Origin of the sequence: Micromonospora sp. H33 (assembly GCF_052068455.1) — a bacterium.
GTDB lineage: Bacteria > Actinomycetota > Actinomycetes > Mycobacteriales > Micromonosporaceae > Micromonospora.
Genome location: NZ_JBQHDE010000010.1, coordinates 115343 through 169631, shown reverse-complemented (window position 1 = coordinate 169631; position 54289 = coordinate 115343). Strand labels below are relative to the sequence as shown.

At 73.0% G+C, this 54289-nt stretch carries 60 protein-coding genes, 1 pseudogene and 1 riboswitch (2 of these 62 cut by a window edge); of the genes and pseudogenes, 28 read left to right on the top strand and 33 right to left on the bottom strand.

Annotated elements, in window-relative coordinates:
- Positions 1–1170, bottom strand: the 5' portion of a protein-coding gene (lon, locus tag ACTMS0_RS21485) for an endopeptidase La (RefSeq protein ID WP_441157029.1). It extends 1170 nt beyond the left edge of the window; only the first 1170 of its 2340 coding nucleotides appear in the window; its start codon is at positions 1168–1170; its stop codon lies beyond the left edge, outside the window.
- 174 nt (positions 1171–1344) lie between these two features.
- On the opposite strand from lon, the gene ACTMS0_RS21480 reads away from it, so the two are divergent.
- The 3 genes from ACTMS0_RS21480 to ACTMS0_RS21470 all read left to right on the top strand — a co-directional run bounded on the left by ACTMS0_RS21480 (position 1345) and on the right by ACTMS0_RS21470 (position 3548).
- Positions 1345–1599: a LuxR C-terminal-related transcriptional regulator gene (locus tag ACTMS0_RS21480; RefSeq protein WP_441157028.1), complete on the top strand. Its 255-nt coding sequence runs from the start codon at positions 1345–1347 to the stop codon at positions 1597–1599.
- A gap of 150 nt (positions 1600–1749) precedes the next feature.
- On the top strand, positions 1750–2094 hold the full coding sequence (locus ACTMS0_RS21475; protein WP_441157027.1) for a histone-like nucleoid-structuring protein Lsr2: 345 nt from the start codon (positions 1750–1752) through the stop codon (positions 2092–2094).
- Positions 2095–2297: 203 nt separating this feature from the next.
- Positions 2298–3548 carry an MFS transporter gene (locus tag ACTMS0_RS21470; protein ID WP_441157026.1) on the top strand — a complete coding sequence of 417 codons (1251 nt, stop codon included), beginning with the start codon at positions 2298–2300 and terminating at the stop codon, positions 3546–3548.
- Between the two features lie 52 nt (positions 3549–3600).
- Here the strand turns inward: ACTMS0_RS21470 and ACTMS0_RS21465 are convergent, their stop codons facing one another.
- Positions 3601–4887 (bottom strand): hypothetical protein, encoded by a 1287-nt coding sequence (locus tag ACTMS0_RS21465; protein ID WP_441157025.1) that lies wholly within the window; start codon positions 4885–4887, stop codon positions 3601–3603.
- Between the two features lie 323 nt (positions 4888–5210).
- The gene (locus ACTMS0_RS21460; protein WP_441157024.1) at positions 5211–6149 is read right to left on the bottom strand and encodes a hypothetical protein; all 939 of its coding nucleotides are present in this window, start codon (positions 6147–6149) and stop codon (positions 5211–5213) included.
- A gap of 153 nt (positions 6150–6302) precedes the next feature.
- Between ACTMS0_RS21460 and ACTMS0_RS21455 the strand changes: the two genes are divergently transcribed.
- Positions 6303–7034 carry a helical backbone metal receptor gene (locus ACTMS0_RS21455; protein WP_441157023.1) on the top strand — a complete coding sequence of 244 codons (732 nt, stop codon included), beginning with the start codon at positions 6303–6305 and terminating at the stop codon, positions 7032–7034.
- Here ACTMS0_RS21455 and ACTMS0_RS21450 read toward each other — a convergent pair.
- Complete coding sequence (locus ACTMS0_RS21450; protein ID WP_441157022.1) at positions 7015–7989, bottom strand: TerC family protein; 975 nt, start codon at positions 7987–7989, stop codon at positions 7015–7017. The genes ACTMS0_RS21455 and ACTMS0_RS21450 overlap by 20 nt on opposite strands.
- 307 nt (positions 7990–8296) lie before the next feature.
- Here ACTMS0_RS21450 and ACTMS0_RS21445 point away from each other — a divergent pair, with 307 nt between their 5' ends.
- A complete protein-coding gene (locus ACTMS0_RS21445) occupies positions 8297–8674 on the top strand; it encodes an FKBP-type peptidyl-prolyl cis-trans isomerase (RefSeq protein ID WP_441157021.1) in 378 nt (125 codons plus the stop codon).
- Positions 8675–8717: 43 nt separating this feature from the next.
- On the opposite strand, the gene ACTMS0_RS21440 is transcribed toward ACTMS0_RS21445, so the two are convergent.
- Entirely contained in the window at positions 8718–9080 is a 363-nt protein-coding gene (locus ACTMS0_RS21440; RefSeq protein WP_441157020.1) for an STAS domain-containing protein, read from the bottom strand.
- A gap of 263 nt (positions 9081–9343) precedes the next feature.
- Between ACTMS0_RS21440 and ACTMS0_RS21435 the strand changes: the two genes are divergently transcribed.
- A complete protein-coding gene (locus tag ACTMS0_RS21435; RefSeq protein ID WP_441157019.1) occupies positions 9344–10363 on the top strand; it encodes an SMP-30/gluconolactonase/LRE family protein in 1020 nt (339 codons plus the stop codon).
- Between the two features lie 93 nt (positions 10364–10456).
- Here ACTMS0_RS21435 and ACTMS0_RS21430 read toward each other — a convergent pair whose 3' ends face one another.
- The 4 genes from ACTMS0_RS21430 to pdhA form a co-directional block, all read right to left on the bottom strand.
- Positions 10457–11713, bottom strand: a complete 1257-nt coding sequence (locus ACTMS0_RS21430; protein WP_441157018.1) for an Ig-like domain-containing protein — start codon at positions 11711–11713, stop codon at positions 10457–10459.
- Positions 11714–11987: 274 nt separating this feature from the next.
- Complete coding sequence (locus ACTMS0_RS21425) at positions 11988–13334, bottom strand: dihydrolipoamide acetyltransferase family protein (protein ID WP_441157017.1); 1347 nt, start codon at positions 13332–13334, stop codon at positions 11988–11990.
- The gene (locus ACTMS0_RS21420) at positions 13331–14347 is read right to left on the bottom strand and encodes an alpha-ketoacid dehydrogenase subunit beta (RefSeq protein WP_441157016.1); all 1017 of its coding nucleotides are present in this window, start codon (positions 14345–14347) and stop codon (positions 13331–13333) included. Before ACTMS0_RS21420 ends, ACTMS0_RS21425 begins: the two co-directional genes overlap by 4 nt.
- Positions 14347–15543 (bottom strand): pyruvate dehydrogenase (acetyl-transferring) E1 component subunit alpha, encoded by a 1197-nt coding sequence (pdhA, locus tag ACTMS0_RS21415; protein ID WP_441157058.1) that lies wholly within the window; start codon positions 15541–15543, stop codon positions 14347–14349. The genes ACTMS0_RS21420 and pdhA overlap by 1 nt, the downstream gene beginning before the upstream one ends.
- A gap of 72 nt (positions 15544–15615) precedes the next feature.
- On the opposite strand from pdhA, the gene ACTMS0_RS21410 reads away from it, so the two are divergent.
- Entirely contained in the window at positions 15616–16122 is a 507-nt protein-coding gene (locus ACTMS0_RS21410; RefSeq protein WP_441157015.1) for an Lrp/AsnC family transcriptional regulator, read from the top strand.
- 27 nt (positions 16123–16149) lie between these two features.
- Here ACTMS0_RS21410 and ACTMS0_RS21405 read toward each other — a convergent pair whose 3' ends face one another.
- The 4 genes from ACTMS0_RS21405 to ACTMS0_RS21390 all read right to left on the bottom strand — a co-directional run bounded on the left by ACTMS0_RS21405 (position 16150) and on the right by ACTMS0_RS21390 (position 18229).
- A complete protein-coding gene (locus ACTMS0_RS21405; RefSeq protein WP_441157061.1) occupies positions 16150–16509 on the bottom strand; it encodes a hypothetical protein in 360 nt (119 codons plus the stop codon).
- Positions 16506–16685 (bottom strand): hypothetical protein, encoded by a 180-nt coding sequence (locus ACTMS0_RS21400; RefSeq protein WP_441157014.1) that lies wholly within the window; start codon positions 16683–16685, stop codon positions 16506–16508. Before ACTMS0_RS21400 ends, ACTMS0_RS21405 begins: the two co-directional genes overlap by 4 nt.
- Positions 16682–16867, bottom strand: coding sequence for a hypothetical protein (locus tag ACTMS0_RS21395; RefSeq protein ID WP_441157013.1), 186 nt, complete (start codon positions 16865–16867; stop codon positions 16682–16684). Before ACTMS0_RS21395 ends, ACTMS0_RS21400 begins: the two co-directional genes overlap by 4 nt.
- A gap of 150 nt (positions 16868–17017) precedes the next feature.
- Positions 17018–18229, bottom strand: a complete 1212-nt coding sequence (locus ACTMS0_RS21390) for a helix-turn-helix domain-containing protein (protein ID WP_441157012.1) — start codon at positions 18227–18229, stop codon at positions 17018–17020.
- Between the two features lie 299 nt (positions 18230–18528).
- Here ACTMS0_RS21390 and ACTMS0_RS21385 point away from each other — a divergent pair, with 299 nt between their 5' ends.
- From ACTMS0_RS21385 to ACTMS0_RS21375, 3 genes are read left to right on the top strand one after another with little or no spacing between them, the layout of a single operon-like run.
- On the top strand, positions 18529–18987 hold the full coding sequence (locus ACTMS0_RS21385) for an SRPBCC domain-containing protein (RefSeq protein WP_441157011.1): 459 nt from the start codon (positions 18529–18531) through the stop codon (positions 18985–18987).
- Complete coding sequence (locus ACTMS0_RS21380; protein ID WP_441157010.1) at positions 18984–19334, top strand: ArsR/SmtB family transcription factor; 351 nt, start codon at positions 18984–18986, stop codon at positions 19332–19334. Before ACTMS0_RS21385 ends, ACTMS0_RS21380 begins: the two co-directional genes overlap by 4 nt.
- Before the next feature lies 1 nt (position 19335).
- Positions 19336–19779: an SRPBCC family protein gene (locus tag ACTMS0_RS21375; RefSeq protein ID WP_441157009.1), complete on the top strand. Its 444-nt coding sequence runs from the start codon at positions 19336–19338 to the stop codon at positions 19777–19779.
- Positions 19780–19812: 33 nt separating this feature from the next.
- Here the strand turns inward: ACTMS0_RS21375 and ACTMS0_RS21370 are convergent, their stop codons facing one another.
- Together ACTMS0_RS21370 and ACTMS0_RS21365 are read right to left on the bottom strand one after the other, a co-directional pair.
- Positions 19813–20787: a DNA polymerase domain-containing protein gene (locus ACTMS0_RS21370; RefSeq protein WP_441157008.1), complete on the bottom strand. Its 975-nt coding sequence runs from the start codon at positions 20785–20787 to the stop codon at positions 19813–19815.
- 93 nt (positions 20788–20880) lie between these two features.
- Positions 20881–21111: a hypothetical protein gene (locus tag ACTMS0_RS21365; RefSeq protein WP_441157057.1), complete on the bottom strand. Its 231-nt coding sequence runs from the start codon at positions 21109–21111 to the stop codon at positions 20881–20883.
- 131 nt (positions 21112–21242) lie between these two features.
- On the opposite strand from ACTMS0_RS21365, the gene ACTMS0_RS21360 reads away from it, so the two are divergent.
- The 4 genes from ACTMS0_RS21360 to ACTMS0_RS21345 all read left to right on the top strand — a co-directional run bounded on the left by ACTMS0_RS21360 (position 21243) and on the right by ACTMS0_RS21345 (position 25054).
- The gene (locus ACTMS0_RS21360; RefSeq protein WP_441157007.1) at positions 21243–21971 is read left to right on the top strand and encodes a histidine phosphatase family protein; all 729 of its coding nucleotides are present in this window, start codon (positions 21243–21245) and stop codon (positions 21969–21971) included.
- The gene (locus ACTMS0_RS21355; RefSeq protein ID WP_441157006.1) at positions 21955–22824 is read left to right on the top strand and encodes an NAD(P)H-hydrate dehydratase; all 870 of its coding nucleotides are present in this window, start codon (positions 21955–21957) and stop codon (positions 22822–22824) included. The genes ACTMS0_RS21360 and ACTMS0_RS21355 overlap by 17 nt, the downstream gene beginning before the upstream one ends.
- A gap of 145 nt (positions 22825–22969) precedes the next feature.
- The gene (locus ACTMS0_RS21350) at positions 22970–24439 is read left to right on the top strand and encodes a S8 family peptidase (RefSeq protein WP_441157005.1); all 1470 of its coding nucleotides are present in this window, start codon (positions 22970–22972) and stop codon (positions 24437–24439) included.
- A gap of 114 nt (positions 24440–24553) precedes the next feature.
- A complete protein-coding gene (locus tag ACTMS0_RS21345) occupies positions 24554–25054 on the top strand; it encodes a hemerythrin domain-containing protein (RefSeq protein WP_441157004.1) in 501 nt (166 codons plus the stop codon).
- Between the two features lie 49 nt (positions 25055–25103).
- Here ACTMS0_RS21345 and ACTMS0_RS21340 read toward each other — a convergent pair whose 3' ends face one another.
- Entirely contained in the window at positions 25104–25973 is an 870-nt protein-coding gene (locus ACTMS0_RS21340; RefSeq protein WP_441157003.1) for a metallophosphoesterase family protein, read from the bottom strand.
- A gap of 169 nt (positions 25974–26142) precedes the next feature.
- A riboswitch (ZMP/ZTP riboswitch) is annotated at positions 26143–26233 on the top strand.
- A gap of 18 nt (positions 26234–26251) precedes the next feature.
- Here ACTMS0_RS21340 and ACTMS0_RS21335 point away from each other — a divergent pair.
- Complete coding sequence (locus tag ACTMS0_RS21335; protein WP_441157002.1) at positions 26252–27688, top strand: glycine hydroxymethyltransferase; 1437 nt, start codon at positions 26252–26254, stop codon at positions 27686–27688.
- A gap of 134 nt (positions 27689–27822) precedes the next feature.
- Positions 27823–28551, top strand: a complete 729-nt coding sequence (locus tag ACTMS0_RS21330; protein WP_441157001.1) for a class I SAM-dependent methyltransferase — start codon at positions 27823–27825, stop codon at positions 28549–28551.
- Positions 28552–28609: 58 nt separating this feature from the next.
- On the opposite strand, the gene ACTMS0_RS21325 is transcribed toward ACTMS0_RS21330, so the two are convergent.
- Complete coding sequence (locus ACTMS0_RS21325; protein ID WP_441157000.1) at positions 28610–29332, bottom strand: MerR family transcriptional regulator; 723 nt, start codon at positions 29330–29332, stop codon at positions 28610–28612.
- A gap of 182 nt (positions 29333–29514) precedes the next feature.
- On the opposite strand from ACTMS0_RS21325, the gene ACTMS0_RS21320 reads away from it, so the two are divergent.
- Complete coding sequence (locus tag ACTMS0_RS21320; RefSeq protein ID WP_441156999.1) at positions 29515–31788, top strand: ATP-binding cassette domain-containing protein; 2274 nt, start codon at positions 29515–29517, stop codon at positions 31786–31788.
- Positions 31789–32097: 309 nt separating this feature from the next.
- Here the strand turns inward: ACTMS0_RS21320 and ACTMS0_RS21315 are convergent, their stop codons facing one another.
- The 3 genes and pseudogenes from ACTMS0_RS21315 to ACTMS0_RS21305 all read right to left on the bottom strand — a co-directional run bounded on the left by ACTMS0_RS21315 (position 32098) and on the right by ACTMS0_RS21305 (position 34083).
- Complete coding sequence (locus tag ACTMS0_RS21315; RefSeq protein ID WP_441157056.1) at positions 32098–32766, bottom strand: RNA-guided endonuclease TnpB family protein; 669 nt, start codon at positions 32764–32766, stop codon at positions 32098–32100.
- Positions 32767–33391: 625 nt separating this feature from the next.
- Positions 33392–33478 (bottom strand): annotated as a pseudogene (locus ACTMS0_RS21310) (helix-turn-helix domain-containing protein); the annotation flags it as partial.
- 29 nt (positions 33479–33507) lie between these two features.
- Positions 33508–34083, bottom strand: coding sequence for an IS607 family transposase (locus ACTMS0_RS21305; RefSeq protein ID WP_441156998.1), 576 nt, complete (start codon positions 34081–34083; stop codon positions 33508–33510).
- 154 nt (positions 34084–34237) lie between these two features.
- Here ACTMS0_RS21305 and ACTMS0_RS21300 point away from each other — a divergent pair, with 154 nt between their 5' ends.
- Positions 34238–34657 (top strand): protein-tyrosine phosphatase family protein, encoded by a 420-nt coding sequence (locus tag ACTMS0_RS21300; protein ID WP_441156997.1) that lies wholly within the window; start codon positions 34238–34240, stop codon positions 34655–34657.
- 172 nt (positions 34658–34829) lie between these two features.
- Positions 34830–35051 (top strand): transposase, encoded by a 222-nt coding sequence (locus ACTMS0_RS21295; protein WP_441156996.1) that lies wholly within the window; start codon positions 34830–34832, stop codon positions 35049–35051.
- Positions 35052–35058: 7 nt separating this feature from the next.
- Here the strand turns inward: ACTMS0_RS21295 and ACTMS0_RS21290 are convergent, their stop codons facing one another.
- Both ACTMS0_RS21290 and ACTMS0_RS21285 read right to left on the bottom strand, forming a co-directional pair.
- Complete coding sequence (locus tag ACTMS0_RS21290; protein ID WP_441156995.1) at positions 35059–36009, bottom strand: NADP-dependent oxidoreductase; 951 nt, start codon at positions 36007–36009, stop codon at positions 35059–35061.
- Positions 36010–36263: 254 nt separating this feature from the next.
- Entirely contained in the window at positions 36264–37064 is an 801-nt protein-coding gene (locus tag ACTMS0_RS21285; protein ID WP_441156994.1) for a DedA family protein, read from the bottom strand.
- A 101-nt stretch (positions 37065–37165) separates the two neighbouring features.
- On the opposite strand from ACTMS0_RS21285, the gene ACTMS0_RS21280 reads away from it, so the two are divergent.
- Both ACTMS0_RS21280 and ACTMS0_RS21275 read left to right on the top strand, forming a co-directional pair.
- Positions 37166–37858: a carbon-nitrogen hydrolase family protein gene (locus ACTMS0_RS21280; protein WP_441156993.1), complete on the top strand. Its 693-nt coding sequence runs from the start codon at positions 37166–37168 to the stop codon at positions 37856–37858.
- On the top strand, positions 37855–38550 hold the full coding sequence (locus ACTMS0_RS21275) for a phosphotransferase (protein WP_441156992.1): 696 nt from the start codon (positions 37855–37857) through the stop codon (positions 38548–38550). Before ACTMS0_RS21280 ends, ACTMS0_RS21275 begins: the two co-directional genes overlap by 4 nt.
- A 12-nt stretch (positions 38551–38562) precedes the next feature.
- Here ACTMS0_RS21275 and ACTMS0_RS21270 read toward each other — a convergent pair whose 3' ends face one another.
- From ACTMS0_RS21270 to ACTMS0_RS21250, 5 genes are all read right to left on the bottom strand, one after another.
- Positions 38563–40017, bottom strand: a complete 1455-nt coding sequence (locus tag ACTMS0_RS21270) for a protein kinase domain-containing protein (RefSeq protein ID WP_441156991.1) — start codon at positions 40015–40017, stop codon at positions 38563–38565.
- Between the two features lie 115 nt (positions 40018–40132).
- Entirely contained in the window at positions 40133–40336 is a 204-nt protein-coding gene (locus ACTMS0_RS21265) for a hypothetical protein (RefSeq protein ID WP_441156990.1), read from the bottom strand.
- 3 nt (positions 40337–40339) lie between these two features.
- Positions 40340–41389, bottom strand: a complete 1050-nt coding sequence (locus tag ACTMS0_RS21260) for a LacI family DNA-binding transcriptional regulator (protein WP_441156989.1) — start codon at positions 41387–41389, stop codon at positions 40340–40342.
- A 121-nt stretch (positions 41390–41510) separates the two neighbouring features.
- On the bottom strand, positions 41511–42398 hold the full coding sequence (locus ACTMS0_RS21255) for a helix-turn-helix domain-containing protein (RefSeq protein ID WP_441156988.1): 888 nt from the start codon (positions 42396–42398) through the stop codon (positions 41511–41513).
- 131 nt (positions 42399–42529) lie between these two features.
- Entirely contained in the window at positions 42530–42769 is a 240-nt protein-coding gene (locus ACTMS0_RS21250; protein WP_441156987.1) for a DUF397 domain-containing protein, read from the bottom strand.
- 254 nt (positions 42770–43023) lie between these two features.
- Between ACTMS0_RS21250 and ACTMS0_RS21245 the strand changes: the two genes are divergently transcribed.
- Positions 43024–43671 (top strand): GGDEF domain-containing protein, encoded by a 648-nt coding sequence (locus ACTMS0_RS21245; protein WP_441156986.1) that lies wholly within the window; start codon positions 43024–43026, stop codon positions 43669–43671.
- 77 nt (positions 43672–43748) lie between these two features.
- Here ACTMS0_RS21245 and ACTMS0_RS21240 read toward each other — a convergent pair whose 3' ends face one another.
- On the bottom strand, positions 43749–44231 hold the full coding sequence (locus ACTMS0_RS21240; RefSeq protein ID WP_441156985.1) for a type II toxin-antitoxin system PemK/MazF family toxin: 483 nt from the start codon (positions 44229–44231) through the stop codon (positions 43749–43751).
- A 150-nt stretch (positions 44232–44381) separates the two neighbouring features.
- Here ACTMS0_RS21240 and ACTMS0_RS21235 point away from each other — a divergent pair, with 150 nt between their 5' ends.
- A complete protein-coding gene (locus ACTMS0_RS21235) occupies positions 44382–44897 on the top strand; it encodes an NUDIX hydrolase (protein ID WP_441156984.1) in 516 nt (171 codons plus the stop codon).
- Positions 44898–44929: 32 nt separating this feature from the next.
- Entirely contained in the window at positions 44930–46171 is a 1242-nt protein-coding gene (locus ACTMS0_RS21230) for a hypothetical protein (protein ID WP_441156983.1), read from the top strand.
- Between the two features lie 15 nt (positions 46172–46186).
- Here ACTMS0_RS21230 and ACTMS0_RS21225 read toward each other — a convergent pair whose 3' ends face one another.
- From ACTMS0_RS21225 to ACTMS0_RS21210, 4 genes are all read right to left on the bottom strand, one after another.
- On the bottom strand, positions 46187–46594 hold the full coding sequence (locus tag ACTMS0_RS21225) for a DUF2267 domain-containing protein (RefSeq protein ID WP_441156982.1): 408 nt from the start codon (positions 46592–46594) through the stop codon (positions 46187–46189).
- Positions 46595–46642: 48 nt separating this feature from the next.
- Positions 46643–47998, bottom strand: a complete 1356-nt coding sequence (locus ACTMS0_RS21220) for an MGH1-like glycoside hydrolase domain-containing protein (RefSeq protein WP_441156981.1) — start codon at positions 47996–47998, stop codon at positions 46643–46645.
- 68 nt (positions 47999–48066) lie between these two features.
- Complete coding sequence (locus tag ACTMS0_RS21215; protein WP_441156980.1) at positions 48067–48885, bottom strand: sugar phosphate isomerase/epimerase family protein; 819 nt, start codon at positions 48883–48885, stop codon at positions 48067–48069.
- 2 nt (positions 48886–48887) lie between these two features.
- Positions 48888–49925: a zinc-binding dehydrogenase gene (locus tag ACTMS0_RS21210; protein ID WP_441156979.1), complete on the bottom strand. Its 1038-nt coding sequence runs from the start codon at positions 49923–49925 to the stop codon at positions 48888–48890.
- Positions 49926–50041: 116 nt separating this feature from the next.
- Here ACTMS0_RS21210 and ACTMS0_RS21205 point away from each other — a divergent pair, with 116 nt between their 5' ends.
- From ACTMS0_RS21205 to ACTMS0_RS21190, 4 genes are all read left to right on the top strand, one after another.
- Positions 50042–51436, top strand: a complete 1395-nt coding sequence (locus ACTMS0_RS21205) for an ABC transporter substrate-binding protein (protein ID WP_441156978.1) — start codon at positions 50042–50044, stop codon at positions 51434–51436.
- Positions 51433–52395, top strand: a complete 963-nt coding sequence (locus ACTMS0_RS21200; RefSeq protein WP_441156977.1) for a carbohydrate ABC transporter permease — start codon at positions 51433–51435, stop codon at positions 52393–52395. The genes ACTMS0_RS21205 and ACTMS0_RS21200 overlap by 4 nt, the downstream gene beginning before the upstream one ends.
- A complete protein-coding gene (locus ACTMS0_RS21195) occupies positions 52395–53261 on the top strand; it encodes a carbohydrate ABC transporter permease (RefSeq protein WP_441156976.1) in 867 nt (288 codons plus the stop codon). The genes ACTMS0_RS21200 and ACTMS0_RS21195 overlap by 1 nt, the downstream gene beginning before the upstream one ends.
- A gap of 224 nt (positions 53262–53485) precedes the next feature.
- Positions 53486–54091 carry a class I SAM-dependent methyltransferase gene (locus tag ACTMS0_RS21190; RefSeq protein ID WP_441156975.1) on the top strand — a complete coding sequence of 202 codons (606 nt, stop codon included), beginning with the start codon at positions 53486–53488 and terminating at the stop codon, positions 54089–54091.
- A 91-nt stretch (positions 54092–54182) separates the two neighbouring features.
- On the opposite strand, the gene eccB is transcribed toward ACTMS0_RS21190, so the two are convergent.
- Positions 54183–54289 carry the end of a type VII secretion protein EccB gene (gene eccB, locus ACTMS0_RS21185; RefSeq protein WP_441156974.1) on the bottom strand. 1282 nt of this gene lie beyond the right edge of the window, so only the last 107 of its 1389 coding nucleotides appear in the window; its start codon lies beyond the right edge, outside the window; it ends in the stop codon at positions 54183–54185.

The following is a 54289-nucleotide window of genomic DNA, read 5'->3' as shown; positions in this document are numbered from 1 at the left end:
GCCGACGTAGGTGCGCCGGTGGCCGCGGATCTCCGCCTCGTCGCGTACACCGCCGAGGGAGACCCGGACGAAGTTCCGGCCGAGCGCCCGGGCGACGGACTCGCCGAGGCTGGTCTTGCCGACGCCGGGCGGGCCGGCGAGGGCGAGCACCGCGCCGGAGCCGCGGCCGCCGACCACGCCGAGGTTGCGCTCCGCGCGTCGGTTGCGCACCGCGAGGTACTCCAGGATGCGGTCCTTCACGTCGGCCAGACCGGCGTGGTCGGCGTCGAGCACCGCGCGGGCCGCCGCCAGGTCGGTGTTGTCCTCGGTACGGGTGTTCCACGGCATCTCGAGGACGGTGTCGAGCCAGGTGCGGATCCAGCCGGCCTCCGGGGAGGCGTCGCTGGCGCGTTCCAGCTTGCCGACCTCCCGGAGCGCCGCCTCGCGGACCTTCTCCGGCAGGTCGGCGGCCTCGACGCGCGCCCGGTAGTCGGCGGAGCCGTCCGGTTCGTCCTCGCCGAGTTCCTTGCGGATCGCGGCGAGCTGCTGGCGGAGGAGGAACTCGCGCTGGGACTTCTCCAGCCCTTCGCGCACGTCGGTGCTGATCTGCTCGGCGACCTCCTGCTCGGCGAGGTGGTCCTTCACCCAGCCGACGAGCAGCTCCAGCCGGGCGGTGACGTCCGGCGCGGCGAGCAGTTCGGTCTTCTGGGCGAGGCTGAGCCAGGAGACGTAGCCGGCCGAGTCGGCCAGCTCGGACAGGTCGGTCATGCGCTCGATCGCGTCGATGACCTGCCAGGCGCCGCGTTGCTGGAGCACCGAGGTCATCAGGGCCCGGTACTCGCGGGCGAGTTCCCGGGCGCGGCCGGCGGGAGCGGGCTCGGTCAGGTCGGCCGCCTCGACCCAGAGTGCGGCACCGGGCCCGGGGACGCCGGAGCCGATGCGGGCGCGGGCGAGGCCACGGACGACGGCGGCCGGTTCACCGCTGGGCAGCCGGCCGACCTTCTCGATGGTGGCGACGACGCCGACGGGGCCGTACTCGCCGTCGATGCGGGGCACCGCGAGCAGCCTGCGGTCGCCGGTGGCGCGGGCCGCGTCGACGGCGGCCTGGGTGGTCGGGTCGAGAGTCACCGGGATGACCATGCCGGGCAGCAGTACGGCGTCGGTCAGGGGAAGGACCGGGAGAGTTGCCATCGAATACCTGCTATCGCATTGAGTTGAGCGTGTTCAACTCAAGTAACAAACCGTTCCCCTTGTTCCGGTGTGTGACCCAGACCACGTCGAGCCGCGATGGACCGGCGAGTCGCCAGCAGCTCCCGCAGGGGCCCGCTCCCGCCGCCGACCGCCACGGCGAGCGGGATCGCCAGCGTGGTCAGCACCAGGGCGGCGACCGTCGGGCCGGGCAGTCCCGCCAGCAGGGCGACGACGGCGAGGGCCGCGGACGAGCGGAACCTGCTGCGTGCGATCGCCGCCGGAGACAGCACCCTCGAGATCGCCGACCGGCTGCACGTCTCCGGGCGCACCGTCAAGCGGATGACCGCCGCCCTGCTGCGCAAATTGCGCGTCTCCAGCCGGGCCGAGGCCGCCGCTCTGGCGGGCCACGCCGGCCTGCTCGCGCAGTGACCGAGCGGCACTTTTCGACCGGCCGCACGTCGATTTCGGCGAGGGATTACCCGACCCGCCGAAATGAGGAGGACGCGTTTTCTTGCGGATATGCGACGGGATGCGTCAAACTTTGACCACACCCCGCCCCCACACAGGGAGTAATCGGCGATGGCCAGAAAAGTAATCACGGTTCTGACCGACGATCTCGACGGCGGAAAGGCCGATCGGACCGTCGAGTTCAGCTTGGACGGCGTGGCGTACACGATCGACGTGTCCGACGAGAACGCGGGCGTCCTGCGCAAGGCGCTGGACCCGTACATCAGCGCCGGTCGGCGGATCGGCCGCGGCGGCGTCGACACGTCGCGGGCGCCCCGACGGGGAGCCGGAACCGGCGCCGGAATGGACCGCGAGCAGAACCGCGCGATCCGGGAATGGGCCGCCAAGAACGGCTACAAGATTTCCGAGCGGGGCCGGATCCCGGTCGAGGTCGTCGAGGCCTACAAGAACCGCTGAGCCAAGAGCGGGCCTGCCCGCGCGGGGTCGTGCCGGATAACGGCGCGGCCCCGCCGGCATTTGCGGCTCGCACCATTCCCTCCGGCCGGGATCGTGACCAGCACCACCCGCGCCGGCGGGTGATCCCGTCCTGTCGTACCTCTGGGTTGTAATGAGCGCCAGGCTGTGCAGCCATTACGGGGACGACCGGACGGGGGCGGCGGATGAGGCACTGGTGGACGCAGACGGCGGGCGGGCTTCCCCGGACCTTCTGGCACCTCTGGACGGCCACGCTGATCAACCGGCTGGGCAGCTTCGTCGCCATCTACCTCGGCGTCTACCTCGTCTCGGTCCGGGACTTCAGCCCCGCGTACGCGGGCATGGTGATCGGGCTGCACGGCGCCGGCAGCGCCGCCGGGGGCGTGGTGGGTGGACTCGTGGCGGACCGGTGGGGGCGCCGGCCCGCGATGCTGGGCGGTAACGTCTCGGCCGCGGCCACCGCGCTGTCGCTGGGCCTGGCCGGGCATCCCGTCGCCATCGCCGCCCTGACCCTGCTGCTCGGGATGTGTCTCGGTGTCGCCCGGCCCGCCTTCACCGCCACGATCATCGACGTGGTCGGTGAGCGGGACCGGCTGCGGGCGCTCACGCTGAACTACTGGGCCATCAACATCGGCTTTTCGGTCGCCGCGACGGTCGCCGGGCTGCTGGTCCGCGTGGACCCACTGCTGCTGTTCGTGATCAATGCCACCGTGCTGCTGGGCACCGCCGCGCTGATCGGTCTCCGGGTTCCCGAGTCCCGGCCCGTCCTGGCGGCCACCGGCCCGGTCGCCCCAGCCGGGACCGGCGGCCTGGGCACGGTCCTGCGGGACCGGGTCTTCCTGACGTTCACCGCGCTGACCGGCCTGGCCTGGCTCTGCATCGAGGCGAGCGTGATGCTGCCGGTCTCGTTGCAGGCCGACGGGCTGCCGGCCGCGGCGTACGGGCCGATCATCGCGGTCAACGGCCTCATGATCGTGCTCGGGCAGCTCTTCGTGCCGCGGCTGGTCGGCCGCTTCGACCGGTCGCGCACCGTCGCGGTCGCCGTCCTGGTGATCGGTGCCGGCTTCGCGCTCACCGCGCTGGCCGACAGCGTCTGGTTCTACGCGGTCACGGTGCTGGTCTGGACCCTCGGCGAGATGGCCATGACCCCGGCGAACTCGGCGCTGACCGCCGACCTCTCACCGACCGCGCAGCGTGGGCGCTACCAGGGCGTCTACTCCCTCGGGCACGCGTTCGCCACGTTCGCCGGGCCGACACTGGGCGGCCTGGTCGCCCACCGGTTCTCCGTCGACGCCCTCTGGTTGGGCCTGTTCGGGCTGGCACTCGCGGTGGCCGCCGCCAACCTGCTCGCGGCGCGGCCCCGCACGCGGCGGATCGCCGCGCTCCGGGCCGCCGCGGCGCCGACGGCCACTTCGCCGGTGACGCTCCCGGCCTGAGCACGACGCGGGGCCGCCCGGTACGCCCGGACGGCCCCGTCACCGCGGTCGGTCAGTTGTTGACCTCGATCCGCACCACGTCGAAGGCGGGGGTCTGGTTGGCCCGCTCCATCATCGGTACGCGGTGCGAACCGTCACCGGCCCAGACCGCGCACTGCGCGATGCCGGACTCCGGCATGCCGGGGACCTGGATGGTCACCTCGTCGGCCTCCCGGCCACCCCGGCTGTCCTCGGTCGCGACGAAGAACGCCGGCACCGCCTCCGGGTTCCCCGGAGCCTCGTCGGTGCTCTCCAGCATGCGGCAGGCGGTGTGGAAGTGGCCGCGCACCAGCCCGTCGCCGTTGAGCAGCGAACTCTCCACGTAGTACCCGCCCTGGCCGGCGGCGAGGAACCGGTCGCGGATCAGGTTCCGGGTGCTCACCTGGAGCGTGAACGGCTGGTTGGCCTGGACCTCCTGCGGGAAGTCCGTGATCAGCAGGGAGGGGTTGTTCGCCGCGGCACCCACCTCGCCGAAGGCCGTACTCACGCAGCGGTTGCCGTTCTGGAAACCGTCGTGCGGCTGGAGCTGGCTGTTGTCGCAGTCGTTCGCCAGAACCCCGAGCCCGGCGCCCGGCTCGTTGCCGCCGTTGTTGTTACCACCATTGTCGTTGTCGTTATCGCCGTCGTTGTTGTTGTCTCCGTCGTTGTTGTTGTCTCCGTCGTTGTTGTTGTCGCCGTCGTTGTTGTTGTCGCCGTCGTTGTTGTTTCCGTCGTTGGTGTTTCCGTCGTTGGTGTTTCCGGTCGGCGCGACCTGGCACTCGGCGAGCTGGGACAGACCGCGGGGGCGGGGACCGAACCGGTCGACGGCGATCGTGATCCGGTCCAGCGTCGCCCGTCGCTTGCCGGCCAGCGGGGCCAGGATCGAGTCGCGGATGAACGCCTCACCGCGGCGTCCCTCGGCCGCGAGCCGACGATCGGCCTCGGCGATCTGGCTCTGCAGCAGGGCGAGGTTGCGGTCCACCTCGGCGCGGGCCCGCTCGGGCACCTGCGGCAGCCGGCTGGCCACGTCCGGGCAGGCCACGGCGGAGCCACCGTTGTTCGCGGGGGCCTGGCCGTCCCGTGTCTCCTGGCACTCCTCGACCGACTGCTGGCCGTCACCCCAGTGGTTACGCACCCAGCGACCGTTCTGCCAGGTACGGGTCGTGCCGGTCCCGCTCGGCGCGGTGGCACCCGGGCTGGGCTCCACGCAGGCGGCGGCAGCGGGCCGGGTCCGGTTCGACCGCCGGTCCTCGGCCGACGAGATCTGGGTCACGGCGACGATGCCACCGAAGACCGCGAGCGTGCCGACCACAGCCAGCACCCGCTTGCTCCGCGCGTTACCGGATGACCGGCGCGCCCGTGTGGACCTGCGCATCGAATTGCTCTCCTTCTCGATCCGGTAGTTGATTCGAGACCTCGGCGGACCGACGGAATTGAGGTGGCACGGCCCGGCGTCTACCGGAGGGCCGTAACCGGTGGCACGTCGATAACCGACGATGCCCTTTCCGCACCGTCTTCCACGTCTGGTGACGCGGTCGGGGAGATCCTGTCCATTCCCGCATGGATACGGAACGGCCCCGGCGATGGTTCAACCGGGGCGAGGGAAATTTCCGGCGGGTTTCGAGGGGCGCGCGGAGACGCCGATCAGTCGACGCAGAGGTGGTCGAACGCGAAGCCGTCGACCAGTTCGGCACGGCGCACGGCCAGCCCACGGATCGCGGCCCGCAGCTCGTCCCGCGACGTCAGGGGCGGCTCGGCACTGTCCAGTGTGCGCAGCCGCTCACCGACCGCCAGCGTGGCGAGGTCCTCGGCGAACCGCACCGGGTCGACCCCGCAGGTGAACCGGTGCTCCGCCACCGTGACCCGCTCCACCAGCACGGCGCCGGGGCGTACCTCCACCCAGCTCCAGCCCTCGGCCGGGCCGCCGGACCACCGTACGTGCAGTCCGCGCACGATCGGGTCGGACAGCCGCCGCGCCACGTACGCCTCGACGGCCGCGGCGCGGGTGAGCGCGCCGAGGTCGTTGACCGGCCCGGTCCGCCCGTCCGGGAGCCGCCCGACGATGTCCCGGAACCCGGTGACACCCGGCTCCCCGGCCCACCGGTTGGTGTAGGCGTGCGCGTCGAGGACGTACGCCACGATCCCGGGCCCGTGGTCGGCGGGCCGCAACGTCGGCGACCCGATCCGCAGCACCGGCAGACCGACGGCGGCGGCGACCGCGTCCTTCATCCGTTCGACGCGCTGCCCCGGCGAACCGGCGGCCGGCGGCGGCCCGATCTCGACCGCGACGGTGGGCCGCCCGGTCCCGGCCGCGCAGACCACGAGGTCGTAGCTCTCCCGCAGGGCGGTGGTCCACTGGTGACCGGTCACGCCGGGCGGCCGCCGGTGCACCAGGTCACTCAGCCGGCGCGGGCCGTACGCGACCTGGCCGTCCCGGGTCAGCACCGGGGCCGGCCCGCCGTCCGCGGGCAGCGCCCGAAGCCGGCCGCCGTCCGTGCCACCGCCGCTCGTCATCGCCCCGTTCCGTTCACCGTCCCAGTCACCGCCCTGGCGGCGACCGGCCGAGTGTAGGCGGTCGATCATGTCCAGCACGTCGGCGGTACGGCCGACGCACGACGGCGGACGTCGGCCGGGCGGCCCAGCCGACGCCCGACGGCGGACGCCGGAGGCGGTCCGTTGAACCCGCCGCGGCGGACCCGGCATGATCGACGGGACCGGGAGCGGGGAGGTGGGCCGGTGCGGGTCGTGTCGCTGGTGCCGTCGCTGACCGAGGCGGTGGCGTCGACGCTGCCCGGCCTGCTCGTCGGCGCGACCGACTGGTGCACCCACCCGGCCGGGCTGGACGTCCCCCGGGTCGGCGGCACCAAGTACCCGGACCTGGACCGGATCCGTGCGCTGCGCCCCGACCTGGTCCTGCTCAACGTCGAGGAGAACCGACGGGAGGACGCCGACGCGCTGACGGCCGCCGGCGTGCCGGTGCGGGTCACCTACCCCCGCACCGTGGACGAGGCGGTCACCGAGCTGGCCGTCCTGCTGGCGGAGCTGGGCGCGCGGGCCGAACCGGACTGGCTGGTGGCGGCCCGCCGCGCCTGGGCCGCGCTGCCGCCCGACGCGGCGCCGCGTCCGGCGGTGGTGCCGGTCTGGCGTCGGCCGTGGGTGGTGCTGGGCCGTGACACGTTCGCCGGTGACGTCCTGCGCCGGCTGGGCGTGACCAACCACTACGCCGACCACCCCGAGCGGTACCCCCGGCCGCCCCTGGACGAGCTGCGCGGGCGGGCGCCGGAGCTGGTGGTGCTGCCCGACGAGCCGTACCGGTTCACCGCCACCGACGGGCCGGAGGCGTTCCCCGGGGTGCCGTGCGCCCTGGTGTCGGGTCGACACCTGACCTGGTACGGACCGTCGCTCGCCGAGGCTCCCGCCGTCCTGGCGGCCCAGTTGGCGGCGCCGCTCACCCACCCGGCGGGCTGATCCGTCCCTCGCGGGCTCGACGGCGTCCCCGCCGGGCGGCCACCATGCTCCACGCGATCGAGGTGGACAGCGCCAGCACCACCACCGCCAGGGTCAGCCAGACCGGGACCTCCCCCAGCGGGGTCTCGGCGAGGATCAGCTTCGCCCCGGCGAAGGCGAGCACGACCGCCAGCCCGTACCGCAGGTACTCGAAGTGCCGCAGCAGGCCGGCCAGGCAGAAGTAGAGGCTGCGCAGACCGAGCACGGCGAACGCGGTCGCCGTCCAGACCAGGAACGTGTCGGTGGTGATGGCGAGGATCGCCGCCACCGAGTCGACCGCGAAGACCACGTCGGTGGCCTCGATCGCGACGAGCGCGACCAGCAGCAGCGTGGCCTTGCGGCGCCCGTCGACGCGGGCCGTGAACCCGCTGCCGTGGTAGCGCGGATCGGTCGGCACCAGCCGGCGGAACAGCCGGACGACCGGGTTGCGGTCGGGGTCGACGTCCGGTTCGCCGCGTACGGCGAGCCGCCAGCCGGTCCAGACCAGGAACGCGCCGAGGGCGAGCCCGGCCCAGGCCAGGCGGTGCAGCAACTCCGCACCCGCGAAGATGAAGACGAGCCGGAACGCGAGGGCGCCGACCACCCCCCAGAACAGCACCTTGTGCTGGAACTCGTCGGGGACCCGGAAGTAGCGGAAGAGCAGCGCGAACACGAAGACGTTGTCGACCGACAGGGCCTTCTCCAGCAGATAGCCGGAGTAGTAGGCGACCGCCGGCTCGCCGCCCAGCCAGATCAGGACCACCAGGCCGAACGCGAGACCGGCGGTGATCCACACCGCCGACCAGACGATTGCCTCGCGCAACTCGATGACGTGGTTGTCCCGGTGGGAGAGCACGTCGACGGCGAGCATGACGGCGATGACCGCGCCGACCGCCGCCCAACCCCACAGCGGCACGGCGAACGTCGCCTCGTCCACCCGGCGCCCCCCGCATCCGTGACGCCTCGTCCCCGGCGCCGGTACGGGGACACGACCCGCCCCGTCCCGTACCCGGCGGGGGGACCGGACCACGTCGTCGCTCCCGAGCCTAGGCGGCCGGCCGCCCCTGCGACGGCGCTCCGCCGAACTCGGCGGCCCGCGCACCGCAGCATCCCTCGACAGCGGGCGTCACCCACCGGGTGGCGTCCGGCGCGTCGCGCGTACGCCCGGCACACATCGGCGAATCACGATCCGGCAGGATCACTGGGCGAAGGACATCACGACGGACACGGCAGGAGACTTCCGGATGAACCAGGCAGGCAAGCCCGAGGTCGGCCCGATCGAGGGCGGGCCCCCGGCCGACCTCGTCATCGAGGACATCACCGTCGGGGAGGGGCCCGAGGCGCAGGCGGGGCAGGTCGCGCGGGTCCACTACGTCGGCGTCGCCCACTCGAACGGCCGGGAGTTCGACGCGTCGTGGAACCGGGGCGAGCCGTTCGAGTTCCCCCTCGGGGGCGGGCGGGTCATCGCCGGCTGGGACCAGGGTGTCGTCGGCATGAAGGTCGGCGGCCGTCGTCGCCTGACCATCCCGCCGCACCTGGGCTACGGCGAGCGCGGCGCCGGCGGCGTCATCAAGCCGGGCGAGACCCTGGTGTTCGTCGTCGACCTGCTCGGCGTCCGCTGACCGGTGCGGGCCCCGGCACCGGCCGGGGCCCGCACGGCACGTCTCAGGCGGCGATCAGGGCGGGGCCGGCCGCCGGCGCGGGGGCGTCGTCGACGACGCGGACCACCCGGTGCAGGCCGGTCACGCGCAGGACCCGGGTGACCACCGGGTCGGGTCGCAGCAGCACCAGCTCGCCACCGCCGGCGCGCAGCCGCAGGTGGGCGGCGGCCAGGGCGCGCACCCCGGCGGCGGAGAGGACGCGGACGCCGGACAGGTCGAGCCGGACCACCGACCGGGCCGGCACGGCCCACAGCGCCGACCGCAGCGCGGCGACCGTGGCGATGTCGATCTCGCCGGTCGCTCGCACGTCCACCACCCGGGCACCCACGCTGACCTCGACGTGGAACCGGTCGTCCCGCTGTCCCATGCCGAGGAATCTAGCTCCGACCACCGACAGTTCCGTCGTGCCGCGGGACGGGATCCGGGTACGACCAGGGTCGCGCCCGCCGACCTCGGGGATCCCCCTTCCGGGCGACACCCGGAGCCGTCGCGAGGACCATCCGTCAGGTCGCCGCGCACCGCGGTGGCGGTAGGCCGGTGTCCCCTGACGCCGCGCCCTCGGCGGCTCGGGAGGGACGCCGGACGGATCCGGGGGCGACGCCGGACGGATCGGCGGGCCAGAATGAGCGGATGGTCGTCCCCCGCCCCCGCGCACCGTGGCTGATCCGTCCCGTCCGCGAACCCGCCACGGTGCCGCCGCCTCTCGACGGGCCGTGGGCGCCCACCGACCGCCGGCTCGACGGCGTCGAGCTGCTGCCCCTGCCCGACGGTGTGTCCGGCCCGGAGGACGTCGTCATCGACCCGGCGGGGCGGGTGGTCAGCGGATCGGAGGACGGGCGCATCTGGTGGTGGCCGGTCGACGCGCCGGCGGGCACCCGGCCGCAGCTGCTCGCCGAGACCGGGGGCCGGCCGCTGGGGGTGGAGGTCGACCCGCGCGACGGCAGCCTCGTGGTCTGCGACGCGTACCGGGGGCTCCTGCGGGTGACCGGGGACGGGGCGGTCCGGGACCTGGGCGGCTCCGGCGCCCGGCCGCACCTGGCCGACAACGCCGCGATCAGCCGGGACGGCACCGTCTACTTCACCGACTCGTCGAGCCGGTTCCCGGTCTCGCACTGGAAGCGCGACCTGCTGGAGCACCGCCCCAACGGGCGGGTGCTGGCGTACGACCCGGGCAGCGGGCGAACCGAGGTGGTCTGCTCGGGGCTGTACTTCCCCAACGGTGTCGCGCTGACCCCGGACGAGTCGGCGCTGATGCTGGTGGAGACAGCCACGCACCGACTGGTCCGGGTCGGCCTGCCGGACGGGACCGTCACCGTGCTCGCGGACCTGCCGGCGTACCCGGACAATGTGGCCCCGGTGGGCGACGGGACGTACTGGATCGCGCTGCCCAGCCCCCGCGTGCCGGTCGTCGAGCGGCTGCTGCCGCATCCTCGGCTGCGGCAGCTGGTGGCCGTGCTGCCGGCGGCGGTGCAGCCGAAGCCGCTGCGCTACGGCCTGGTCGCCCTGGTGGACGGTGCCGGTCAGGTGCTGCGCACCCTGCACGGTCCGAACGGGACGTACGACATGGTCACCGGCGTACGCCAGCACGGCGACCACCTATGGCTCGGCAGCCTGACCGGCGCCGGGGTGGCCCGGGTGCCCCTGGTCTGACCGTCCGCTCCGGACAGCGGGAGCGGACCACCGGACGCCCCGATGCCGCGGGGACCGGCCCGCATTCCGGGCCGGTCCCCGCGTACGTGCGGGTCAGCCGCCGCGGACGGACGGCACGGGCGCGGGAGAGCCGCCGGCGACCGCGCCGGGGTGCGGCAGCTGCATCGGGCTCGGCGCCAGACCGGCCGGCACGGGCAGGGCGCTGCCCTTGACGTACTTGTCCCAGCTCACGTTCCAGGCCGTCCAGCCGTTCCCCTCGTCCAGCTGCACCTCGGTGCCCTTGATCGTCACCAGGTCGCCGACCTGAGTGACACCCATCAGCCAGTCCGCGGCTTCGTTCGACACGTTGGTGCAGCCGTGCGAGACGTTGGTGTTGCCCTGGTCCCCCACCGACCACGGCGCCGCGTGGATGAACTCGCCGCCCCAGGTCAGCCGCTGGGCGTCCTCGACGTCGACCACGTAAGGGTCGGCCGAACCCCGGGTGTCGAACGTAGTGAACTCGTGCTTCTCCATGATCACCATCTTGCCGCTGGAGGTCGGCGTGCTCGGTTTGCCCATGCTGACCGGGATCTTCCGCGCCACCTTTCCGTCGCGGAGCACCGACATCTGCTTGGTGGCGTTGTCGATCTCCAGGGAGACCTGCTTGCCGATCTTCGAGGTGGCCTTCCGGTCGGAGTCGCCCACGTACTCCTTGCCGATCGGCAGGCCCTCGAGCCCCGCGCGGAAACTGATCGTGGTGCCGGGACGCCAGAAGTCGGGCGCCCGGTAGTAGACCTGGCTGCCGTCGGACACCCAGGACCACACCCCCGGCTGCGGCGGGTCGGTCTTCACGAACAATCGGCGCTGCACCGCCGCCCTGGCCTCTTTCGGAATGGGCGGGTCGAACGCGACGGTTACCGGCATCGCCGTTCCGTACGTCCGATTACCGGCGAAATACAACGTGCTGGTTATCGCCGGCTTGGTGGATTTCGGCATCGTGGTGAATGTCGTCTTCCGGGTGGTGGTCTTGCCGGAGTCACCGGTGGCGGTCACCTCGGCCGTGTACGTCCGGCGGGGCTTCAGCGGCGCGCTCGGCACCCAACCCGAGCCGTCCTCCCGGGGCTCCGCCGCGACCTGCCCGCCCTTGTCGTCGGTGAGCCGGACGGAGGTGACCCGACCGCCCTTCACGGACGTACCCACCTCGGCGCTGACCGGGACGTCCCGGGCCCGGTCGGCGGGCGTCACGGCCAGTTCCGGCGGGGCCGCCCGACCCTCCCCACCGGGCTTGCGGTCGGCGGTGCACCCGCCGAGGGCCAACGGTGCGGTCGCGACCGTCACCGCGAGCAGCGTCATTCGGCGCCTGAAATTCATGATGCGTCCCCCCGTTATTGCTTTCCCTCCGCCACATTCTCTCCAGCAGGGACGGTTTCGTACGCAATTTCGGCGAATCCGCGACCGCAATTGTCGACCCGTTTTCCGGTCCCGCGCCAATTGCGCCGCACGTGACCGGGCGTGCCCGATCGCCGCCTGCCGTCCGGCTTCGACCCACCGTGGTCCGATCGCGGTGATCCGGACCCCGTCGGACGTGGGATGGCGGAATGGCTGGCGGCGGCGCCGTGGGCGCCGCCGCCGGCCATCGGTCCGGTCAGAGGTTGGCGATCAGCAGCGCGGGCCGCTCGACGCAGTCCGCGACGTGCCGCAGGAAGCCGCCGGCCACCCCACCGTCGCAGACCCGGTGGTCGAAGGTGAGGCTGAGCTGCGTCACCTTCCGCACCGCGAGCTGCCCGTCGACCACCCAGGGCTTGTCCACGATCCGCCCCACCCCGAGCAGCGCCGCCTCCGGGTGGTTGATGATCGGGGTGGAGCCGTCCACGCCGAATACGCCGTAGTTGTTCAGCGTGAACGTCCCGCCGGTGAGCCGTGCCGGCGGCAGGGTGCCGGCCCGCGCCGCCGCCGTGGTCTCCGCCAGTGCGGCGGCCAGCTCGGCGGTGGTGAGCCGCTGCGCGTCCCGCAACACGGGCACCACGAGGCCCCGGTCGGTCTGGGCGGCGATGCCCAGGTGCACCCCGGCGGACTGGACGATCCGCTGCCCCTCGGTGTCCACCCGGGCGTTGAGCTGCGGGAACCTGCGCAGCCCGGACAGGCAGATCCGGGCCAGCAGCGCCAGGATGCTGACCGGCGCGTCCGGGGTGGCCGCGTTGATCGCCGCGCGGGTCTCCAGCAGGGCGGTCGCGTCGACGTCCACCCAGATGGTCACCTCGGGGATCTCGCGCCGGCTGCGGGACAGCTTGTCGGCGATGGCCTTGCGGATGCCGGTCAGCGGCACCACCACGTCGCCGTCGCCGAGCCCGACGTGCGGGTCCGGGACGTCCGGAACGGCGGCGAGCCGGGTCGGCGCGACGGTGCCGGCGGCCTCCACGTCGGCCCGGCGGATCACCCCGCCCGGCCCGGTGCCGTGCACCGTGGTCAGGTCCACACCGCGTTCCTTCGCCAGCCGCCGCACGATCGGCGAGATGACCAGTACGGCGCCCGCGTCGGCGGTCGCCGGAACGGCAGCCGCCGACGCGGGCGTACCGGTCGTCGCGTCCACCGCCGGGGCGAGGCGGGGCCGGCGGCGGCGCCGGCCCGAGCCGCCGTGGCCCGTGCCGTACCCGATGAGGACGTTGCCGGAGCCGGCGCGCTCCTCCTCCCGGTAGGTGGCGTGCCCGGCGGGCCCGGAAGCGCCGCCGGGCGCGGGCGCCACGGCCGCGTCCAGCGGCGCGACGGTGATCAGCGGCTGGCCGACCGGCCGCACCTCCCCCGCCGCGCCGTGCAGGGCCACGACCCGCCCGGCGTACGGGCAGGGCACGTCGACGACCGCCTTGGCGGTCTCCACCTCGACGACGGTCTGGTCCACCGTCACCGTGTCGCCGACGGCGACCCGCCACTCGACGATCTCCGCCTCGGTCAGCCCCTCCCCCAGGTCGGGCAGGAGGAAGACTTTCTCGCTCATGCCGCACCGGCCTCGGTCAGCCAGCGCGGGTCGGGCTGGTCGTCCCACTGGAGGCGGGCCACCGCGTCGAGCACCCGGTCCACCCCGGGCAGGTGGGTGTGCTCCAGCATCGGCGCCGGGTACGGGATGTCCAGGCCGGACACCCGCAGCACCGGGGCGTGCAGGGCGTGGAAGCAGCGCTCCTGCACCCGGGCGGCGATCTCCGCGCCGACCCCGGCGAAGCCCTGCGCCTCCTGGATCACCACGCACCGGCCGGTCCTCCGGACCGAGGCGGTGACGGTGGCGTCGTCGAACGGCACGATCGTGCGGACGTCCACGACCTCCAGGTCCCAGCCCTCCTCGCGAGCCGCCTCCGCGGCCTCCAGCGCGACCGGCACCGCCGGCCCGTACGCGACCAGGGTGGCGTCGGTGCCGGGCCGGCGGACCACGGCGCGGCCGAACGGCTCGGTCCGGGCCGACAGCTCGGCCTCGGCGCTGGCGAAGTAGAGCTTCTTCGGCTCCATGAACACGACCGGGTCCGGGTCGGCGATCGCCTCGCGCAGCAGGGAGTACGCGTCCTCGACGGTGGCCGGGGTGACCACCTTCAGGCCGGGGGTGTGTGCGTAGTACGCCTCCGACGAGTCGCAGTGGTGCTCCACCCCGCCGATGCCGCCCGCGTACGGGACCCGGATGACGATCGGCACGCTGAGTGCGCCGCGGGTGCGGTTGCGCAGCTTCGCCACGTGCGAGGCGATCTGCTCGAACGCCGGGTACGCGAACGCGTCGAACTGCATCTCCACCACCGGCCGCAGGCCGGACATGGCCAGGCCGACGGCGAAGCCGACGATGCCGGCCTCGGCGAGTGGGGTGTCGAAGCAGCGCTTGTCGCCGAAGCGGGCCTGGAGCCCGTCGGTGATCCGGAAGACGCCGCCGAGCTGGCCGACGTCCTCACCGAAGATGACCACCCGCTCGTCGTCGAGCATCGCATCGGCGAGGGCCGCGTTGAGCGCCTTCGCCATGGTCATGGTGGCCATCAGGCGTCCCGCTCCTCGGCGGCCGCGGCCAGTTCGGCGCGGACCTGCTCGCGCTGCTCGACGAGCTGCGGCGTCGGCTCGGCGTAGACGTGGTCGAACAGGCTCAGCGGGTCGACGGTGGGCTTGTCGTGCATGCGGTCCCGCAGGTCGGCGGCGTACGCCTCGGCCTCCTCGGCGACCGCGGTCACCGCCGCGTCGTCCAGCGCGCCCCGGGCCCGCAGGTACGTCTCCAGCCGGGCGACCGGATCCCGGTCCCGCCAGGCCTCCACCTCGTCGGCGTCCCGGTAACGGGTGGCGTCGTCGGCGTTGGTGTGCGGCTCCATCCGGTAGGTGTGCGCCTCGACCAGGAACGGGCCGTGGCCGGCGCGGGCGTGCGCCACCGCGCGGGCGAGCACCGCGAGGACGGCGACCGGGTCGTTGCCGTCGACCTGCTCGCTGGGCACGCCGTAGCCGACGCCCTTGTACGCGAGGCTCGGCGCGGCGGTCTGCCGGGACAGCGGGACGCTGATCGCGTACCGGTTGTTCTGCACGAAGTACACGACCGGGGCCTTGAACACGGCGGCGAAGTTGACCCCCTCGTGGAAGTCGCCCTCGCTGGTGGCGCCGTCACCGATGAACGCCAGCGCCACCGTGTCCCGTCCCTGGTACGCCTCCCCGTACGCGAGGCCGGCGGCGTGCACGCACTGCGTGGCGAGCGGGGTGCACTGCGGCGCGGTGCGCCGGGCGGCCGGGTCGTACCCGCAGTGCCAGTCGCCGCGCAGCAGGGTCAGCACCTCGACCGGGTCGATGCCCCGGGAGACCAGGGCCATCGACTCGCGGTAGGTGGGGAAGACCCAGTCGTCGTCACGCAGGGCGAGGATCGCACCGACCTGGCACGCCTCCTGTCCCCGGGAGGACGGGTAGACGGCGAGCCGGCCCTGCTTGGTCAGGGCGGTGGACTGGACGTCGAAGCGGCGGCCGATCACCATCCGCCGGTGCAGCTCGACGAGCGCCTCCACGGGCGGCTCGGGGTAGTCGGGGTGGGCCGGCAGCGGGGTGCCGTCGGGGCCGAGCAGGCGTACCGGCTCGCCGGCCGGCAGCAGCGCGCGGGCCGGATCCGGCGTGGTGGCCGGTCGGGGCGCGCGCCGGGACTCCCTGCGGACCGCCTGGGGTGTGGTCGTCACGGCGGGAACCTCCTGGACATCTGGTGCGCCTATGCTCCTGCCGTTGGATGATTGACTCAAGATCCGCCGCGAACGCGGGACGGATGGCAGACAGGGGGCACCGAGATGAGCCAGGAGTCCGGTCCGGAGGTGGACTCGACGCCCGGAACGGGACGATCGGCGCGGGCCCTGGACGAGGTGGACCGGCGCATCCTGGCCGAGCTGGTACGCGACGGGCGCACGTCGGTGCGTACGCTCGCCGAGCGCATCCACATCTCCCGCACCAACGCCTACGCCCGGGTCGAGCGCCTGATGCGCGACGGCGTGATCACCGGCTTCCGCGCACAGGTCGCGCCGGAGGGGGCCGGGCTCGGCACGTCGGCGTACATCGCGATCCAGATCGAGCAGAACACCTGGCGCGAGGTGTCCGCGGAGCTGGCGCGGGTGCGCTACATCGAGCACGCCGCACTGCTCGGCGGCGACCACGACGTGCTCGCCCTGGTCCGCGCGCCGGACAACGCCACCCTGCGCGACGTGGTGCTGAGTCGGGTGCAGAGCATCCCCGGGGTGCTCTCCACCCGCACGTGGCTGGTCTTCCACGAGTTCGACGGCGAGCTGAGCCCCTGGGAGTGACCTCCGGGGTCAAGAGCGGAATTGTGCTCAGTCAGGCAGCTTGCGCCACGACGGGTTGCCCCCGCGCCAAGCCCCTGCCAGGATGCTCGCCGAGCTACGGCTGGTGCACTCCAACACCTCTGAACGACCTTGGGCACCACCGATCTGCGCCTGCACTTCCCAACGCCGACCATCGGTACGGATGTAGACGTCGCGACGCCCTCGTGCGGTCCTGTCGCCGTTCCACCAGTGTTCCTCGACGATCACCTGGCGACCGTACCAGCAGGCGCGAGGCGGCAGCATCGCCGCCAAGCGCTGTTGTCCGGCCCGCTGGCGGGTGCGGCAGGGCCAGGGCGCGTCGCAGCCGCCGCAGCTCCAGATCGGCAGCACCGGGCCGTGCGTCGTCATGCGCCGCCTCCGAGCAGCGCCGCCGTCAGCGACCGCGCCTGCCGGCTGGTCGCCCATTCCACCTGCCAGCACGGGTACGGCGTGAGCCGCGCCCACCATGCCCGACAGCCGGCGCACGTGCCGTCGAGCCGTCGGACGTGCACGGCAAGGATCGTCTGCTCCTGGTCGCCTCTCACTGCGCCGCCTCCCCCGGCCAGTGCCCTCGGTTGATCGGGACGCGGTGCCGGGCGTGGCAGGGCAGGTCGGCTCCACAGCGGCAGACCCGCCGCCATCTACGCCAGCACCAGACCGGCCGGTGCCGCCGCGCGAGGGTGAGTGCGACGGCGGAGACATACTCGTCGTACGAGACGCGCCGCATGGTCCTCCCTCGCCGACTGCGAGGGCAGGTTGTCCGCCCCCGAGTGAGAGGGACGCGGCGGCCAGGCGATTCCGCACCGCCCGCCGCATCCCGTGAGGAGGAACCTACGGAGCGTTGCGGGGCGGAGCAGGTAGGTTTCGTACCCCTAGATCACGAAACGAGGCCGACCTTCAGCGCGAGGTCCCGCACGTCGTTCCGCACGGGACGGGGACGGTCGAGCAGATTCAGAGTGATCTGGCGGGCGTAGCCGTTGAAGCGGATCGTCTCCGGCGCCGACTCGTAGGCTTGCCGAAGCGCCGCCACGGTCGCCTCGTTGTCGCCCTTGCCGTAGTGGCCGCGAGCCACCTCGATGAGGTGTCGCGCACGGCGCGGCCTCGACGGGATGGCTGCCGGGTCAAGGCGCCTGGCCTGCCGCACCGCCTCGCCGGACTTCTGCAACTCGACCGCCACGGTCACGGCGTGGGCTCCCATGATGACGCGCGAGAACGACGTCTGCGGCTGGTAAAAGCCGTGTGGCAGACGCTGCGCCACCCGGTCCGCGCGATCCCAGTACCGCCAGGCACGGCCTTCCTCGCCAGCACGGGCAGCGGTGTAGGCGGCCTCGAAGTTCAGTGCTCCCCAGAGAGCGAGGAGATTCGCGTCCGCGTCGGACGTCCGCGGCTCCAGCGCCGAGACCACGTCCAGCGTCACCGTCATCGCGGTGTCCCAGTCCCCCGCGTCCCGGTGCACCTGGCACAGGAACCAACCCGCGCAGGCCAGCGCCTCGGGGTCTCCGGACTCCTGAGCCGCCACCATCGCCCGGTCGGCGACCCGCCACAACAGCTCGGCGGCAGGCTGATAGGCGAGGAACATCTGTGCCAGCCCGAGCACCTCGGCCAGCAGGGCCTGCGCCTGCCGACGCTCATCGCCCTCGTAGGCCAACGCGGCACGCTGGGCGTCCTGCAGCAGGTCCGGGAGCAGAGCGCCGAGCACCGTGCGATGGTCGGAAGCCTGATGACGTGCCCGCCAGGCCGCGACGAGGCGGTCCCTGATCTGCGTCAACGGCTTCGGAGCGACGTCATCGGACAGCGGGAAGCGGTTCACGGCGTCGCGGACAGAGGCCAGTGCCGGGTGTTCCGGCCCGTTGACGACGGCAGAACGATCGCTCAGCTCGCCGACCAGGGCCGCTACGTCGACCTTGAGAGCACGGGCGATCCGATCCAGCATGTGGATACGCGGCGGCAGGATCCGATCTGTCTCCACGGCCTTGACCCACTCGGCGCTCCGACCGACCAGTCCGCCCAGGACAGCCCGGGTCTTGCCCGAGCGCTCACGGTAGAGCTTCAGACGTTGTCCGAAGGTCAGCTCGGGCACCGAGTCCATTTCGGACCTCCCTGTAGCACGGGATGCGTCGGCCGGCCTACCTGCCGCCGTCGTGACCACCGTACTCACGGCCAACGCAGCGGATAACCCTCCGCGCCGAAGGCGGCGGACGTAACCGCCGATCCTCCCGTTCTCCGCGCCGCGGAAGTTGCGGGACATCGGCTTACCTGCGTGTTTGCTCATGTGCCATGGTCTGGGGTCAGACGGGTCGCCGCTCCTCGACGTGCAACCAAAGGTTGCGCATCGAGGTGAAGATGTTGTAGCTTGACGCAACCAAAGGTTGCGAAAGGTTGATGGGCATGGAGCACGGATCCATCGAGCGCGACATCCATGTCGACGCGTCGCCCGAGGTGGTCTTCGAGGTGATCAGTCGGCCCGAGCACATGCGGGAATGGTGGCCCGACGACGCACGGTTCGAGCCGGTCGCGGGCGCACCCGGCGAGCTCGTCTGGCGCGACGCGGAGACCGGCGAGACGATGACCGTCGCACTCGCCGTCGTCGAGGTCGACCCGCCGAAGCGATTCTCCTTCCGGTGGTGCTTCTCGGACCCCGACCGGAACGGGCAGTCGCTGCTCGTCACCTTCGACCTGGTCCCGACCGGCGAGGGAACCCGGATCCGCATGACCGAGACCGGGTTCCGCGAAATGGGATGGGAGATCGCAGTCCTCGAGGAGCAGTACCACGACCACGAGAGCTCGTGGGACCACTACATCCGGGCGCTGGGCGCGTACGTCGCGCGGCTGGTCTCCACGTCATGAGCACGGTGGTCGATGACGACCTCTGGTCGGCGATCGGCGACCCCATCCGGCGCACGATGATCGACCTTCTTCTTGCCGAGGGACCAGGCACAGCCACAGCACTGAGCGAGCGACTACCCGTCACCCGCCAGGCCGTATCGAAGCACCTGGCCGTCCTGGACCGGGTCGGTCTGGTTCACGCCACGCCGGCCGGTCGCGAGCGTCACTACCACGTCGACGAGGCGCAGCTCGCCCGAGCTGTCGCCCAGTTGTCAGCGGTCGGCGCCACCTGGGACGCCCGACTCCGCCGGATCAAGCGGATCGCCGAGGCCATCGAACGCACCCGCAACAACAACCAAGGAGAATGACATGGTCGACATCCTGCACCGGATCGGCGTCGTCGCACCGCTCGACGACGTCTACCGAGCAGTGGCAACTCCAGAGGGCATCGCCGGCTGGTGGACGACCGACACGACGGGCAAGAGCGAGGTCGGCGGGCAGTTGGCCTTCCGGTTCGGCGACGTCGGTGGCTTCGACATGGAAGTCCTGCAGCTCGATCCCTCCGGCCGCCTGCGGTGGCGGGTCACCGACGGCCCCGAGGAATGGATCGGAACCGAGATCGACTGGCGCCTCGACCAGCGCGGCGAGTACACGATCGTCCAGTTCACGCACGAGGGCTGGCGCGAGCCGGTGGAGTTCATGCACCACTGCAGCACAAAGTGGGCGACGTTCCTGATGAGTCTCAAGGAGCTTGTGGAGACCGGGCGCGGCAGGCCGGCGCCGGACGACGTCAAGATCGGCGATTGGCACTGATCTGCGCCCTGCAAGCCGGGCAGGGGCAGAGCCTCACCGCTCAGGCGGGGCCTCCAGCCCCTCCCGGTCGGCCAACTCCAGCAGCGGCTCCAGCGAGTACGCGCGGTCGTCGAGGCCGGCGTGCGGGTCGCCACGCTCGGCGAAGCGCGCCGGCATCGTCGTGACGTCGAAGTCCTCCGGCCGGACGTCGTCCAGCTCGGACCAGTCCAGCGGGGCGGACACCAGCGCCGCCGGGGCCGGCCGGATCGAGTACGCCGAGGTCATCGTGTGGTCACGGGCCATCTGGTTGTAGTCGACGAACACCGGCCGGTCCCGCTGGTCCCGCCACCACGTCGTGGTGACCAGGTCGGGGCGGCGGCGCTGCATCTCCCGGCCCAGCGCCAGCACGGCGCGCCGGCAGTCGCCGAAGCTCCACCGGGGCTCGATGGTGAGGTAGACGTGCAGCCCCCGGCCGCCGGTGGTCTTCGGGTAGCCGACCAGCCCCAGCTCGTCGAGGAACGCGCGGACCTCGTGCGCCACCGGCACCACCTGGTCGAACCCGACGCCCGGCAACGGGTCCAGGTCGATGCGGAGCTGGTCCGGCCGCTCGACGTCGTCCTTCGTGACCGGCCACGGGTGGAACCGCAGGGTGCCGAGGTTGACCGCCCAGGCCACCACAGCCAGCTCGCTCGGCGCGACCTCGTCGGCGGTCCGTCCGCTGGGGAACGTGATGTGCGCCGTCTGCACCCAGTCGGGCGCACCGGCCGGCAGCCGCTTCTGGTAGAAGGCGTCGCCGCGGTTGTCCTGCCGGGTGGCGATCTTGGCGCCCTCGAAGACGCCGCGCGGCCAGCGCTCCAGCATGGTCGGCCGGTCCCGCAGGGCGCGCAGGATGCCGTCGCCGACGGCCAGGAAATAGCGCACCACGTCGAGCTTGGTCAGCCCGCGCTCCGGAAAGTACGGCTTGTCCGGACTGGAGACCCGCACGACGCGCTGTCCGACCCGGATCTCCTCCGCCGCCGTCGTCGCCACGCCTCACACCGTAGTCGGCCGCGGGGCGCTCGGCGGGGACACGCCGCCGGCCGGACGGCTCCGGTGAGCGGTCCGGCCGGCGACACGCCGACCTCAGCGCCCTTCCGTCTGCAAGCGCGCCATCAGCATCTGCTTGCCCTGCTCACCCGCCTTGCGGTTGTTCTCCTGGATCTTCCGGAACCACGTGGCGAGTTCGCTGTCTCCTCGGCTTTCCGCGTCGGAGATGTACGTGTCCATCCGGTAGATGTTCTCCAGGGACATCTGTATCGCGTGGATGAGGTCGTAGTTCTTGTCCTTGAGGGCGCTCTTCTGTTCCTGTGTCATGGTCGCCACGGCGTACCTCCCCTGTCCGTGTTCAGGTCGAGCCAGCGCTTACCCGCCGTCGGCCAGTTCACGCATCGAAGCGCCGGCACCCCCGCGGTTACCCGGGGATGCGCCGGGGTAGGGGGTGCCGCATGGCGGAACTGGCGGCGCTGTGGATCGTCCGGCACGGCGAGAGCACGGCGAACGTGGCGGCCGGGGCGGCCGAGGCGTCCGGTGCCGAGCTGATCGACCTCACCCACCGCGACGCCGATGTGCCGCTCAGCCGCACCGGGGAGGAGCAGGCCCGGGCCACCGGTCGGTGGCTCGCCGGGCTGCCGCAGGCCCGCCGCCCCGACGTGGCGGTGGTGTCGCCGTACCTGCGTGCGCGGCGTACCGCCGAGCTGGCTCTCGACCGCACCGGCATCCCGTGCACCCGCGACGAGCGGCTGCGTGACCGGGAGCTGGGCATCCTCGACGGGCTGACCGGGCACGGCGTGCGTCGCCGGTACCCCGAGGAGGCGGCGCGGCGGGACCGGCTCGGCAAGTTCTACTACCGCCCGCCGGGCGGCGAGTCGTGGACGGACGTGGCGCTGCGGCTGCGCGCCCTCCTCGGCGACCTCCGCCGCGACCACGAGGGCCGGCGGGTGCTGCTGTTCGGCCACGACGCCCTGGTCTTCCTGACCCGTTACCTGGTGGAGGGGCTCACCGAGGAGGAGCTGATGGCGTTGACACGTGCCCACGTCATCGCCAACTGCTCGGTCACCGGCTGGTCGGTCGACGACGGCCGGCTCCGCCCGGACGTGTTCAACGACGTACGCCACCTGCGGCGCGAAGGCGCCCGGCCGACCAGGGAGGACGAGGTCCATGCCGAACCGGTCTGACACCCGGGTCATCACGCCGGCGCTGCTGCGGGACTGGGCGCTGCCCGTACCGTCCGGGGGCAAGGAGTCGCGGGGCACCGTCCTGGTGGTCGGCGGCTCCCGGTTCACGCCCGGCGCGGTGCTGCTCGCCGGGGTGGCCGCACTGCGGGCCGGCGCCGGGGTGCTCCAGCTCGCCGCCGCCGAGTCCACCGCCACCGCGCTCAGCATCCAGGTGCCCGAGGCACTGGTGATCGGGCTGCCGGAGACCGCCGACGGGGCGGTGGCCGGCCGGTGCGGTGACCGACTGAGCGAACTGGTGGCCGAGGCGGACGTGGTCGCGGTCGGCCCGGGCCTCAAGGACGTGGACGAGGCCGGCGACCTGCTGCGCGTGGTGCTCGACGCCGCCCGCCGGGAGACGCCGCTGGTGCTCGACGCGTACGCCCTGGGGGCCCTCAGCCACGCGCCGGACCTGCTGGTCGGCGCGGGCCGTCCGGTGGTGCTGACCCCCAACCGCACCGAGGCACGCCACCTGCTCGGCCGTGACCCCGGCGACGACCTGGACGCGGAGGCGACCGAGCTGGCCGGCCGGTACGACGCCGTGGTGTCGCTGTACGGCCACATCGCCGCGCCGGACGGGCGGACCTGGCGGGAGGAGAGCGGCGACGCGGGGCTCGGCACCTCGGGCAGCGGCGACGTCCTCGCGGGTCTGCTGGCCGGTCTGCTCTCCCGGGGCGCGGAGCCGGCGCAGGCGGCGTGCTGGGGTGCGTTCGCGCACGCCGTGAGCGGGCAGCGCCTCGTTCCGCAGTACGGCCGGATCGGTTTCCTGGCCCGCGAGCTGCTCGACGAGATCCCGCACACCCTCGCCACCGTCTGACACGTTTTGTCCGCCACGACAAGTGTGTGTAACGCCACACGAACATCCGGCGCTGTCTTCAACGGTGACGGGCACCCTGCCCGCCGCCCGCCGGTCGCCTCCCCACCAGGGAGCGCCGGCCGCACGACAGCCCCTGGGAGTCTGTGTGAAGAACCTCCGTCGCAAGACACTGGCCGCCGCGTCGGCCGTGTCGCTCGGTGTCGGCCTGGCCGTCACCGGTGGCATGGCTCCGGCCGCGGCGGCCGCCGGGCCGGACACCACGTACCTGGTGCTGGCCCCGCAGGGCGCTACGACCGACAAGGCGGTGGCCCGCGTGGCCGTCGCCAAGGGCACGGTCGTGGCCGAGTACGACCAGATCGGTGTGCTGGTCGTCCGCTCCACGAACCCGGAGTTCGCCACCGACGTGGCGGGCGCCGGGGTCGACTCGGTCGCCGCGACGACCGGCCTCGGCTCCGCCATCGACGAGGGCGAGACCGTCGAGGTCGACGCCGCGGCCGTCGCCGCTGCCGCCGGTGACCCCACCGGCGAACCGATGTTCGGCCAGCAGTGGGACATGCCGATGATCGACGTGCCCGAGGCTCACGCCGTGACCACCGGTTCCGCCAACGTCGTGGTCGGCGTGCTGGACACCGGCATCTCCAGCACCCACCCCGACCTGACCACCCAGATCGCCAAGGACAAGAGCGCGTCCTGCCTCGGCGGCGTCGCCGACACCACCGAGGCGGCCTGGAACCCGACCACCTCCGACCACGGCACCCACGTGGCCGGCACGATCGCCGCCGCCATCAACGGCAGGGGCGTCACCGGTGTCGCTCCCGGCGTCAAGGTGGCCGCGGTGAAGGTCGTCAACGACGGCGGCTGGATCTATCCGGAGGCCGCGATCTGCGGCTTCATCTGGGCGGCCGAGCACGGCATGCAGGTGACGAACAACAGCTACTTCATCGACCCGTGGGAGCTCAACTGCCGCAACGACGCGCGCCAGCGTCCGGTGTGGCAGGCGGTGCAGCGGGCGATCCGCTACTCGCAGTCCAAGGGCGTGCTGCACGTCGCGTCGGCGGGCAACTCGAACTGGGACCTGGCGCACAAGAACACCGACACCGGCAGCCCGAACGACGGTAGCGCCCCGGAGGAGGAGCGGGAGGACCTCAACAGCGCCTGCCTCGTCCTGCCGGGCGAGGCGCCGGGCGTGGTGACCGTCTCGGCGGTCGCCCCGACGGGGAAGAAGAGCTACTACTCGTCGTACGGCCTCGGCGTCGTGGACGTCACCGCACCCGGCGGTGACACCCGGTTCCGCACCAACGGCGTGAGCTCGACCCTGACCGACGGCATCCTGTCGACCACCTGGTCGCGCAGCGGCGGCGACGGCTGGGGTTACAAGCAGGGCACCTCGATGTCCAGCCCGCACGCTGCCGGTGTTGCGGCGCTGGCGCTGTCGGCGCACGCGGGGATGACGCCGGGTCAGCTGGCGTCGTTCCTTGAGCGCACGGCGGTGGCACAGCCCTGCGAGGAGGGCGTCTGGGAGCCGCGGCCCGGTTTCCCGGCCACCTGCACCGGTGGCGAGCGCAACTCGTTCTACGGCGCGGGCATGGTCAACGCGTACAACGTGGTGAGGTAGCACCGCGCACAACCTGTGGTGGGGCCCGGCGGTGATCCGCCGGGCCCCATCCGTTTCTCCTGCTCACCGCCGGGTACGGAAGGGGACCTCAGCCCGATCCGAGGAGGTCAGCCGGTGTCCACCGATGCCATCGTCCTGTTGAAAGAGGACCACAAGGAGATGCGCCGCCTGTTCAAGGAGTTCCAGGCCAACGAGGACGCGCCGGCGAGCCAGCGCGAGAAGCTGGTCAAGCAGATCCTCGAGGCGCTGACCGTCCACACCTACCTGGAGAACGAGGTCATGTACCCGGAGGTCCGCAAGCGCCTGCCGGAGCTGGAGGACCACATCCTGGAGTCGTACGAGGAGCACCACGTCGCCGACGTGCTCTGCTTCGAGCTCTTCACCATGAAGCCGGACGACGAGCACTACAACGCCAAGACGACGGTGCTGATCGAGAGCGTGCTGCACCACGTCGAGGAGGAGGAGCAGGAGTGGTTCCCGAAGGTGCGCGAGAAGATGGGCCGTAACGAGCTGCAGGAGCTGGGCGAGCGGATGATCGAGATGCGTAAGAAGGCGCCCCGGTCGCCGGCCGCCCCGAAGGCGCTGAAGAAATCGCTGGACGCGGTGCGCGCCTGAGCCTGTCCCGCCACCCGGGGCCCGGCCGTCGGCCGGGCCCCGGCGCGTGTCACCAGGCGGTGGGCGGCACCCCGTCGGGCTCCGGCAGGATCCGCCGCAGCTGCCCGGGCGGTGCGCTCCGCCGCCGCCACTCCCGCGGGTAGCCCACCGACACCTCCTCGAACCGCACGCCGTCGTACCAGGTGGTGCGGGGAATGTGCAGGTGGCCGTAGACCACGGCGGCGGCGTCGAAGCGCACGTGCCAGTCGGCGGTGGCCTCGGTGCCGCACCACTGGGCGAAGATCGGGTACCGCAGGATGCGCGTCGGCTCCCGGACCAGCGGCCAGTGGTTGACCAGCACGGTCGGCAGCGCCGGATCACGATCGGCGAGCCGCCGGGCCGTCTCCGCCACCCGGGCCGCGCACCACGCCGAGCGGCTCTCGTACGGGTCGGGGTGCAGCAGGTACTCGTCGGTGCACACGATGCCCGTCCGGTACGCCTCGGCCAGCGCCGCCTCCGGCGTGTCGAAGCCCTCCGGGCGCCAGCTGTGGTCGTACAGGAGGAACAGCGGCGCCACGGTCACCGGACCGCCGCGCCCCTCCCACACCGGGTACGGATCCTCCGGGGTGACGACGCCCAGGTCGCGGCACAGCTCGACCAGGTGGGCGTAGCGCGCCACGCCGCGCAGCGTCACCGGATCGCTGGGCGGAGTCCACAGCTCGTGGTTGCCCGGAGACCAGACGACCTTCGCGAACCGGCCGGCCAGCAGCCGCAGCGCCCACTCGATCTGGGCGACGGTGTCGCCGACGTCCCCGGCGACGAGGAGCCAGTCGTCCGGCGACTCGGGATGCAGCGCCTCGACGATCGCGCGGTTGTCCGGGTGGCGGACGTGCAGGTCGCTGATGGCCAGCAGGCTCCCACCACCGCCCGCCCCCGCCATGCCGTCGATCCTAGGCGGGGCGGGCCCGCCCGGCGAGCCCCGCCGGCTGTGATCGACCCGATGCCGTGGGCACCGCGGGCTCCCGGTGGCCCGCACGTCCCGATGCCGCCGGCATGGAATGGATCACGAGCGAGGCGACGCCACCGGCACCGACGGACCCGGTAGGATCCCCTCGGGCCGTGACTGGCGCATTGGAGATGGAGAACCATCGGGGAGCGGCCCCGTCACGAGGACGCATGCCGAGCGCCTGGGCCTTCCGCACGTCACCAGGAGGTCGCATGTCGCTGAACGCCGAGTCCACCGCCTTCCGCAGCGCGCTCGAAGTGATCGGCGGCGTCGAGCCGCGCGTGGCTGACGCCATCCGCGCCGAGCTGGCCGACCAGCGCGAGTCGCTCAAGCTCATCGCCAGCGAGAACTATGCCTCCCCGGCCACCCTGCTGGCCATGGGCAACTGGTTCAGCGACAAGTACGCCGAGGGCACGGTCGGCCGCCGCTTCTACGCCGGCTGCCAGAACGTCGACACCGTGGAGGCGCTCGCCGCCGAGCACGCCCGGGAGCTGTTCGGCGCGCCCCACGCGTACGTGCAGCCGCACTCGGGCATCGACGCCAACCTGGTCGCCTTCTGGGCGATCCTGGCCGACCGGGTCGAGTCGCCGGCGCTCAAGCGCGCGCAGGCCCGGCACGTCAACGACCTCACCGAGGCCGACTGGTTCGCGCTGCGCCGCGAGCTGGGCAACCAGCGGATGCTCGGCATGTCGCTGGACGCCGGCGGCCACCTCACCCACGGCTTCCGGCCCAACATCTCCGGCAAGATGTTCGACCAGCGCAGCTACGGCACCGACCCGGAGACCGGCCTGGTCGACTACGACAAGGTCGCCGAGGCGGCCCGCGAGTTCAAGCCGCTCATCCTCGTCGCCGGCTACTCGGCGTACCCCCGGAAGGTCAACTTCCGGATCATGCGGGAGATCGCCGACTCCGTCGGGGCGACCTTCATGGTCGACATGGCGCACTTCGCCGGTCTGGTCGCCGGCAAGGTCTTCACCGGCGACTTCGACCCGGTGCCGCACGCGCACATCGTCACCACCACCACCCACAAGTCGCTGCGCGGCCCGCGCGGCGGCCTGGTGCTCTGCCAGCCGGAGCTGGCCGAGCAGGTCGACCGGGGCTGCCCGATGGTGCTCGGCGGCCCGCTGCCGCACGTGATGGCCGCCAAGGCGGTCGCGCTCGCGGAGGCCCGCCGCCCCGACTTCGCGGGCTACGCGCAGCGGATCGTCGCCAACGCGCAGGCCCTCGCCGACGGGCTGCTGCGGCGCGGCGCCAGGCTGGTCACCGGCGGCACCGACAACCACCTGGTGCTCATCGACGTGACCGGCTACGGCCTCACCGGCCGGCAGGCCGAGCAGGCCCTGCTCGACTCCGGCATCGTCACCAACCGCAACTCCGTCCCGCAGGACCCGAACGGCGCCTGGTACACGTCCGGCATCCGGATCGGCACTCCGGCGCTGACCACCCGGGGCCTCGGCACCGCCGAGATGGACGCCACCGCCGAGCTGATCCACGCCGTGCTCACCCAGACCACCCCGGGCGCGAACGCCGACGGCACGCCGTCCAAGGCGAAGTACGTCCTCGACCCGGCGGTCGCCGACAAGGTGAGCAAGCAGGCCACCGAGCTGCTCGCCGGCTTCCCGCTGTACCCCGCCGTCGACCTGGGCTGACCGGTCGTCCCCACCGGCCGGGCCGCCCGGCCGGTGGGGACTTCCTCACAAGGTGTTGCCCACGGGGTCACCGTCCGACTAGAACCTCAGCAACGATCGCCCGGACCCCCCGGCGACGCTGCGAGGTGATGCACGTGGCTCTGGTCTCCTTCGACGACGCCGAGGCGGCGGCCTTCGCGGCCACCCGCGAGCTGCCCCCGGCCAGCCTCGACCGCTGGCGCCACGCCGTGCAGCAGCACCTACGCCCCCGGGCCACCACGACGCTGCTCGACCTGGGCTGCGGCACCGGCGCCTGGGCACGTGCCTTCACCGGCTGGTTCGGCGTCCAGGTGGTGGGCGTGGAGCCCGCGTCGGCGATGCGCGCGTACGCGGACCACCGGCCGCTGGTCGCCGGGGACGCCGGCGCGCTGCCGCTGCGCGACTCCAGCGTGGACGCCGCCTGGCTGTCCACGATGCTTCACCACGTTCCCGACCTGGACGCGGCGGCCCACGAGCTGCGGCGGGTCCTGCGCCCCGGTGCGCCGGTGCTGATCCGCTCCCCCTTCCCCGGGCGGCACCAGCGGATCGCCGTGTTCCGCTGGTTCCCGGAGGCGGTGCAGGTGCTGGAGACGTACCCCGACCTTGCCCGCGTCCGCGCCGCGTTCGCCGCGGCCGGCTTCCCGGTCAGCAGCGTGGAGGCGGTAGCCCAGACCACGGCCGCATCGCTCGCCGACTTCGCGCAACGGCTCGACCGGCGGGCGCACACCCCGCTGCGGCTGATCAGCGACGACGCGTACGAGGCCGGTATGGCCCGGTTGGCCGCCGCCGCGCCGCACACCCCCGGGCCGGTCGTCGACCACCTGGACCTGCTCGTGCTGCGCTAGGGCCTGCGTCGGGCGCGGCCCGGCCGGGCGGTGACTTCGGCACCCGCCCGAACGCCCGTCAGACCGGGCCGGCCTCACCGCGCTCACGCAGGTAGTCGTGCAGCGCCGCGGTCGCCCGCAACCGCCGCAGGCTCCGGCGGTGCAGGTCCTGCTCGCGCCGCGCCAGCTCGGCGTGCACGCGGGCGGCGCTGCCGGTGGTGCGCAGCTCGTCCAGCACCGCGGTGATGATGTCGAACGGGTACGCCCCCCGCCGTAGCAGCGCGACCACCTGCGCGGCGCGCAGCTCGGCCGCGTCGTACACCCGGTAGCCGGTGGCCCGGTCGCGCACCGGGCGGAGCAGGCCGCGCTCCTCCCACAGCCGCAGCTGCGAGGTGCGGACGCCGACCAGCCGCGCCACCTCGCCGATCCGCACGCCGCCGCGCGGTGCCGCGACGGCCGGAGCGGACACCACCGTCTCGAACGCGCCGAGCACCCGCCGGATCTCGGCCCGCTCCCGGTCCAGCTCGGCGTGGCCCCCGTCGAGCGCCGCCAGCGCCGCCGGCAGGTCACCCCGGTGGACCGCGGCCATGACCTCCCGCGTACGCGCCCAGCCGTGCCCCTCAGCCATCCGCCGCGCCACGGTGAGCGCGTGCACGTGCGCCTCGGTGAAGATCCGGTAGCCGGACGGGGTGCGCTCGACCGGCGGGAGAACCCGGTCGGCGACGTAGTTGCGCACCTGCTGGGTGGAGATGCCTGCGGTCGAAGCGAGATCCACGGCCCGGAGCCGACGCGCTGTGCCCACGACGCCGACCTTACCGCTTACACGTCGTTTGAGACTTTCCCGGTGTTCTCCGGCGGTGGTGTGCTGGCCAACGCGGGAAAAGTCTCTACACGTGAGTCAATGAGACGATTGAAGGCGGCCAGGCCAGAAGACGCACACCCGGCGGGGCTTCGCCCTGCCCACGATCCACGTGAAGGGTTCGCATGCAGCAGCCAGATCGGTCCGCCGCCGACAGCCACGACATGATCGAGGTACGCGGAGCGCGCGAGAACAACCTCGCCTCCGTCTCGGTCGACATCCCGAAACGCCGGCTGACCGTCTTCACCGGGGTTTCCGGTTCCGGCAAGTCCTCCCTCGTCTTCGGCACCATCGCCGCCGAGTCGCAGCGGCTGATCAACGAGACCTACAGCGCGTTCCTCCAGTCGTTCATGCCGAGCCTGTCCCGGCCGGACGTGGACTCCCTACGCAACCTCACCCCGGCCATCGTCGTCGACCAGGAGCGGATGGGCGTCAACTCGCGGTCGACCGTGGGCACCGCCACCGACGCGTACGCGATGCTGCGCATCGTCTTCAGCCGGCTCGGCCAGCCGCACGTGGGCGGGGCGGGCGCGTTCAGCTTCAACCTGGCCGAGGGCATGTGCCCGACCTGTGAAGGGCTGGGCCGGGTCTCCGACCTCGACGTCAACGAGCTGGTCGACGTGGAGAAGTCGCTCAACGACGGCGCGATCAGCGTGCCGAACTTCGGCGTCGACACCTGGTACTGGCAGACGATCGTCGGCTCGGGCCTGTTCGACCCGGACACCAAGCTGCAGGACTACACGCCGCAGCAGTGGGAGGACCTCCTCCACAAGCCGGCCACCAAAATCAGGATGGGCAGCAACAACTGGACGTACGAGGGCCTCATCGTCAAGGTGCGCCGGCTCTACCTCGCCAAGGACCGCGAGTCGATGCAGCCCCACATCCGGGCGTTCGTCGACCGGGCGGTCACGTTCACCACCTGCGCCGCCTGCGGGGGCACCCGGCTGAACGCCGCCGCGCTCTCCTCCCGGATCGCCGGGCGCAACATCGCCGAGTGCGCGGCCATGCAGATCAGCGACCTGGCCGAGTTCGTCCAGGGCATCGACGACCCGGCGGTGGCCCCGCTCGTCGGCGACCTGCGCCACCTGCTCGACTCCCTCGTCGAGATCGGTCTCGGCTACCTGAGCCTGGACCGCGAGTCGGCCACCCTCTCCGGCGGCGAGGCGCAGCGGGTGAAGATGGTCCGGCACCTCGGCTCCCCGCTCTCCGACGTCACGTACGTCTTCGACGAGCCCACCATCGGCCTGCACCCGCACGACATCGCCCGCATGAACGACCTGCTGCGGCGGCTGCGCGACAAGGGCAACACGGTGCTGGTGGTCGAGCACAAGCCGGAGACCATCGCGATCGCCGACCACGTCGTCGACCTCGGGCCCGGCGCCGGTACGGCCGGCGGCCGGATCTGCTACACCGGCGACGTCGCCGGCCTGCGCCGCTCCGACACCCTCACCGGCCGGCACCTCGACCACCGGGTCCGGCTGCGCGAGCAGGTCCGTACGCCCACCGGGCAGCTGGCGATCCGCAACGCCGACCTCCACAACCTGCGCGACGTGAGCGTCGACATCCCACTCGGCGTGCTGACGGTGGTGACCGGGGTGGCCGGCTCCGGCAAGAGTTCGCTTATCCACGGCTCTCTGCACCGCCGCGACGGCGTGGTCATCGTCGACCAGTCCCCCATCCGGGGCTCGCGGCGCAGCAACCCCGCCACGTACACCGGGCTGCTCGACCCGGTGCGCACCGCCTTCGCGAAGGCGAACCGCGTGAAGGCCGCGCTGTTCAGCGCCAACTCCGAAGGCGCCTGTCCGACCTGCAAGGGCATCGGCCTCGTCTACACCGACCTGGCCATGATGGCCGGTGTCGCCTCGGTCTGCGAGCAGTGCGAGGGCCGCCGGTTCACCGACGAGGTGCTCACCTACCGGCTGCGCGGGAAGAACATCAGCGAGGTCCTCGCGATGCCGGTCAGCGAGGCGCGGAAGTTCTTCCCGAGCGGCGCGGCCCGGGTCATCCTCGACCGGCTCGCCGACGTCGGGCTGAGCTACGTCACGCTGGGCCAGCCGCTCACCACCCTCTCCGGCGGCGAACGGCAGCGACTCAAGCTGGCCATCCACATGGCCGAGAAGACCAGCACGTACGTCCTCGACGAACCGACCACCGGCCTGCACCTGGCCGACGTGGACCAGCTGCTCGCCCTGCTCGACCGCCTCGTCGACGCCGGCAACACGGTCATCGTCATCGAGCACCACCAGGCGGTGATGGCGTACGCCGACTGGCTGATCGACCTCGGACCGGGCGCGGGCCACGACGGCGGGCAGATCGTCTTCACGGGTACGCCCGCCGAGTTGGTCGACCGCGGGGACACGCTCACCGCCCGCCACCTGCGCGAGTACGTCGCCCGATGACCGCGGTGGTCGGACGCCGCACGCGTCCGGCCACCCGCCCGGCCCGGCGCGAGCCGCGCCAGCCAGCCCCGGAACCGGACGACGGCCGCGACGGCCGGAGTGAGCAGCCCGACCGCGATCAACAGCACGTCCAGGAAGAGCGTGGTGAGCACGACGAGGACCGCCAGCACCGCCACGCCCCGCACCACCAGCGATACGGGACGTGCGGCGGCGCGGTGGGCGCCCCGACGAGGGGCGGTGGAACGGGGTGGAGCCATGGCGCGCTACCTGCCTCGGATCTCGGCGAGGTGCACCCGATACCGTTACCTTTCACTGAGCGTTAGATAGCTCGTGATTGGCAGCCGTCCGTTGCCGGGCGGCGTTGGCCGCAAGCGGCCTTGACGCTTCGACGCCCGTTGCCCGGCCCGCGGGTGCGGGGCTTACGGGTCTTACACAGGCTCCACGTCCTGTTTTGACGTCGCCCGGCGACTCCAGGTCGACGTGCCGCACGAGGGCGGCAAGGTTGCGTGCGGCGTTGACGTCCCGGTCTAGGGACAGGCCGCAGGCGTCGCAGTGGAAGGTGCGCTCGGACAGCGACAGCTTGGGTTTCACCGTCTGGCATCGCGAGCAGGTCTTCGAGCTGGGGTACCACCGGTCGGCGACGTGCAGGACGCTGCCGTACCAGCCGGTCTTGTACTGCAACTGCCGCCGCAGGGTGGCCGGGGCGGCGTCGGACAACGCCAGGGCCAGCCTGCGGTTGCGTTTCAAGCCGGCCACGTGCAGGTCCTCCACCGCAACGGTGTCGTACTGCTGGGCCAGCCGGGTGGTGAGCTGGTGCCAGGCGTCGGCGCGGACCGCGGCCACGGTGGCGTGCAGTCGGGCCACCTGCGTCTGGGCGCGTTTCCACCGGTTCGACGGGGTGCGCTTGCGGTGGGTGGCCGGGTCGTACGGCCCGATCCGGCGGCTGGCCCGGCGCTGGGCCTTGCCGAACCGCTTCAGGGCCGCCTTGAACGGGGGCCGGGTTGTCGATCATCTCGCCGGTGGACAGCACCGCGAGGTGCTTGATCCCGGCGTCAACCCCGATGACCCGGCCCAGCCGGGGGGCGTGCGCCGGGCGTTCGATGGTCCGCTTGACCGCGACCTGGAACGAGCAGAACCAGCGCCCGGCGGTGTCGGTGACAGTCGCGGACAGAATCTTCGCGGTGCCCGCCTCGACCCGGCGGGCCAGCTTGCGGGTCGACTCGTGAGTCCGGATCCGGCCCAGCCGGGGCAGCACCACGTGCCGCCGGTCGGCGTCCACCCGGATCGCCCCGGTGGTGAACCGCACGGACCGGGCCGCGCCCTTGCCTTTGAACCGGGGCCAGCCCATCTGACGGCCCTTACGCTTGCCGCTGCGTGACGCCGCCCAGTTGGCCAGCGCCCGGGCGAGCGCGTCCAGGCCGGTGTTGAACGCCTCTTTGGAGCATTCCTGCCACCACGGCGCCACCCACTGCTTGATGTGGTTCCAGGTGCGCCGCAGGTCCGGCAGCGACCAGCCCTGCCACGGCGTCAGGTCCGCCTCAGCGACCCCGTAGGACACCTCCGCCAGACGCTGGGCCTTGACCGCGCTGAGCCGGCCGAGCATGTGGTTGAACGCGAACCGGGCCGCCCCGGCGTGCCGACGCAGGCTCTGCTCGCAGGCTGGGTCCAGGGCGAACTTGTACGCCTGCACGGTCCAGCCCGCCGGGGCCTGGTACCGCTTCACTCGGCATCACCCGAGGTGGCGGCGGCCACGGCTCGCTCGGCCCGGTCCGCCGCCACCCGGCGGCCATACAACCGGGCGCACAGCGAAGTCAGGATCTCGGTCACGTCGCGGACCAGATCGTCGTCCACCTCGGCCGGGTCGACCACGAGCAGCCGACGGCCCTGGGCGGTCAGCGCGGCCTCGACGTACTCGGCGCCGAAGCGGGCGAACCGGTCCCGGTGCTCCACCACGATCGTGGTCACGGCCGGGTCGCGCAGCAGCGCGAGAAACTTCTCACCGCCGCCGTTGAGCGTCGAGCCGACCTCGGTGACCACCCGCGCCACCGCAAGGTTCTGCCCGGTGGCCCACGCGGTGACCCGGGCGACCTGCCGGTCCAGGTCAGCGCGTTGGTCGGCCGAGGAGACCCGGGCGTATACCACCACGGTCTCGGCCCGGGCCGGGACGGCGGGCTGCTCCACCAGGATCAGACCGCCGACCCGGCGAGCGGGCACAGGCAGCTTGCCCTCCCGGAACCAGCGATACGCCGTTACCGGGTGGACCCCTTCCCGCTTCGCCCACTCTTTCAAGTTCACGGCTGCACACTAACGCATACCGGCGAGTCAACTATAGGAACCCCGTCCCGGGCGCGTGAACCATCCGCATGACGAGGACCACAGGCCCCGGGGCTACGCGCGGTTCGGCGGTGGTGTTGGCACGCGGGTGGCGTGGACCGGCAGGATGGCGGCCGTGGGTGAGCGTGACGATTGGACGGGGCAGCCGGGCGTGGTCGTCCTGCCGAGCGGAGTCGCCGTACGCGGGCGTCGCCTCGCCGATCCGGCCACGCCAGCCGACTTCGCACTGCTGCTGGCCCCCGGACCGGCGCCGGCCTGGCTCCACCGGCGGATCCGTTGGCCGGACTTCTGGGTGCCGGTCGACCGGGCCGACGCGCTCGACGCTCTCCGGGAGGCGCTGCGCCGCGCGCACGACGGCGAGCGGGTCGAGGTGGCGTGCCGGGGTGGCACCGGCCGTACCGGCACCGCTCTGGCGGCGCTGGCGATCCTCGACGGGCTACCGTCCCAAGAGGCCGTGCCCTGGGTACGCACCCACTACCGACCCCGGGCCGTGGAGACACCCTGGCAGCGCCGCTGGCTCCGCCGGCTCCGCTGACCGCCTGGTCCCGAGTGCGGTGGTGGGCTCGGGCGCGGTGATGTGGCTCGGGTTCGTCCTTGCGTGTGGGGTTCGTGCAGGGTTGCGGTAGTGGGGTGGGGCCCGCCGTGCCCGGCTCCGGGCGGTCAGGCTTGATCCCTGCGCCTGGTGCGCCGCCAACCAGGTCGACCTGGTGTTCCTACCGACCTACGCGTCTTGGCTCAACTGGATCGAGGCCGAGTTCGCAGTGGTCAGGTACTTCGCCCTCAACGGCACCGACCACCGCACCCACGCCGAGCAGGATGCCGCGATCGGCGCGTACATCCGATGGCGCAACCAGCGCGCCCGACCGAAATCCGGATTTGCGATCAACTCCAAGATCCGGCACCCGGACTACCCGATCAAGGCTGCATGACGAGGCACTAGTCGGCGACGTGGATGACGATCTTGCCGCGGCGCTTGGCCGTCTCGAGCGCCTCGTAACCGGAGCGCGTCTCAGTGAGGTGCAGCACGCGGTCCAGCACCGGCCTCAACCGGCCGTTATCGACGAACTCGGCGATGGAACGCAACGCGTTCTGGTTGGGCTCGACGACGAAGAACACCCCACGAACGCCATGCCGGGCTGCTTCCTGCTGGTCGGGTGGGGTGACGAGGCTGACCAGGACACCGCCCGGTTTCAGGACCGACCAGGACCGCGACTGCGTGGCTCCTCCGACAAGATCAACGACCACATCCACGTCGCGAACGTGATCCTCGAAGCGGTCGTGCGCATAGTCGATGACCTGCTCGGCACCCAGACCCTTCACGAATTCCACGTCGGCCGCCGCCGCCGTGGCGCTCACACGAGCACCGAGACCGGCCGCGAGCTGCACCACGAAGATCCCCACGCCGCCGGCGCCGCCCTGCACCAGCACGTGCTGGCCGGCCTGCAGGTCAGCGTGATCCACCAGGGCCTGCCAGGCACTCAACGCAGCCAAGGGGAGCGCCGCGGCGTGGTCGTGGTCAACGGTGGCGGGTTTGGCCGCCAGGACGGCCGCGGGCAGGGCGACGTACTCGGCCGCCGCGCCATCGCGGGTGAAAGGGATCAAGCCGTAGACGGCCTCCCCCTCAGCGGGCCTCTCCACCCCCGGCCCGGACGCCGCGACGACTCCGGAGAACTCGTGCGACGGGATGATCGGGGTGCGCTCGGGTCCTGTCCCGTCAAAGCTGTGCGTCCAGGTTGCCGGCCAGGTGAGCTCATGGGGTGTCATGGAAGCGGCCTTTACGGCCACCAACACCTCACCAGGCCCCGGCTCGGGCCGCGGCGCCTCCTCGTACACGAGTTGCTCCGGCCCGCCCCTGGTGTGAGCTCTCACGGCATGCATCGTGCTCATCCGACGGCTGCTCCCTCCCGACCGCATTCGATCAGCCCGCCGGCCGCCCCTTGGGGGATAAACCGCAGGCTAACTCCCGCATTATCTGGCGGTTCGGCGCCGCCCTGCCGGACTTCCGTAACCCCTTGCCCCTTCGGCGCAGAAGCGCGCTGGATCAGGGCGCTCTCCGGGCAGCAGCACGCGGCGGTCGTCTGGCGGCGACCGCCGAAGCCAAGCATGTGCGGATTACACGATCAACGTTCAAACCCAAGGATCTAGCCGACCTCGCGACTCTGGGACCACGCGCTCCGGTACAGGGTGCCCGGGCCGTGCGGGTCGGGCACGCCGTCGGCGGGCGGGACAGACGACGGAAACTCCTCCTCCGGTCCGTTCGGCAGCACTCCCCCGGCCGAACGTGACCGGCGCACCCGCGTGACGACGAACCAGACGAGCCCCACCGCGCAGGCGACGATGACGACGTTCTGGAGGATGCCCGCGTACCCCTCGACGAGGTGCCAGTTGTCGCCGAGCAGGTAGCCGGCCATGACGAACGTGGTGTTCCAGATCAGGCTGCCCAGCGTGGTGTAGAGGACGAAGGTCAGCACCGGCATCCGTTCCACGCCGGCCGGGATGGAGATCATGCTGCGGAAGATCGGGATCATCCGCCCGAAGAACACCGCCTTGACGCCGTGCCGGAGGAACCACTCCTCGGTGCGGTCCACGTCGCTCAGCTTCACCAGCGGCAGCCGGGCGGCGATGGCCCGCATCCGCTCCCGCCCGAGCGCCGCCCCGACGTAGTACAACGCCAGGGCACCGAGCAGCGACCCGAGGGTGGTCCAGAAGATCGCGCTGACCAGGCTCATCCGACCCTGCCCGGCGACGAACCCGGCCAGCGGCAGGATCACCTCGCTGGGGATCGGCGGGAAGAGGTTCTCCAGCGCCACGGCCAGGCCCGCACCGGGTCCGCCGAGCTTCTCCACCAGGTCGGTGACGAACCCGACCAGGCCGTCCTGGGGTGGTGCGGCCTCCCCGGTGGCGGTGCCGGTGGCGAGCAGGGCGTGCGCGGTTCCAGACATGAGCTACACGCTACGAACCCATCCTGAGAGCCGGCCGAGCGGGCGGCCCCGCCGTTGGGGCAGCCCGCACTATGCTGCGGGATTCCGGGAGAGGAGCAGCCATGGGTACGCCCCTGCGCATCGCCGTCGCCCAGCCGGCCTGCGAGCCGTACGACGTCGCCGTCAACGCGGCCCGGCACGCCGACGCGGTCCGCGCGGCGGAGGCCCGGGTCGTGGTCTTCCCGGAGTTGTCCCTGACCGGCTACCACCTGGACGCGCCTGTCCTCGACCCCGCCGACCCGGTGCTGGCGCCACTGGTCGAGGCGTGTGCCGCGACGGGGGCGCTGGCCCTGGCCGGCGCGCCGGTCGCCGGGGACCACATCGCGACGCTGGCCGTCGACGGCGGTGGGGCGCGGGTGGCGTACCGGAAGATGTGCCTGGGCGGGATGGAGCCGCACCGTTTCTCCCCGGGCGATGGACCGGCGGTGGTCGAGGCGGACGGGTGGCGGCTGGGCCTGGCGATCTGCAAGGACACCGGGGTCGCGGAGCAAGCCCGGCGCACCGCCGAGGCCGGGATCGAGGTGTACGTGGCGTCCGTCCTCGAGGCCGCCCGGGACGCAGCGGTGACCGACGAGCGGGCCCACCGGATCGCCACGGCGCACCGTATCCACGTCGCCGTGGCGAGCTTCGCCGGCTCGTCCGGCGAGGGCTACACCGAGGCGGCCGGCCGCTCGGCGATCTGGTCCCCGGACGGCACCGTGCTGGTGCGGGCCGGCGCGGCGACCGGTGACATCGCCCGGACGGCCCTGGGGTGAGCCGGCGGTCCGACTCCGGCTACGACGGACCGCTGTCGTCGGGGTGCCAACCGCTCGCCTCGGGGCGGGACGCCGATGTGTACGCCCTCGACGGCGACCGCGTGCTGCGCCGCTATCGCTCGGGCGGGGACGTCCGCGCGGAGGCGGCGGTGATGACCTACCTGCACCGGCTCGGGTACCCGGTTCCGCGCGTGCACCACGCCGCCGGCCCCGATCTGGTGCTGGACCGGCTGGTCGGGCCCACCCTGGCTCAGGCCGGCGTCGCCGGCCGGACGGATGCCCGGTCCGCCGCCCGGATCCTGCTCGACCTGCTCGGCCGGTTGCACGCGCTGCCGGCGCGCCGGGCGGCCGCCCCTGGTGACCGGATCCTGCACCTCGACCTGCATCCGGAGAACGTCGTCTTGGCCCACTCGGGTCCCGTGGTGATCGACTGGCGCAACGCGAGCGAGGGCCGGCCCGGCCTGGACGTGGCGATGTCCGCGGTGATCGTCGGTGAGGTGGCCGCGGACAGCGGCGCACCGCTGTGCCGACCGGCCCGGGAGTTGCTGGTGGCGTACGTGGCCCGGACCGGTCCGCTTGCGCTGCTGGGCCAGGCGGTCGATTTGCGCCGCACCCTGGGCCCGCCGGGCGACGGCCGGCTCGCGGCGGCGGAGTTGATCCGTGCCCTCACCCTGGCCGGGCGCGAGGTGTGACCGGTGCGGCGGTCAGCCGTCGCCCCGGCCGCTGCCGGTGCCGGTGCCGTCGAGCAGAGCGTCGAGCTGGGACGCCACTGTGGGGTCGAGTTTGCCGTCCTCGACCGCCTTGTCGAGGCGCTCGCGCAGCTCCTCGACCCGCTCGGCCCGGTCCCTCGGTCGGCGGCTCAGCTCGACCAGATCCTTGCCCAACTGCTCGGCGGTCTTGCGGTCGACGTCACCCTGGGCGACCGCCAGCGCGAGTATCGCGGCGAACTCGGCGGCCACCTCCCGCAGGCCGACCGGCTCCGGTCGGGCGGTGGTCGGCGGGGCGCCCGTGCTGGGTTTCGGCGCCGCTGAGCTGCTCGGGGCCTCGACCGGCGCCGACGGTCCAGCGGTCGGGGCGGTCTCGCCCCGGTCACCGAGGACCAGCGCGGCGACGGTCGCGACGACCAGGGCGAGACCGGCGGCGACCAGGGCGCCGAGCGGCCGGTCCGACCGCCGTGCGGGCGCCCGGGTCGGGACGGGCGGTCGTGGCCCGGCGCCGTCGGGGGTCGCCGGGCGGCGGTCGATCAGCGTCGGCGCGTGGGCGGGCGCCGGCGCGGCCACGGCCGGCAGGATCGCGGTGGGCGGGTTCGCGGGCGAGCTGGCGGGCCGCGTCGCACGGAGGTGGGCGGCGAGCTGCGCGGCGGTGGGCCGGCGGGCCGGGTCGGCGGCGAGGCAGGCCAGCGTGAGCTGCGCAAGGTCGGCCGGCAGCCCGGGGACGGCCGGCGGTGGCACGGCGACGCCACGGGCGTGCACGTCCACCGCGTCCTCCCAGCTGTCCACCGGCAGTGGCGCCCGGCCGGTGAGCGTGCGGTAGAGCAGCGCGCCGAGGGCGTACACATCGCTGGCCGGGTCCGGCCGGCCGGGCCGCATCCGCTCCGGGGCGAAGTACGCGGGCGTGCCCATCAGCAGCTCGCCGGTCTGCCCGGCCAGGGGATGGTCGGGGCCGGCCAGTGCGGCGATGCCGAAGTCGAGCACCTTCGCGCCGGTGGCGGTCAGCATGACGTTGCCGGGTTTGATGTCGCGGTGCACGACGCCGATGCGGTGGGCGTCGGCGAGCGCCCCGGCCACCTGGGCGGCCATCCGGACGGCCTCGGGCCAGGGCAGCGGGCCGGCGGCCAGCCGGTCGGCGAGGTTGTGCCCCTCGACCAGCTCCATGACCAGGTACGGCACGACGGCGCCACCGGCGAGGGTCGCCTCGCCGTAGTCGTACACCTGGGTCACGTGCGGGTGGCTCAGCCGGGCGGCCGCGCGGGCCTCGCGTTGGATGGTGGCCCGCAGCTGCGGATCGGCGGCCAGCTCGCCGGCGAGGGCCTTGACCGCGACGGGCCGGTGCAGCACCTCGTCGTCGGCGCGCCACACCTCGGACATCCCGCCGCGGCCGATGCGCTCGCGCAGGACGTACCGATCGTGCAGCCGGAGGCTGGGCGTGAACGGCGACATAGGCCTCCAGTCTGCCTGCTCGACGGTGGGTACGACCACCGACTACGCCCGGTACCGGCCGTCGTGACCGGATCATGCCCGAAGCACCAACTCCCGGTGGCCGCAAAACCCCGGGTCAGGAGCAGCGGGGCGGAGCGGGCACCGGGGCGGGCTGGATGCGGTCGGCGAGCCGGCGCAGGGTGGCTGCGGCGGCCCGTCGGGTGGCGGCGAGCCGTGGGGTACGCGGCGGCTCGGGGCGGATCGGCGCGTCCGGTCGGGCGGAGGTGACGTGCCGCGTCACCGCGTCGACGGCGAGGACGAAACCGGTGGGCTGGTCCATGGGTCAGCTCCTCGGGACGGGTCCGGTGGACGACCGGACGACGAGTGTGGTGGGCAGCAGGACCTGCCGCGCACCGGGGTCCGCGGGCGGGTCGAGCAGCAGGCGGGCGGCGATGCGGCCCTTCTCCTCGGCGGGCTGCCGCACGGTGGTCAGGCCGGCGGCGGCCGCCTCGGGGACGTCGTCGAACCCGGTGACCGACACCGGCGGGCCGCCGGCCAGCGCGTCGCGTGCGCCGAGGGCGAGCACGTCGGAGCAGGCGAGCACGGCCGTGGGCGGCCGGTCGGCGGTACGCAGGGCGGCGACGGCGGCCGCGGCGGCGGCGCGGTCGTTGGCGGGGGCGGTGAGCACGGTCAGCTCCGGCCAGGCCACACCCACCTCGGCGAAGGCGTCGGCGAAGCCGGCGAGCCGTCCGCGTGTCGTCGGATGCGGGACCTCGGACACAGCGGCGAGCCGCAGCGGCCCGGCCGGCGTACCGGGCAGCACCGAGTCGCCGAGCAGGGCCACCCGCCGGTGGCCGAGGCGGGCCACGTGCCGGCCGATCTCCCGGGCGGCGGCGCGCTCGTCGATCCCGACGTAGCGGTCGTCGGGGCCGGCGGTGTCGGGGGGCGCGGTGGTCACATACGGCACGCCGCGGGACCGGATCGCGTCGAGGGCCCAGCCCTCGTGGCCGGCGCAGTAGACGCAGAACCCGTCCACGGCGGCGTTCTCCACCGCTACCCGCGCGCCGGCCGCGTCGTCGGGCAGTGGTACGAGCAGCAGGCTGGTGCCGCCCTGCTCGGCGGCCTCGGCGAGACCGGCGAGGAAGCGGACGGCGAACGGGTCGGTGAACGCGTACGACAGCCGGGAGGTGAACAGCACGCCGATCGCGCCCACGTACCCCCGTCGAAGCGAGCGGGCGGTGGGGTTGGGCCCCGGGTAGCCCATCTGCCGGGCGGTGGCCAGGATCCGCTCCCGCAACGCGGAGGAGAGCTGGTCGGGCCGGCAGTACGCGTTGGAGACCGTGCTGCGGGACACCCCCACCGCGTCGGCCACGGCTTGCAGAGTCGGCTTCACCGGTCACCTCTGGATCGATCCAGTCTGAATCGATCCAGAGACTAGCCGGAGTTGTCGGCGTCGGTCAATGGGGATGCGGGGTGCACCGGCGCGCCACGGCAGCGCGCGCCTGGCCCTGAAGTCACCGCCCGTGCAGGTCGTCCAGGATGCGGCCGAGGATCTCCGGCGTGCGCTCCGGCGGCTCCGCCTCCGCAATGAGCCGTTCCATCGCCGCCGCGTAGTTCTCGAGATCGTCGCGCTTGTCCAGGTAGAGCGCGCTGGTGAGTTGTTCGATGTAGACGATGTCCGGCAGGTCGGCCTCACCGAACCGCAGGATCGTGAACGCGCCACCGGCGGCGGCGTGCCCGCCCGCGGCGAACGGGATGATCTGGAGCCGCACGTTCGGCGCCTTGGTCGCCTCGACCAGTGCCGCCACCTGGTCGCGCATCACCTCCGGGCCACCGATCGGCCGGCGCAACGCCGCCTCGTCCACGACGGCCCACAGCTGGGGCGGCTTCTCCCGACTCAGCAGCCGCTGGCGCTGCATGCGCAGGGCGACGCGCCGGTCGACCTCCGCCGGCGTCGCCCGGCCATGGCCGAGGAGCACCACGGCCCGCGCGTACGCCGGCGTCTGCAACAGGCCGGGGACGAACTGCACCTCGTATGTGCGGATCAGGGACGCCGCGGCCTCCAACCCCAGGTACGCCTGGAACCACGACGGCAGCACGTCGCCGTACCGGTGCCACCAGCCGGGGCTGTTCGCGTCCCGGGCGAGCTTGAGCATCGCCTCCCGCTCCTGCGGCTCGGTGACCCCGTAGAGGGTGAGCAGGTCAGCGACGTCGCGCTCCTTGAAACCGACCCGCCCCAGCTCCATCCGGCTGATCTTCGACTCCGACGCGCGGATCTCCCAGCCGGCGCTCTCGCGGGTCACGCCGCTGGACTCGCGCAGCCGGCGCAACTGCGCGCCGAGCAGCATGCGCAGGACGGTCGGGCCGGTCGCCGGACCGCCCTCGGCGGGAACCATCGCCACTGCCGACCCTCCGCACGCCAGATGACGCCGGGCGGGAAGCCGAACCCGACCGACGTGTAAGCATGGCATGGACGGTCAGTGAGGTGAACGCCTTCGGCGAGGTGAATCGGCCCCGGAGAGGGGACGGCGGGTCAGTCGATCAGGTGGTCGAAGTCGCCGTCGCGGGCGCCGAGCAGGAAGGCCGCGATCTCGTCCACGGTGTAGATGAGGGCGGGCCCGTCGGGGTGCCGGGAGTTACGGAGCGCGATGCCCGCCCCGCCGGGCAGCTCGGCCAGCTCGACGCAGTTGCCGCTGGGGTTGCTGCGCCGACTCTTCTGCCACCGCAACGGCGGCAACTGGTTGGTGGGAACGCCGTTCGGTGGCTGCTGCATGTGGGTCTTTCTCTTCACGCACCCGCCCGCGCCGGGACCACGACCGGGATCGGTGGAGGGGTGCCGGGTCGACGGGAGGGGTTTCCTGCACGTGCATCTGCTATTGCATCTGCATTGGACAGCGAGCATGATAACCGACGTGTGCGGTGCCCATCCGCTCACTCACAGTCATCTCAACCTGGGCTGGGCCAGGGGAGACACGGGTGTCGGCGACGCCCCGGCGGGGTCGGGGCGTCGGCGTGACGGGAGGGCTCGTGCCGGATCCGCTGACCATCGCGTCCGGCATCTGCGCCGCAGGGGCACTCGTCTCGTCCTGGCAGCTGCACCGTCGGGCGGTCCGGGCCGAAGCCGAGGTCAGCGTCCTGCAGGCCGAACTCGCCGCCGAGCGCCACGCGGCCAGCCACGACCCGCTGACCGGCCTCCCCAACCGACGCGCCTTCTACCGGCTGGCCGCCGCGGTGCTGACCGGGGCGGCCGGGCGCCCCGTGATCGCCGTCGTCCTCGACCTCGACGACTTCAAGCAGATCAACGACCGGTACGGGCACGCCGCCGGCGACCAGGTTCTGATCAGCGTCGCCCAGCGGTTCGCCGCCTTCGCGGGGGGCGACCCGGTCGCCCGGCTCGGCGGCGACGAGTTCGCCGGATTGCTGACCACGCCGGGCCTGGACCGGCGGTGGATCGAACACGCCACCCGGCGACTCCGCGACATCCTCGCCGCGCCGATCCCCCTGCGCGGGCTGACTATCCGGGTGACGGCCTCGGTCGGCCTGGCGCCGGTCACCGGCGCCGGACAGCTGACCGAGGCGCTGGACCAGGCCGACGCGGCGATGTACCGGGCGAAGAGTGTGGGGTCCTCCCGCCCGCGCCGCCAGCTCGACAGCGCGGGCGCCGCCGACCGCTGACCCGACGGCCGCCCGAGCCGCGGACGCGCCTCACGCCGCCGCAGCCAGGCGAACCCGCGTCCCGGACGCCGGGCGCCCTACCGCCAGCCGTAGCCGGCGCGCAGCGCCCGGGCCACCCGGTCGAAGCGCTCCCGGTCGAGGGCCGCCCCCTCGCGGCGGATGCTGTCCTCGCGCATGGTCAGCACCCGGTCCAGCCGCACCCAGCTCGGACGGCTGGACCGGTCCCAGCCACCCTCCCCGAGGGCGAGCCAGTGCCGCTGCCCGTCCCGGTCGTCCTGGCTGGAGAGCATCAGCCCGAACAGCGTCCGGCTGTGCCGGCCCACCACCAGCACCGGACGGTCCTTGCCCTGGCGCGGGTCGTCCTCGTACGGCACCCAGGTCCAGACGACCTCGCCCGGGTCGGCGTGCCCGTCGAGTTCCGGCGCGTACGCGAGCTGGCGACGTTGCAGCGCGGCGACCTGGCGCCGGCGCGCGACCTGGGCCGGGGCGGGGCCCGGTCGCCGTGGGGACGGGATGACGGTGCCGAGGCGCGCGGCCACACTCCGGAGAAGACCTGCCACGGCGGGCAGCCTAGCGCCCCGCCGGTTCCGACCCGCGACGGAGGCCGGCGCAACCGGGTGGACACGCACATCCGCACCCGCCAGGATCGGCGCCATGTCCGTCGTCGTCCACCCGAGCTCCATACACGTCTCCCCGACCGGAGGGGTGTCGTGAACGGGCTTCCGGATGACTACCCGGTCGTCGAGCGGCGCGCGGTACGCCTCGTGGTGCTCGACGTCGACGGGCGGGTGCTGCTGTTCCACACCCGCGACCCGGCGCACCCGCGGCTCGGCACGTGGTGGGAGCTGCCCGGCGGTGGGATGGATCCCGGCGAGACGTACCTCGACACCGCCGTCCGGGAGCTGCGGGAGGAGACCGGCATCGCGGTCGACCCCGCTCTGGTCGGGGCGCCGACCTGGCGTCGGCGGGCCAGCTTCCTGCACCGCCACCGCCGGCACCTGCAGGACGAGGTGGTCGTCCCGGTGCGGCTCGGCGTGCCGGGCCCGGACGTCGACGAGACGCACCGGCTCGCGTACGAGCGGGAGGACTACTTCGGCTTCCGGTGGTGGCCGGTGACCGAGGTGACGGCCGGCGACGCGCGCTTCTACCCGGGGCGGCTCCCCGACCTGCTTCCCCGCTTCCTGGCCGGCGACCGGATCGACGAGCCGTTCGAGCTCTGGTCGTGACGCCGACCGCCGTCCACGGGCACAGTGGAGCGATGACCGACATCCCCGCCTGCGTGGCCCGATACGCCGAACGGCTGCACAGCGCCCTCGGCGACCGCCATCACGTCGCCTCTCCGCTGGGCGCCTGGCTCCTCCTCGCCCTGGTCGCGCCCGCCGCCGCCGGCACCCCCCGGGCCGAGCTGGAGGAGGTGCTCGGCACCGACGCGGAGGCCGCCGCCGACGCCGCCCGGGCGCTGCTGGCCGACCCGCATCCGCTGGTCGGGGCCGCCACCGGCCTCTGGCAGGCCGCCGGTGTCGACTCGCCCGGCCTGGCCTCCTGGCGGGCCGGCCTGCCACCGTCGACGCAGACCGGCCCCCTGCCCGACCATGCCGCGCTCGACGCCTGGGCGCGCGAGCACAGCCTGGGACTGATCGACAGGTTTCCGCTCGAGATGACGGCGGACGTGCTGCTCGTGCTGGCCAGCGCGCTGGCCACCCGGGTGTCCTGGGCGGAGCCGTTCCAGGTGACCGGAGCGGAGGCGCTCGGCCCGGGCAGCGCCTGGGCCGCCCGGCTACGGCGGGTCCTGCGTACTCCCCCGGACGGCCACCGGGCGTGGATCGCGGCCACCGGCCGGGCCGGGGACGTGATCGTGCACGCCGCGCCCGCCCGCCCCGCGTCCGAGGGCGGGCCGGGGCTGCTCGTGGTCTCGGTGGCCGCCGCGGTCGACGTGCCGCCCGGCGACGTCCTCGCCGCCGCGCACGAGCAGGCCGCCCACGCGCTCGACGGGACCGACCCGGCCGGCCGGCGCTCCCTGTACGACCTGCCGCTGGGTGATGCTCCGCTGTGGACGCTGCGGGAGGAGACGGTGCGCACGTTCGCGGCCCGGGAGGAGCGGGTCGCGGCGGTGCTGCCCTGCTGGTCGGCCGAGAGCCAGCACGACCTGACCGCGCCCGCCCTCGGCTTCGCCGCCGCCGCGCAGGCCTTCCGCGGCCTCCTGGACCGGCCCGACCTCGGTTTCGAGGCGGCCCAGGCGGCCGCCGCCCGGTACGGCCGCTACGGCTTCGAGGCCGCCGCGGTCACCGGGTTCTTCGCGCTCACCGCCCTGCCGCCGGAGGGCGTACGGCGCACCGCCGAGCTGCGCTTCGGCCACCCGTACGCGGTGGTCGCCGTCGCGACCGACGACCGGTCCGGCACGCCCGGCCCGTGGCACGGCCTGCCGGTCTTCTCCGCCTGGGTCGCCGAGCCGGAGGACCTGCCCGAGGCCGACGCGGCCGACCCGCCGGACGCCGGGTAGGCCGCGGGTCGCCGCTCACCGGTCCGGCGGGCGCGGTATCGGCTGGGTCATCCCGTCGAAGTCGCGGGGCAGCTCGGCCACCATGGCGCGGAACTCGTCAACCGTCACGGCCTCGCGCAGGGTGGCGAAGACGGCCGCCGTGCCGATCCGGGCGGTCTCGTCGTCGACCCCGGCCCGCTCCCCCACCCGGCGGAGGAACTCCACCGGCCCGATGGCCGGCGGCCGGCCGTCGGCGGGATCCGTGCCCGGCTCGGCGAGGTAGTCACCCGCGTCGTCCGGGAGGTGCCCCGCCAGGTCGGCGGCCTCCCCACCGGTCATGCGTTCCACCATGGTCTGCAGCACGGCGCGGGAGACGGTGGCGGCCTGCTCGCTCGACAGGCCCGAGCGGCGGGACACCGCGTCGACGAAGAGGGGAAACCGCACGCCGCGCGCTTACCCGCGGCGCGGCCGCACAAACGGCCCCGTGCCGCATCAGCGCCTCTCCGCCAGGACGTCGAGCAGCAGGGCGGCGGTCCAGCCGAACGCCGGCGAGCCGAGGCCCGCGCCGGTGTCCGGGTGGAAGTACTCGTGGCAGCCCGACCGCGCCACCAGCCCGATCATCGACCGGCGCAGCCCGGCGGCCAGGTCGGGCCGTCCGTGCGCGTGCAGCCCCCGGCGCAGCAGCCACGCGAGGTTCAGCCAGCTCGGGCCACGCCAGTACCGCAGCGGCTCGAAGTCCGGCGCGGTGCGGTCGTAGCTGGGCAACGGCCGCTCCATGCGGGGCCCGAGCCCGAACCGGGCCGAGCACGCCTCGGCGATCACGCTCGCCGCCGGTCGGGCCGGCAGGTTGGGCAGGCCCAGCGGCATCAGCCCGAGCGCCGTGCGGGCCGGGACCAGGCGGCCGGTGCGCAGGTCACGCGGGTGGAACAGGCCGGTCGTCGGGTCGTACAGCCGGCGGACGACGGCCTCGGTGATCGCGGTCGCGCGGTCGCGGTGGGGGCCGGGGTCGGCGCCGACGACCGCCGCGATCCGGGCCAGGGCGTGCTCCGCGCCGCCCATCGCCGCGTTGAGCAGCGGGCACTCCACCAGGAACGGGTGCCGGTCGGCGAGGTCCTCGTCGCGGTACCGCAGCTCACGGTAGGCCACGAGGATCGCGACGTAGCGCGCGTAGTCCAGGTCCGTGGGGCGGTGGGCGGCGTCGGCGTGCGTGGTGTCGTGCCGGCGGTACGCGCGCATGACGGCCGCGTCGGCGGGCACCGCCGCCATCGGGGCGTCCCACGCCGGGCTGTTGTCCAGACCGGACTCCCAGGGGTGCACGATGCAGGCCAGACCACCGCCTCCGGCGTCCCGACACGTGGCCAGGTACCGCTGCTGGGCCACCAGCCGCGGGTAGAGCCGGGCCAGCGCCGCCCGCGCCGCCTCGGATTGGTCCCGCCGGTACGCGAGCCAGGCGGCGAGCGCGTGCACCGGCGGCTGGACCAGACCGGAGGTGGCGGCGGCCGGCGCGCCCTCGGCGAGCGCGGAGGCCCAGAAGTCCGGCCCGGGAAAGTACGCCCCGACGCGCAGGGCCGGGTTGAACACGATGTGCGGCACCCGGCCGTCGGCCCACTGGGCGCGGAACAGGCTCGCCAGTTCCCGCCAGGCACGGGCGGGACGGACGTGGGCCCAGCCGATCGCGATGAACGCCGAGTCCCAGCTCCACTGGTGCGGGTAGAGGGTGCGCGACGGCACGGTGTGGTCGTGCTCCCAGTTGCCGTCGAGGGTGGCGACGGCGAGCGCCCTGAGGCGGGCCGGGTCGGCCGATCCGACCGGCGCGTCGGGTCCGGACGGCGCCTCGTCGCGCGCCACGCCGGATCCGGCGGCCCCGCCGCCCGGCGGATCGGCGCCCAGCCAACCGGTTCGCTCGCTCCGCGCGCTCACGCCGCCGCCCGTTTCGGCTGGGCCAGCCGCAGCACGGTCGCGGCCTGTTGCAGCGCGCGGACCGGGTCGCCACGTAGCCGGCACTCCAGGGCCAGCCAGCCGGGGTAGTCGATCTCGAGCAGGGTCCGCAGCAGCGCCGGCCAGTTCAGGTGACCCGCGCCGGGCTGGAAGCGGTTGGAGTCGCTGACCTGCACGTGTCCGAGGTACGGCGCGGCGGCGCGCAGCGCCGCGTGGACGTCGTCCTCCTCGATGTTCATGTGGAAGGTGTCGGCGACCACCCGTACCGAGGGCAGCCCGACGGCCGCGCAGAGGGTGACCGCCTCGTCGAGCCGGTTGACCATGTGGTCCTCGTACCGGTTGAGCGGCTCCAGGAAGAGGGTGACCCCCTCGGCACGGGCGTGCTGGCCCAGCTCGCCGAGGGCGTCGAGGAGCACCTGCCGGTCGCCGGCCGGGGACCGGGGTGGCTCGAACGGCGGCAGGCGGCGGGAGAACATCCCCCACGCGGCCGGGGTCATCGCCCCGACACCGCCGAGCTCCGCGATCACCGACAGCTGCGAACGGAGGTTGCGGACGGCGTCGCGGGACCGGTCGGGGTCGAAGTCGCCGATGAAGTGGTCCATCTCCACGCACACGGTGGGCATGACCACGCCGGCCGCGCGGGCCCGGCGCAGTTCGGGCAGCCGGCGTACGAAGGCGAGGTCGCCGCGCCCGCGCAGCTCGATGCCGTGGTAGCCGAGCGCGGTCGCGAGCGCGTACTTGCGGATCAGGTCGTCGCCCGGCAGGAGCTGCTCCTGACAGGCCAGTGGGATCGCCATGGTCAGAACCTCAGGACTACTTGGAGGACATCCCCGTCACCGCGGTCGAGCAGCGCGAGCGCGTCGGCCACCGCGCTCGCGTCGACGACGTGGCTCACCAGCGGCAGCGGATCGACGCTGCCCTCGGCCACCAGGTCCATGAACGTCTGGGCGACGCGCGCACCGGTCCACCGGCCGGCCATGCCGGGCGCCGGCGTCGGCCCGGAGACCTGGGCCGCCACCAGCTGGATGCGGTTGTGGTGGAACTCCTCCCCCAGGCCGAGCGCGTCGGCCTGCCCCTGGTAGAAGCCGGCGGCCACGACGCGGCCGGCGTGGATGGTGGCGCGGATGGCCTCGTGCAGCGCCGGATACGCCCCGGACAGCTCGAGGCAGACGTCCGCGCCGCGCCCGCCGGTGGCCTGCCGCAGCACGGCGGCGGCGGAGTCGGCGGTGGCGTCGACGACGAGCCGGGCACCGAGGCGGGCGGCGTGCGCCAGGCGGGACGGCACCCGGTCCACGGCCACCACCCGGGCGCCGGAGAGCACCGCGAGCCGGGTGGCGAGCAGCCCGATGACGCCCTGCCCGAAGACACCCACCCAGTCCCCCAGATGCAGGTCGCCGGCCAGGACGGCGGTCAGCGCGATCGCCCCGGGGCGGGCGAAGACGGCGGCGAGGGGGTCGAGCCCGACCGGCAGCGGCTGTACGGCGTCGGCGGGCAGGACTGCCTCCGCCCGGTGTCCCCAGATGCCCCAGACCACCTGCCCGGGCTTTCGGTCGGCCACGTCGGCGGCCACCTCGACGATCTCGCCGACCTCCTCGTAACCGAAGCCCACCAGCGGGTACGGCACGACGGCCTGCCGGGGGACGAACATCCGCGTGACGTCGTCCCAGTCCTTGCTCAGGCGCGGGTTGCTGCCGCGGTAGAGGGTGAGTTCGGTGCCGGCCGAGATCCCGGAGTAGCAGGTGCGGACGCGCACCTGGCCGGGACCGAGCGGATCCGGGGGGCAGGGCTGGAGGCTGATCTGTCGCGGCCCGGCCAGAGAGACAACCCAGTTGACCATGAGTCACATCCCGGTAGCACTGGGTTCCATCGTAGGCAAAATTTCGTTATATGTCTTGTCATTGATCAATCGAAGGGGTTGAATCCGTCATGTACCCTTCGAGAGGAGTGCCACCGATGTCAGCACCTCCGATGCGGACACTCGCCGCCACCCTGATCATGGCACTTGCCGGGGCCAGCCTGATGGCCTGCGGCGACGACGAGTCCGAGACGGACAGCAAGAAGATCACCGTGTGGAGCCTGGAGGACGTGGCCGACCGGGTCACCGCCACCAAGGCCATCATCGCCGACTTCAGCAAGCAGACCGGGATCACCGTCGACCTGGTAACCGTCAACGAGGACCAGTTCCCCTCCCTGATCGCCTCCAGCGCCGCCGCCGGAGAGCTGCCCGACGTGGTCGGGTCGGTCTCGCTGGCCGCCGTACGGACCCTCGCGGGCAACGAACTGCTGCACCCCTCGGCGAACACGGAGGTCGTCGAGGCGCTGGGCCGGCAGACCTTCTCGCCCCGGGCCCTGGAACTGACGTCCGACGACGGCACCCAGCTCTCCGTGCCCAGCGACGGCTGGGGCCAGCTCCTCGTCTACCGCAAGGACCTGTTCGACGCCGCCGGCCTGCCCGTCCCGGACACGTACGAGAAGATCACCAACGCCGCGCGGACCCTCAACCGCAACGGCATCGCCGGCATCACCGCCGCCACGGCCCCCGGTGACGTCTTCACCCAGCAGACCTTCGAACACCTGGCCCTGGCCAACAACTGCCAGCTCACCGACGACTCCGGCGCGGTGAAGCTGAATTCCCCGGAGTGTGTGGAGGCTTTCCGCTTCTACGGCGACCTGATGCGCAACTACTCGGTCAAGGGCGCGCAGGACGTCGACACCACCCGCGCCACGTACTTCGCCGGCAAGGCAGCCATGCTGATCTGGTCGCCGTTCATCCTCGACGAGCTGGCGGGCCTGCGCAACGACGCGAAACCGACCTGCCCGCAGTGCCAGCGGGACCCGAGCTTCCTGGAGGAGCACAGCGGCTTCGTCACCGCCATCAAGGGCCCCAACGGCACGGAACCGGCCCAGTACGGCGAGATCAGCTCCTGGGCGGTGCTCGACGGCGCCGCCGAGGAGTCGGCGACGTCCTTCGTGGAGTACATGCTGGACGACGCCTACCCCCGCTGGTTCGGCATGTCCCCCGAGGGGCGCTTCCCGGTCCGCAAGGGCACCGCTGACCAGCCGGAGAAGTTCCTCACCGCGTGGAACAGCAGCCCGGCCGGCGTCGACGTCAAGAAGCCGCTCGCCGAGGTCTACGGCGACGAGGTGCTCGCCGGCCTGCGCCGCAGCCCGGACACCTTCCAGCGGTGGGGCCTGACCCAGGGCCAGGGCAAGCTCGTCGGGGCGATCCTCGGGGAACTGCCGGTGCCGAAGGCGCTCAGCGACGTCGTCTCCGGCAAGTCCGACGCCGCCGCGGCCGCCGGGCGGGCACAGAAGGACGTGGAGGCGATCAAGGCGGGCGTCAATTGACCACCGCCCCGCCGGACACCGGCCGCTCCCCCACCGCGGAGCGGCCGGTCCCGGCCCGCCGCCGCGGGCCGGTCACGCTCCGGCAGCGCGAGTCCCGCGCCGGGCTCGCGCTGGTCGCGCCGACCCTGCTCGTCGTGGTCGCGGTGATCGGCATCCCGATCGTCTGGACGGTGGTCCTGGCCTTCCAGCGGGTACGCCTGGCCACGCTGCGCCGCACCGGGCTCTTCGGCGAGTTCACCCTCGCCAACGTCGAACGGGTGCTCAACACCCCCGGGTTCGCCGACACCCTCTGGACGACGCTGGTCTACAGCCTCGGCAGCACCGCCGGCTCGATCGTGCTCGGCCTGGTGGCGGCGCTGGTGGTCCGCCGACCGTTCCGGGGCCGTACCCTGGTCCGCGCGTCGATGCTGCTGCCGTACGTGGCGCCGGTGGTCGCGGTGACCTTCGTCTGGCAGGTGATGCTCGACCCGCAGCTCGGCCTCGTCAACAACTGGGGGCAGCGGTTCCTGGGCTGGGACGCGCCGATCCCGTTCCTGTCCCAGGATTCGACCGCGCTGGCCACCGTCATCGCCTTCGAGGCGTGGCGGTACTTCCCGTTCGCGTTCCTGTTCCTGCTCGCCCGGCTCCAGGCGGTGCCCGGCGAACTGGAGGAGGCGGCTCTCGTCGACGGGGCCACCCCGACCCAGCGGTTCCGGCGCATCCTGCTGCCGCAGCTGCTGCCGGTGATCGCCCTGCTGGGCGTGCTGCGCTTCATCATGACGTTCAACAAGTTCGACGACGTCTACCTGCTCACCGGGGGCGCGGCCGGCACCGAGGTGGTCAGCGTCCGGGTCTACGAGTTCCTGACCGCCCGTACCGACATCGGCGCGGCCGCCGCGCAGGCGTTGGTGCTGGCCGTCGTGCTCATCGTGTTCGTCGTCGTCTACCTGCGTTTCTTCGGCGGACGGAGGGCCGACTGATGGACCGGGACCGGGTCGAGACGGTGAGCCTGCGCTGGTTGCGCCGGCTGGTGATCGCCACCTTCCTGGTGGTCACCGTCTTCCCCTTCTACTACATGCTGGTGCTCTCGGTACGCCCCATCGAGCGCCTGCTGCTCGACCCCGGCTCGTTGTGGGTCGGGCTGGGCGAGCTGACCGTCGCCACGTACACCGAGGTCCTCAAGGCGGCCGAGGACGGTGGCCAGGGCTTCCTCACCTTCATGCGCAACAGCGGCCTGGTCGCCGTCGCGGCGACCCTGCTCACCCTGCTGGTGGCGATCCCCGGCGCGTACGCCGTCTCCCGGCTGCGGTTCTTCGGCCGCCGGCAGGTCCACTTCCTGTTCCTGGCCGTCTACCTGTTCCCGTCGATCGTCATCGCCATCCCGCTGTTCGTGGTCTTCACCCGCGCCGGGCTGCGCGGCTCGCTGTTCGGGCTGATCTTGGTCTACATCTCGCAGACGCTGCCGGTCTCGGTCTACATGCTGAAGAACTACTTCGAGACCATCCCGGTGAGCCTGGAGGAATCCGCCGCCATCGACGGGGCGGGACGGCTCGGCATCATCCGCCGGGTCAGCCTCCCCCTCGCCGCCCCGTCGATCATGGCCGTGGCGCTCTACGACTTCATGATCGCCTGGAACGAGTTCCTCTTCGCCCTGCTGTTCCTCGTCGACAAACCCAACCGGTGGACGGTGTCGCTCGGGCTCGCGCAACTCGCCGACGGGGTGGAGGTCCCCAAGACGGTGCTGATGGCCGGCTCGGTCATCCTCACCCTGCCCATCGTGATCCTCTTCTTCGCCAGCGAACGGCTCCTCACCGAGGGCCTCACCAGCGGCGCCGAGAAGGGCTAACCCCGACGGCCCGGCGCCGTGCCGCCGGCGCGGCGGCGCCACAGTCGGTCCGGGGCCCCGCACTTTCAAAGAAAGAGTGCCGATTCCCACCCGGATGGCCACTCCTTCTCTGAAAGTGCGCGGGCCGTTGGGTCACGACGTGCAGGATCGAGCGCGCGACTGTGCGCTGTGAGGCAGGTGGTGGTGCCGGCTCGCGCCGCGGGACGAGCGGTTACGGTGGCGCCATGGGCAAGCCGACCCGCTGGATGACCGAGACCGGTCCCGAGCACTCCCAGTGGTACATCGACCGCTTCCGCCGGCTGGCGGCCGAGGGCGTGGACCTCGCCGGGGAGGCCCGGCTGGTCGACACCCTGGTGCCGCCCGGCTCCCGGATCCTCGACGCCGGCTGCGGCACCGGCCGGGTGGGCGCCGCCCTGGCCGCGCGCGGCCACACCGTCGTCGGTGTCGACGCCGACCCGGCCCTGGTCAAGGCGGCCCGGGCCGACCACCCCGGCCCACGCTGGCTGGTCGCCGACCTGGCCGACCTCGACCTGGCCGCCGCCGGCGAGCCGGAACCGTTCGACGCCGCCGTGGTGGCCGGCAACGTGATGGCCTTCGTCGCGCCGGGGACCGAGCCGGCGGTGCTCCGGCGGATCGCGGCGCACCTGCGACCGGACGGCGTGGTGGCGGTCGGCTTCGGCCTCGACCGCGGCTACCGGCTGGCCGACTTCGACCACGACACGGACGCCGCCGGGCTGCGCCGCGAGCACCGCTTCGCCACCTGGGACCTGCGCCCCTGGCGGGACGAGAGCGACTTCGCGGTCACCATCCTCCGCCGCCCGCCCGACTGACAACGCCCGCGACGCGACGCGATCTTGGAGGAAGTGGCGCCCCTGGAGGGGTCGAAATCTTCCAAGATTTTTTTCAGAGCCGAGCCGCCCGTCACGCCGGGGCGGCGACCACCCGGGCGGCGGCCGGGTCCAGCGTGGCGCCCGGAGGCACCAGGCTGACCAGGCTCGCCGGCAACCGGAGCGGGCGCACGTCGCGGT

Excerpts from the sequence above, each read along its gene's own strand:
- ACTMS0_RS21320 (WP_441156999.1), top strand. The coding sequence starts at position 29,515 with ATGCAGCAGCCAGATCGGTCCGCCGCCGACAGCCACGACATGATCGAG.
- ACTMS0_RS21375 (WP_441157009.1), top strand. The coding sequence starts at position 19,336 with ATGGTCGACATCCTGCACCGGATCGGCGTCGTCGCACCGCTCGACGAC.
- ACTMS0_RS21270 (WP_441156991.1), bottom strand. The coding sequence starts at position 40,017 with ATGTCGCCGTTCACGCCCAGCCTCCGGCTGCACGATCGGTACGTCCTG.
- ACTMS0_RS21405 (WP_441157061.1), bottom strand. The coding sequence starts at position 16,509 with ATGACGACGCACGGCCCGGTGCTGCCGATCTGGAGCTGCGGCGGCTGC.
- ACTMS0_RS21205 (WP_441156978.1), top strand. The coding sequence starts at position 50,042 with ATGTCAGCACCTCCGATGCGGACACTCGCCGCCACCCTGATCATGGCA.
- ACTMS0_RS21445 (WP_441157021.1), top strand. The coding sequence starts at position 8,297 with ATGAACCAGGCAGGCAAGCCCGAGGTCGGCCCGATCGAGGGCGGGCCC.
- ACTMS0_RS21365 (WP_441157057.1), bottom strand. The coding sequence starts at position 21,111 with ATGACACAGGAACAGAAGAGCGCCCTCAAGGACAAGAACTACGACCTC.
- ACTMS0_RS21280 (WP_441156993.1), top strand. The coding sequence starts at position 37,166 with ATGGGTACGCCCCTGCGCATCGCCGTCGCCCAGCCGGCCTGCGAGCCG.
- ACTMS0_RS21385 (WP_441157011.1), top strand. The coding sequence starts at position 18,529 with ATGGAGCACGGATCCATCGAGCGCGACATCCATGTCGACGCGTCGCCC.
- ACTMS0_RS21230 (WP_441156983.1), top strand. The coding sequence starts at position 44,930 with ATGACCGACATCCCCGCCTGCGTGGCCCGATACGCCGAACGGCTGCAC.
- ACTMS0_RS21250 (WP_441156987.1), bottom strand. The coding sequence starts at position 42,769 with ATGCAGCAGCCACCGAACGGCGTTCCCACCAACCAGTTGCCGCCGTTG.
- ACTMS0_RS21360 (WP_441157007.1), top strand. The coding sequence starts at position 21,243 with ATGGCGGAACTGGCGGCGCTGTGGATCGTCCGGCACGGCGAGAGCACG.
- ACTMS0_RS21430 (WP_441157018.1), bottom strand. The coding sequence starts at position 11,713 with ATGAATTTCAGGCGCCGAATGACGCTGCTCGCGGTGACGGTCGCGACC.
- ACTMS0_RS21475 (WP_441157027.1), top strand. The coding sequence starts at position 1,750 with ATGGCCAGAAAAGTAATCACGGTTCTGACCGACGATCTCGACGGCGGA.
- ACTMS0_RS21380 (WP_441157010.1), top strand. The coding sequence starts at position 18,984 with ATGAGCACGGTGGTCGATGACGACCTCTGGTCGGCGATCGGCGACCCC.
- ACTMS0_RS21340 (WP_441157003.1), bottom strand. The coding sequence starts at position 25,973 with ATGGCGGGGGCGGGCGGTGGTGGGAGCCTGCTGGCCATCAGCGACCTG.
- ACTMS0_RS21195 (WP_441156976.1), top strand. The coding sequence starts at position 52,395 with ATGGACCGGGACCGGGTCGAGACGGTGAGCCTGCGCTGGTTGCGCCGG.
- ACTMS0_RS21460 (WP_441157024.1), bottom strand. The coding sequence starts at position 6,149 with ATGATCGACCGCCTACACTCGGCCGGTCGCCGCCAGGGCGGTGACTGG.
- ACTMS0_RS21335 (WP_441157002.1), top strand. The coding sequence starts at position 26,252 with ATGTCGCTGAACGCCGAGTCCACCGCCTTCCGCAGCGCGCTCGAAGTG.
- ACTMS0_RS21410 (WP_441157015.1), top strand. The coding sequence starts at position 15,616 with ATGAGCCAGGAGTCCGGTCCGGAGGTGGACTCGACGCCCGGAACGGGA.
- ACTMS0_RS21215 (WP_441156980.1), bottom strand. The coding sequence starts at position 48,885 with ATGGCGATCCCACTGGCCTGTCAGGAGCAGCTCCTGCCGGGCGACGAC.
- ACTMS0_RS21470 (WP_441157026.1), top strand. The coding sequence starts at position 2,298 with ATGAGGCACTGGTGGACGCAGACGGCGGGCGGGCTTCCCCGGACCTTC.
- ACTMS0_RS21395 (WP_441157013.1), bottom strand. The coding sequence starts at position 16,867 with ATGCGGCGCGTCTCGTACGACGAGTATGTCTCCGCCGTCGCACTCACC.
- ACTMS0_RS21435 (WP_441157019.1), top strand. The coding sequence starts at position 9,344 with ATGGTCGTCCCCCGCCCCCGCGCACCGTGGCTGATCCGTCCCGTCCGC.
- ACTMS0_RS21265 (WP_441156990.1), bottom strand. The coding sequence starts at position 40,336 with ATGGACCAGCCCACCGGTTTCGTCCTCGCCGTCGACGCGGTGACGCGG.
- ACTMS0_RS21390 (WP_441157012.1), bottom strand. The coding sequence starts at position 18,229 with ATGGACTCGGTGCCCGAGCTGACCTTCGGACAACGTCTGAAGCTCTAC.
- ACTMS0_RS21425 (WP_441157017.1), bottom strand. The coding sequence starts at position 13,334 with ATGAGCGAGAAAGTCTTCCTCCTGCCCGACCTGGGGGAGGGGCTGACC.
- ACTMS0_RS21190 (WP_441156975.1), top strand. The coding sequence starts at position 53,486 with ATGGGCAAGCCGACCCGCTGGATGACCGAGACCGGTCCCGAGCACTCC.
- ACTMS0_RS21355 (WP_441157006.1), top strand. The coding sequence starts at position 21,955 with ATGCCGAACCGGTCTGACACCCGGGTCATCACGCCGGCGCTGCTGCGG.
- ACTMS0_RS21440 (WP_441157020.1), bottom strand. The coding sequence starts at position 9,080 with ATGGGACAGCGGGACGACCGGTTCCACGTCGAGGTCAGCGTGGGTGCC.
- ACTMS0_RS21285 (WP_441156994.1), bottom strand. The coding sequence starts at position 37,064 with ATGTCTGGAACCGCGCACGCCCTGCTCGCCACCGGCACCGCCACCGGG.
- ACTMS0_RS21420 (WP_441157016.1), bottom strand. The coding sequence starts at position 14,347 with ATGGCCACCATGACCATGGCGAAGGCGCTCAACGCGGCCCTCGCCGAT.
- ACTMS0_RS21290 (WP_441156995.1), bottom strand. The coding sequence starts at position 36,009 with ATGAGCACGATGCATGCCGTGAGAGCTCACACCAGGGGCGGGCCGGAG.
- ACTMS0_RS21210 (WP_441156979.1), bottom strand. The coding sequence starts at position 49,925 with ATGGTCAACTGGGTTGTCTCTCTGGCCGGGCCGCGACAGATCAGCCTC.